This window comes from Stenotrophomonas sp. AGC87 (assembly GCF_057333975.1).
On sequence record NZ_JBHFHW010000044.1, the window covers coordinates 61,031 to 103,601 of the forward strand.

Consider the following 42,571-nt stretch of genomic DNA (forward strand, 5'->3'; position numbering starts at 1 on the left):
CCCCCCCCCCCCCCCCCCCCCCCCCCCCCCCCCCCCCCCCCCCCCCGACACTACCGATTACCCGACCGCCAGCGCTACACGGGACGATCGGCGCCCGATGTCACACCGTGCGCGGTGCCATCTTCCACAGCAACGCGCGGAACGGCGCCAGCAGGAACACGCCGATCGTCAGCTTCACCGCCAGATCGCCCAGCGCCCAGCTCACCCACGGCAGGCTGGAACCGGCGAAGGCGATGCTCCAGAAAATCGTCGTATCCAACGTCGCGCTGCAGGTCGTTGCCACCATCGGCGCGCGCCACCAGTGCCCGCGGCGCAGCCGGTCGAACACGGTGATATCCAGCAGCTGCGCAGCGATGAAGGCCAGGCACGAGGCCACCGCGATCCGCGGCGTGGCGATCCAGATCGACAGCAGTACCGCCAACGCGAAACCGGCCCAGGCCACCCGCCGTGCCGCCTCCGGCCCAAAGCGGCGGTTGATCAGATTGCTGACCAGGAACGCCACCGGGTAGCTGAAGGCGCCCCAGGTGAGCCAGTCGTTGATCGGGTACTGCACCAGCACGTTCGAGCCCAGCACCACCGCGCCCATGGCCAGCACCGCCAGCAACAGCGAGCGCGGGGTCAACGGGGCAAAGGCGATGGCAGGACGCGCGGACATGGCGAGCCGGGGAAGTCGGGGGAAGCGGCGGATTATCCGGGCTTGTCCGGCCGAGGGCCAGCCCGGGACGGTTCAGTCAGAAGCGTTCGCTCATGCTGGTGGCCGCCGCATCCTGGGTCGGCAGGAACGCCAGCGCGGCGCCTTCGGCATCGGCCACCATCCAGCCCGCGCCGGCCGGGGTTGGGGTGAACGCCAGCACATCGCCCACCTTCACGCCTGCCGCCGGGTTGTCGGCACGCGCCGGCCAGGCCACCACGGCCGGTGCATCCGGGGCCTGCGGGTTCTTCAGCGCCACCTGGTAGCTGCCATCCGGTTGCTGCGCCACGTGCTCCACCGTGAGTGGGGGCATCGGAGCGGCCTTCTGTCGCTTTGCGGCCCGGGCGGCACGGTTGTGCGGCATGGCGGCGTCATGCAGCTCGCTCACGCCCAACGCGCTGAGCCAGACCGGTGCGGTGATCACCGCCAGGCTCACCACCGAGGTGGTGAGGACGCTGCTGGTGACCGGCGAGGCATTGCTGAGGTTCTGGGCGCCGACCGGCAGGCTGGTCGCGAGCAAGGCCAGCGCCAGCAGTGGCGCAACGGCAGGACGGGATATCCGGTTCATTCAGCAGCTCCAGGAGACAGCGGACAGCAAGGGGTTACCAACGTGCACTCGGCTGCGCCGCCGCCGCATCGATGGGCAGGAAGGCCAACGCTGTGCCCTCGGCCGTGGTCACGGTCCAGCCGGCGCCGCCCTGGGTGGGCGTCAGCGCCAGTACGTCGCCCACCGCCACCGCGGCTGCCGGGTTGTCCTCGCGCGCAGGCCAGGCAATCACGGCCGGCTCGTCCGGTGCCTGCGGGTTCTGCAGGGCCATTTCGATGCCGCCGTCGGGCGTGCGTTCCACCTTCTCCACTGTGAGCGGCGGCAGTGGACCGGCTTTGCCACGTGCGTCCTTGGCCGCGCGGCTGCGTCGTGCCGAAGCATCGCTGGCCTTGCTCAGGCCGGCCGAAACCAGCCACACCGGTGCGGTCACCACCACCACGCTCACCACCGAGGTGACGATGACGCTGCTGGTCACCGGGTGATTGATGCCTACCACCTGCGCGGGCGCCGGCAGGCTGGTAGCGCACACGGCAATGGCCAACAACGGCGTAACGATGCTGCGCGAAACTCGTGTCATCGAAGATCCTTCTGATGGCTCAACATAGGGCCGCAGTATGCGCGCTGGCGTGCTGCCCGCCGCTGACTCACGGTTTGGGTGCGGTAATGCCTTTCACCGGTACATGCGGCACGGCCAGTTCCTGCTGCAGGCTGCTGCGCAGTTGCAGGAAATCAAAGATCGATTCCACCGTCACCACCGAGTAGTTGCCGGAAATGCGCTCGCTGGCCGGGTGGTCGGTGACGGCGGCATTGGGCACTAAGAAGCGCGCGCCCAGCCGCTTGGCCACGCCGATGTGCAGCGTGCTGGGCGTATACATGTGCCGCTGCAGCCATTGCTGCGCCTGGGTACGGTTGACGATCAGGGTGCGCTCTTCCACCTGCGCCATCGCCGCGCCCAGCACCTCCAGCACCCATTGGTTGGAATTCTGGTACTCGGTGCGGAACGGATACGCCACCACGCTGTAGCGCGCTTCATGCAGCGCCTTGGCCTGGATCGCCGGCTGGGTGAGCATCGCCTTGAGTGCATCGCGCAGCGCAGGCGTCGGCACGCCGATGCGCAGGTCGGTGTGGCTGGAGGTCTCGCCGATGAAGGTGGCCACGCCCTCGCGGAACAGGTGCGACTCGGCGGTCTTGCACGGATTGAGCAGGTGCACCGCGCGCCACTGGCCATCGTCTTCGCGCAGCAGGAAGGCCAGATGGCTGTGGCGCAGGCCGTACTTGCTCAGGTCCTGGCCACCGCGGGCGATCAGCACCACGTCCACGCCATCGAGTGCATCCAGCGCGTCGGTGGTGGCCAGAGCCACATCGAACATGGAGGCCAACGCGGCGGGCGTGGGATAGCGTTCGGTGCACTGCGGTTCGGCGTGTGCGGTCAGCGCAGCGCCTGACAACGCACCACACAGTAGAACGGGGCGCAGGCGCTTGATCAGTGCAGCGAAGGGTACGTCCATGTCACACAGTCTCCGGCGGCACCGGCCGCGGCCGCATCATAACGCTGTGCGATGCCGTCAGGCCTGAATCCCCAACCGCGCGCGTACGTCCTCGGCAACGCGCGTGGTCTCGCGCAGCGGCTCGATGCGGCCCTGCGTCTGCCAGTCCAGCCAGCGCGGCTGCAACCGGCCGCGTTCGCGCAGCGCGTGCTGGAAGTGCGCGAGTCGCCCTTGTGCTTGATCGGCCAGGGCCACGGCGACCGGCATGCGCGTGGCACACGCTTCAGAGAGCAGGTTCACCGAATCCGGCGAGACCACCACGCGGTTGGCCCAGCCCAGCAGCCCGGCATATGGGTTCACGCCATCGCCGCCATCGCCCCAGATCACATTCGGCACCTCGGCAAACGCACTGCGCAGCGCCCCGACCAGGGCCGGTGGGGTACGCCGCGAGGTCGTGGCGAGCAGGCTGCCGCCTTCCTCGCGCAGCTGGGCAGCGAGCTGCTGGAACACCTGCACCATGTCCGGCTCGTGCCACGGCGCGTGCGGGGTCGGCCCGCCGACCAGCAGCGCGGTGCGTGGGCCGGGCAGGGCACTGAACGCTGCGAACGCGGCACGGCCGCAGGCCAGCCAGTCATCGTTGACCGGATTGAGGCTGCCGAGCAGGGTGAGCACGTTGCTGCCGCGCAGACGATCGTGCTCGGGAACGACCAGCAGGTCCCAATGGCGCGGGCTGAGGCGAGGGTCGAGGATCTGGACGACCTTGGTGCCACGGCGGCGCAGTTCGCGCAGCGCACCAGCGGCCTGGCGGCCACAGCCGACGGCCAGCTCAGGGGCGTCGGCGGCCAGGGCTGCAAAGGCGTCACCGTAGCCAGTGGCGGCACCCGGCAACCACCGCGGGGCCAGCCAACGCCAGGGCGCGCGCGGGGTGAGCACCAGCGGACGATGCGCCCCCAGCTTCAATGCCGTGGCCAGGGCCACCGCCTGCCGCACATTGCCGGCACGGCCGTCAGTGATCGTCCAGGGCGGACTCCATCGTTTCACGTATGGCATTAATTCGTTTCAGTCAGGCTGGGTGTTGCAACTGTCGCGACACTCTACACTGCCAGCCTTCGCCGATCGCGCTGTCGCCCTGCCACGGTAGCCGATGCGCGAACGATTCCCCTTATTTCCGGAGGCTTCATGTCCCACGTCCTTGACGATGCTGCGCTCGATCAGTTGTTCCGTACCGCCCGCACCCAGAACGCCTTCCTTGATAAGCCGGTCGACGACAGCCAGCTCAAGGCGCTGTACGAGCTGCTGAAGTGGGGCCCGACCGCGGCCAACGGCAGCCCGGCGCGCTTCGTGTTCGTGAAATCCCCGGAAGCCAAGGCCAAGCTCGCCCCGGCCCTGTCCGAAGGCAACCACGACAAGACCCTGGCCGCCCCGGTCACGGTGATCGTCGCCTTCGACGAAGACTTCCACGAGAAGCTGCCGTTCCTGTTCCCGCACACCGATGCCAAGGCGTGGTTCGATGGCCCGCGTGAAGGCCGTACCGAGGGCGCGTTCCGCAATGGCAGCCTGCAGGGCGCCTACCTGATCCTGGCCGCGCGCGCGCTGGGTCTGGATGCCGGCCCGATGTCCGGCTTCGACAACGCCAAGGTGGACGAAGCCTTCTTCAAGGGCACCGCGATCAAGTCGAATTTCCTCGTCAACCTGGGGTACGGTGACGCCTCGGGCCTGTTCCCGCGGCTGCCTCGCCTGTCCTTCGACGAAGCCGCCCGCATCGCATAAGCGTTACCGCCGGATCGTGGCCCGTCCGTGCGGATGGGCTGCATGAATTTTTTTCCTTTCCCTTCGATTACGAGAGAGACCTGACATGACCGTGACCCGCAAACTGCTGCTGCCGCTCGCCCTGACCCTGGCCATCGCCGCCTGCTCCAAGCCGGCCGACGAAGCCGCTGCTCCGGCCGCTGACGCGCCGGCCGCCACCGAAACCGCCGCCCCGGCGGCAGACGCCGCGGCTGCCGCCCCGGCCGCCGAGGCCATCCAGATCGCCTCGGGCACCTACAAGCTCGACCCGACCCACACCGATGTGCTGGTCCAGTGGAGCCACTTCGGCTTCTCGCACCCGACCGCGCATTTCGGCAGCGCCGAAGGCACCCTGGTGTATGACGCCGCCGACGTGAGCAAGTCGACCGTGGAAGTGAAGCTGCCGCTGACCGGCCTGAACAGCTTCACCGCCAAGTTCGACGAGCACCTGAAGAGCGCCGATTTCTTCGACGCCGCCAAGTTCCCGGCCGCCACCTTCAAGAGCACCAAGGTGGAAGCCAACGGCACCAACAAGCTGACCGTGACCGGCGATCTGACCATCAAGGACATCACCAAGCCGGTGACCCTGGATGTCACCATCAACGGCGGCGGCGAGCACCCGATGGCCAAGGTGCCGGCGGCGGGCTTCGATGCCACCACCACCATCAAGCGCAGCGATTTCGGCGTCGGCGCGTACGCCCCGAACGTCAGCGATGAAGTGAACATCCGCATCACCACCGAGGCCACTGGCGAAAAGCCGGCTGCCTGAGTTTCTCCTCACTCGTCGTGAGAAGGTAGAAAGCCCGCCAATTGGCGGGCTTTCTTTATAGGGCGAGCCGGCCAGCGGCCGGCACTACCGTACCTGATCAACCCGCCGCCACCTGCGCGCTCACCTTGCCCAGCCACAGCGTGGTGAAATCGGTCGGCGTGCGCCGTGCCGGCGCGGTCAAGCCGCTCTCACGCAGGAACGCATGGGTGGCCTGCGCAAACGCCTGGCGGGCCAGCAGCGCGGCCTGCTTCACCGAGGCCTGCTGCTTGCGCAGCTGCACGATCTGCAGGCTCGGCTTACCGGGCATCGCGTACTTCTGGTAGCGGCGCAGCTCATCGGCGACCAGGTCGATATCGATGTTCGCCTGCACCAGTGCCACCTGCGCGCGGGCCAATGGCACCAGAGCGGTGCGCAGTTGGGCGATGTTCTCGCCCACGGAAGGCGCCAGCGCCGCCAGGGCGGCATCCAGCGCGGGATCGGCGCGCTCGGCGCGGTCGATCAGATCGGTCAGTGCCGAAAGAGGAGAGGCTTGCATGAAAGGCACCGGCACAAAACGCGATTGTCGCATTCGCGGCCGGTGCCCGTCGCGGGCTCAGTCGTCGTGGTGCTCGCTGCCGTGGGCCTTCCAGTAGCCGGTGGAGCGGATCCAGTCCTTGGGCACACCCAGGTGGCCCTCGATGTACTTGCGCATCATCCGGGCCCGGCGCGATTCGGCCGCGATCCAGTAGAAGGTGTCGCCGTCCGGTTCCTCGAAATCGGTCAGCACGTCCTCCAGCAGGGTGCTGCTGGCCGCGTCGAAGCCGTTGCGCTCCAGCCACGAGATGCGGATGCGGTCGTCCTCCGGCAACTCCTGGCGGTCGCCGGATTCGGGGATCTCGATGTAGACATCGGCATTCGCGCCGTCCGGCAGCGTCTCCAGCCAGCGGCCGATGGCCGGCAGCGCGGTTTCATCGCCGATCAGCACATAGGTGTCGAAGTCATCGGCGGTCATGTGCGAGCCACGCGGGCCGCCCACGGCGATCGCATCGCCCGGCTGCGCGTTGGCGGCCCAGGTCGAGGCCAGGCCGTCGCCGTGCATGACGAAATCCAGCGCCAGCTCGTTGGTCTCCAGGTCCCACCAGCGCGGGGTGTAATCGCGCGAGGGGGAGGGCGTCTGGCCTTCCGGGTAGCGCGGGCCTTCCGGGGTCATCGTCGGGACCACGAACTGGCCCTCGGCGTTGGGGAAGAACAGCTTGACGTGGTCATCCGGCGAGGGCGAATCGAAGCCTTCCAGCGCCTCGCCCCCGACGATCACCCGGCGCATGCACGGGCTGATCTCTTCGGTGCGCAGCACCTGCAGTGGGCGGAACTTCACGGTATGACGGAGCAGTCGGTTTTCATGCAGAGCCATGGGGAATACCTGGATCAGTGCCGCAGCGCGGCGTTGAGAAAGAAGGACCTGGCGGGCGGTGGCTGGCTGGGTCTGAAACAAAGAAGGGAGGTCAGCGGCCCTGCGCACGGATCCGCGCGGCGGCCTCGCGCAGCGCCTCGGCGACGGCCGCGGCGTTGTCGTCCTGCCAGCGGCCGTGGCACAGGCCCAGCGCGTGCTTGAGCTCGCGCAGCGCATCGCGTACGGGCGGCGGCAGGTTGGCCTTGGTGATCGTGCGCGCGCTGTCGCGTACCCGGTGCACTGCGGCATCGACCTCCTCGCGCTGTGCCTCCAGCTCGGCCTGGCCCAACGCGCTGAGCGCGTACCGCTTGCGCCCACCGTCCTCGACCGCGCCGACCCAGCCGGCCGCCTCGAACTGCGCCAGCACCGGGTAGATCGAGCCGGCGCTGGGCGTGTAGACCCGCACGAACATGTCGCTGATCAGCTGGATCAGCTCATAGCCGTGGCGCGGCTGGTCGGCGAGCAGGGACAGCACCAGCAGGCGCAGGTCGCCGCGGCTGAGCGGCCGGGCGGTCAGCGGGCGGGCAGGGCGGTCGAGGTCGCGCGGAGAGGTCATTTCGATATATCGAATGCAGTGGCGGAACGATATATCGAAAACTCCGTTTCGGCCAGCATTGGTGCACGCAGGGCAGGAATGCGTTCAGGTCAATTCCTGCTGTGACGGTGCGTGCTTGTGGTGGAACACTGCGCCTGGTCTTCGGCCACCGGCGCGGCCGATGATCCACGCCGATGCGCGCTCAAACGCCCCGGCGTCGCGCACGATCCGCGCCAATCGCCTGCGCCGCAGCGCCTGCGCTGTCCAGCGGTGTCCTGCTGACGCGCCGGTGTCATCGCCACCGGGCAGGCTGAAATGCAGCGTGGAACCTTCCGGCGCGGCCCTCGCGCTGTCGCCTGCTGTCCTTCCGGACACGCCTGGATGGTTCCATACGCAACCGTAGCGAAGTAAGCAAACCCCTTGGTGCGCTACACTTTGCGGCTAGAAATCTAAAACAGTCGCGCGCGTGCGTGCGGTCATGGGAGCGCAAATGAACTGGTTGAACGAGGTGCTGAACAACGACCCGAATCCTGTGGAAACCCAGGAATGGATCGAGTCGCTGAAGGCCGTTATTGATGTCGAGGGCCCCGAGCGCGCGCATCAGCTGTTGGAAGGCATGGTGGAACTGACCCGTCGTTCGGGTGCTTACCTGCCGTTCTCTCCCACCACCGAGTACGTGAACACCATCGCGCCGACCCTGGAGGCCAAGAGCCCGGGCAACGCCGAACTGGAATGGCGCATTCGTTCCATCATCCGCTGGAACGCGATGGCGACCGTCGTGCGCGCCAACCGCAAGCCGGGCGACCTGGGCGGCCACATCGCCTCCTTCGCCTCCGGCGCCACGCTGTATGACGTAGGCTTCAACCACTTCTGGCGCGCCCCGAGCGACGACCACCCGGGCGACCTGCTCTTCATCCAGGGCCACAGCGCCCCGGGCATCTATGCGCGTTCCTTCCTGGAAGGCCGCATCGACGAAGCCCAGCTGGACAAGTTCCGCATGGAAGTCGACGGCGGTGGCCTCTCCAGCTACCCGCATCCGTGGCTGATGCCCGATTACTGGCAGACCCCGACCGTCTCGATGGGCCTGGGCCCGCTCGCCGCGATCTACCAGGCGCAGTTCCTGCGTTACCTGGAAAACCGTGGCCTGATCGAAAAGTCCGACCGCAAGGTGTGGTGCTTCATCGGCGATGGCGAGAGCGATGAGCCGGAAACCCTCGGCGCGATCGCGCTGGCCGGCCGCGAAGGCCTGGACAACCTGATCTTCGTGGTCAACTGCAACCTGCAGCGCCTCGACGGCCCGGTGCGTGGCAACGGCAAGATCATCCAGGAACTGGAAGGGGTATTCCGTGGCGGCGGCTGGAATGTCATCAAGCTGCTGTGGGGCGGTTACTGGGATGCCCTGCTGGCCAAGGACACCAACGGCGTCCTGCGCAAGCTGATGATGGAAACCGTCGACGGCGAATACCAGAACTGCAAGGCCTTCGGTGGCGCGTATACCCGCGAGCATTTCTTCGGCAAGTACCCGGAAACCGCTGCGATGGTCGCCGGCCTTTCCGACGACGATATCTGGCGCCTCAACCGTGGTGGCCACGATCCGCACAAGGTGTACGCCGCCTACCACCAGGCCGTGAACACCAAGGGCATGCCGACCGTGATCCTGGCCAAGACGGTCAAGGGCTACGGCATGGGCAGCGCGGGTGAAGCACTGAACCCGACTCACCAGACCAAGAAGCTGGACGACGATGCCGTCCGCCACTTCCGCGACCGCTTCAACATCCCGGTGACCGACGCACAGCTGGCCGATGGCCAGGTGCCGTTCTACCACCCGGGCCCGGACTCGCCGGAAGTGAAGTACCTGCAGGAACGCCGTGCCGCCCTGGGTGGTTACCTGCCGCAGCGCCGCCGCAAGGCGACCAAGAGCTTCAACGCACCGAAGCTGGAAAGCTACGAGCGCCTGCTCAAGAGCAGCGGCGAGCGCAGCTACTCCACCACCATGGCCTTCGTGCAGAGCCTGAACATCACCCTGCGCGACAAGGAACTGGGCCCGCACATCGTGCCGATCGTGGCCGACGAAGCCCGTACCTTCGGTATGGAAGGCCTGTTCCGCCAGATCGGCATCTACGCCCCGTTCGGCCAGAAGTACAAGCCGGTCGATGCGGACCAGCTGATGTTCTACCGCGAAGACCAGAGCGGCCAGGTGCTGCAGCAGGGCATCAGCGAGCCGGGCGCGATCAGCTCCTGGATGGCCGCCGGTACCAGCTACTCGGTCAGCAACGTGCCGATGCTGCCGTTCTACATCTACTACTCGATGTTCGGCTTCCAGCGCGTGGGCGACATCGCCTGGCAGGCCGCGGACATGCGTACCCGTGGCTTCCTGCTCGGTGGCACGGCCGGCCGCACCACGCTGAACGGTGAAGGCCTGCAGCACGAAGATGGCTTCAGCCATATCGTCGCCGGTGGCATCCCCAACGTGCGCAGCTATGACCCGACCTTCGGCTTCGAAGTGACGGTGATCCTGCAGCACGGCACCAAGGCCATGATGGAAGATCAGATTGATGAGTACTACTACATCACCCTGATGAACGAAAACTACACCCACCCGGAAATGCCGGAAGGCGCGGCCGACGGCATCGTCAAGGGCATGTACCTGCTGACCGACGCCGGCAAGCCGAAGAAGGGCGAGCTGCGCGTGCAGCTGCTGGGCTCGGGCACGATCCTGCGTGAAGCCATTGCTGCGGCCGAGCTGCTGGACAAGGACTTCGGTGTCACCGCCGATATCTGGAGCTGCCCGAGCATCAACGAACTCCGCCGCGATGGTTTCGATGCCGAGCGCTATAACCGCTTCCACCCGGAAGCCGAACCGCGCAAGGCCTACGTGACCGAGCTGCTGGAAGGCCGCCAGGGCCCGGCAATTGCCGCGACCGACTATGTGCGTGCGTATGCGGACCAGATCCGCGCGTTCGTGCCGATGTCGTACACGGTGCTGGGCACGGATGGTTTTGGTCGTTCGGATACCCGTGCGAACCTGCGTCGCTTCTTCGAGGTTGACCGGTACTACATCGCGCATGCTGCGATTGCGGCGCTGGCTAAGGAAGGGAAGATGACCGGGAAGGATGTGGCCCGGGCGATCAAGCAGTACAAGATTGATCCTGAGAAGGCTAATCCTGTCGGGGTTTGATTTCTCGGCGCATCAATGAATAGAAAGGGCGGCCGCAGGGCCGCCCTTGTCTTTTCTCTCGCCACAAAGTCACGCTAGCGTGGTCCTAATCTACTCACTAGCTGGACGAGCGAGAGCAAAGGATCATATGCTCCGAAGCATCGGCACCGGGGACCATAAAGCAGGCTATGACGAGTTAGACCATGCGAGAAAGCAATTGAGAGCACCTACTTTCGTTAGCCTGTTCTCCGGATGCGGAGGATTTGACCTTGGGTTCGCACAAGCCGGGTTCCAGTCCCTGGCTGCCTACGATTTTTGGGCGCCTGCAGTCGCAAATTTCAATGCAAATATTGGTGGAGAGTGCAGAGTTCAGGATCTCTCTAATGGGTTTGTTCCAAGTTATGTCGGATGCGACGTCGTCCTAGCTGGCGCGCCATGCCAGGGATTCTCTACTGTAGGGAAGAGAGACCTGGATGACCCTCGCAACAGTCTGCTTGACCACGCCGTAACCATCTCTCTTGCCCTTAAGCCACAAGTCATTATTCTAGAAAATGTCCCTGGTGTGCTTCTGGGTGACCACAGCCGTTACTGGTCATGTGCGAAGCAGAGGGTTTCGCGGGGTGGTTACGAAGTTCATCAAGTAGAACTTGACGCAAGAGACTTCGGCCTGCCTCAGTCCAGGCGGAGAGTAGTTCTGGTCGCAGTACGCGGAACACTTCGCGATCTTAGCTTCAGTGCACGACACCCGGGGGCGCTCAAAGACGTTATTCAGGGGGCCGGACTTGCGAATAACCATCAGCCAAAGTTTCTTGCTGAGACATCTAGGGACGGAATCATTGCTCGCGCAATAGGGCCCGGGCAAAAGCTATGCGATGTAAGAGGCGGCGCCTCTTCAGTTCATACGTGGGATATTCCAAGCGTATTTGGTGAGACGACTGAGGCCGAGCGGGAGGTGCTGCAAACCATCATGATACTGAGGCGGCGCAATCGAATAAGGGCGTTCGGTGATGCCGATCCTGTATCCATCGGCGCCTTGGCCAAGGAAATTGGGCGTGGGGTCAAAAGAAGCCTATCTGTATTAGAGAGAAAAGGCTATGTAAAGCTTGCAGAAGGACATGCCAACCTCAGGCACGGATTCAATGGAAAGTACCGACGGGTAAGCGGCGATTCAGTGTCCTGTACCGTGCATACCCAGTTCGGCGAGCCGAAGTATTTTCTGCATCCGTTTGAGCATCGCGGCTTTACTGTTCGAGAGGCTGCTCGTATTCAGGGTTTTCCTGATAGCTATAATTTTCAAGGCGCTGTCAAGGACCAATACCGGATGATTGGAAATGCAGTGCCGCCGCCGCTAGGAAGGGCTCTCGCAGAATCACTGATGAAATCTTACTTCAGGAAATTGAGGCAATGACAGGGATTTTGCTGCAGTGGGAGCGTGGGCGGCCAGATGAGGCGCGGCAGGTCATTGCGCTGCGAAGTTACTACGAGTTTCTCGCGCAAAGACTCTATCATGAATACGAGCCGACAAAGCACGCTACAGCAAACGCAAGGCGTGACTTTCTCAAGCGTCTCGAGGCATGGTTATCTGGGTTCGAAAACAAATCCCACGCTATGACCGCATTCAAATCAATTCAATACATATTTTTTGCAGGGACCGCGGAGTATGAGGAGTTGTACCGATGTGCATACTCCCACCACATCTGTAGTTGGGTGATGAATCAGGAAAATATTGGCCTATTTGATTTAAATGTTGATGAGAAGGTCGATCAATCAGTAAGGAAAACCTGGATTTGTCCGGCCACCGACAGTTTAAGGATAAATGGATTTCTCCATATCAATAGCCTGCGAGGTCACGACCTCAGGACAGATTGGCGCTCCCTATCAATGCTTGGCGATGATGATCTTATTCAAAAATACGTGGATAGGAAGCAAATCAAACGCCTGGTCATTGTCGATGACTTCGTTGGCGCTGGTAATCAATTTTGGGGATCCCTCTCTTACGCAATAAAGGTTTTCCCGGGGAATATCCTCGCAATACCGCTTATTTGCTGCGCTTCCGGCCTTCGTATGATAAAGCGCGAGCTGGAAATGGCCGGAATTGAGCGCGTGGAAGTCTCGCCTGTACTGGTGGTTCCTGATAATTGCATGGTTGGCGAGACAGTTATGGAGGGAGAGCCTAAACTATTTTCAAAGATGCGAAAGGCGATGAAGTTTGGGTACGACAAAATGCGTATCAACACGTCTGGAGAAGAATATGGAAGTGGGAGGCTTGGAAGTCTCACTGTCCTCTACAGTAATTGCCCTAACAACACTCCACCAATTTACGGCCTAGATGCTGGTGGGCGTTGGAGTCCAATCTTCAAGAGGATATCTAGATGAACGGTACTTCCGATTCTAAGAGGCCAAAGGTGGAAAATCCTTTCCACGATCTATGGATCACGGAGTATCTCAACCCCGAGGGTTTTGTCCAACTATTTAGCCCGCTCGTTGCGGACGACAGTGAGCAGTTATTTTCATCCGGAAATGTTGTCGTTAAAGGTCGTCAGGGTAGCGGGAAGAGCATGCTTCTCTCGCTATTGGAGACTCGAACGCGAATTGCCTACGCAAGAGAGAAAGTTCCATATCCAGCGAAGGGTGCCTTGCGCGGCTTCATATCTGCGGGCGTAAATCTCACGCGAGATAATGCAAAGCTTGTGGTAGCCCGCATTGTCGAAGTTCCTGAAAACCACCGAAAAAATTGGGCGGCTACCACCTTTGCGGATTATGTGAATTACCTCCTTACAATAAATCTATTGGAGGAAGTCCTATTTCTCGCACGAGAGCAATCAAAGGATGGCGTGCTCGTTACTGAGACACCTGTGGACCTGGCCGAAGGACGAGAGGCGGCACTGGTCAGTCAGATTGTCAGGGCAGAAGAGTGGTTTGGATATTTGGACGGCTGTTTGACCATTGAGCAGGTCTTAAAAAGGTGCCGGACTCGACTTGTTTGCTACAGGCGCTATTTCAATTTCAATGGGGATTTGCCTTCTGACGTTGAAACAACTAAGACAGAGATCGGACAGCCTGCCGCGGTCGTTGCTGACGCGCTTAGGAGTACGGGAGTACTTCAGGCATCGACACTAGTCCTGCTGCGTCTCGATCAGCATGAAGAGCTCTATGTTTTGGAGAAGCTGTCGGGATATGGAGATGTGTTCCGCCAGGTTATTAATCGCGCACTTGCTGCGCGGGATAGTCGCGTCTCATACCGAATTGGCACCCGACATTACGCCTGGTCGGACCGGATTCAGGTGTGGGGAAGCGGCGCATCCATTGAGAATCTGCGGGATTACGTAGAGCTCGACATTGATGAATACTTCCGAAGAAACGAAAGTCTCGCGGTCGAATGGAGGTTTCCCGCCTTCGCCGAGGATGTATTCCGGCGTCGCCTTGCCGTTGCGCGATATCATCTGGAAGGAATACCTGTTGGGAGGACGCTCGACGCGGTATTCGGCGACACTTTGCTCCCGCAGGCTCGCGCGGAGCTGTACGCAAAGGACTCCCCTCCCAAGTTGAAATTCGATGCTGGATGGTCCGCAGAATGGGTGGCTAATCTCCTGGAGCTTTGGAAAACGAATCCGCTTTCTGCGCGGCTTGGTGAAGCATACTTGCGTCAGAGAAGTCAGCGCGAAGAAGGGGTTGCGTTACGCGAACCTGTGGAACGTACTCCTTGGGAAGTGGCGGACAAGAGGTGGTGGAGGAAGGAGCGGGTGGAGGTGGCTGCAATGCAGATTGCAAGCGAATGCAATCAATCCCTAATTTGGAGTGGGAGAAAGCATGTCCTCGAGCTCGCGGGTTGGAACATTTTACCCTTCATGACAATCTGTAAGACAATATGGGCAGCGTGGATTAGAAACGCTGACGAGCAAGCTCTTGCATGTGATACGCCGCCTTGCATTGGAATGGCGGAACAGACAGTTGGTGTGCTTGAGGCAAGCAGAATATGGCTTGATAAGGTGAGCGAGGGGGTATCCGGAGAGAGGCGAAAGGAGCTAGTTACGAATCTTGGTGCATGGTTCTACTCCAGACTTCGTTCCGATCGCTCGATATCGTATCCTGGCGCGAACGGCTTCTCGCTTCTTGCGCGGGACTTCGAGTCAAGACAGGCGTTGACCGATCTGCTCAGGGAGTGCCGAGATCAGGGGGACTTGGTTCAATTTTCGCACACAACGAAACTTTCCAATTCGCATCGGAGAGTGAAGTGGTATCTAAATCCAATCCTGACGCCGGTCTTTAGAATTCCTCAGATTCGCACCAAGGAGCCGATTTATACGGATTTGCAGGAGTTAAATGCCGTTCTTTCCAGTGATCCAAAATCGCTAGCTCGATCTTCCGAAAAAAACCTTGTCCAGGGGAGCCTGTTCTGATGGCGAAGGTAATGCCTTGGGGGCAGCTTGAATATTTGCTTGGTCAGATCGGTGAAAGGAGTTGGAAGTGTTTTGCGTCGGCTTCTTTTGAGGAACGGTGTACAACCGTCCCAGCTCGGCTGCGTGAACTAGGGGTGCTCGGTAGCTTAGGTATTTTGGAGATTAGCCCTCCTTCCGATGCCCTTCATAGGAATTCCTGTGGTCCGCTCATTGTTAAGGCGTCAAACGATTTTTCAGCTTATCCCAATGTGACGGTACATAAGACTGGCCTTCTGGACTCCCTGTCTGCGCCGTTGAGTTGGATGGCGAATGCTTTACAAGATGCTTCGTCGGTCGTGCTCGATATATCCGCTTTCCCTAAGCGCTATTTCATGTTCTTGGTCAACAAGCTCATGGACAATGGGAACGTGAGGGATCTAGTAGTAACGTATACCAAGCCGCTATCGTATCCCGAAGGCGTGATGGCGGTGGATCATGACCCAATTGCAAGTCTTACCGGCTTCATGAGAGAGGAAGAGCCTGAAGGGGCGACCATGTCCATTATTGGTGCCGGATTTATGCAGTTCAGCTTGTCCGACTATCTTGAGCAGGCTCAAGGTTCTGAGGTCAATATTCTTCTTCCATTTCCACCTGGTTCGCCTAGCTCTAGACGAAACTGGAATTTGATGCACCGGATGGATCCAAATATTGAAATGCTCCCTAGCATTCGCAGGGTTCATGCGATGGACTTCTTCCATGCGCTTAGCTGGGTGAACGGAGTGGTTGACGGTTGTATTGCTCCGAAGATAAATTTTATTCCGTTGGGACCAAAGCCACATTCACTTGCAATGGCGCTTGCATACAGAAGAGCGCCCTCAAAGAGCTCCGTGCTTTATGCGCAGCCGCACAGCTATCGCCCTGACTATTCTTTGGGTGTTGCCTTGAGAGAAGACAATCTTCCCGACGTTCATGCTTACTGTCTTAGAAGGAACTTTGTTGATTACGCCTAATGTCTACATTGACGAGTCCCGTGTCTAGTAGGTCGACTTCTAACACAACGATTACCGGATCGCTGCTCGTTTAGTGTGGCGGGCATGTGCGCTCTAGCCTTCCTGGCTCCACCCATCCCCTTGCTCCCTAACAGAAAGCTACGTCTAGTTGCTCCTGTTAAGATGACCGAAACAGCCAGCCTGCCCACGTCTTCCGATTGTGTGGCTGGCCGCTATCAGCGGCCACGCGAGCCAAGGATCTCTCTCCGAAGCCTTTCACAAGGAAGCTCGCATGCACCGCAATTCCGTAATCCGCTCGGCCGCCCTGGCCTTCGCCATCTCCCTGAGCCTTGGCGCGCCGTCCGCGTTTGCCGCTGACCAGACCAACGCATCCGCCAGCACCACCGCCGTCCAGCGCAAGGCTGTGGCGCAGGGACTCTACGAGCTGGCCTTCAGCCCCAAGCAGAACGCCGTCTTCGTCGCCTCCTCGGGCGGCTTCGGCGACGCCGCTGGTCCGTCCCAGGTCCTGCGTCTGAACCCGGAAACGTTGGCCATCGAGACCGCCATTCCGCTGGAACGCAAGGCGTTCGGCGTCGTGCTGGACGATGCAAACAACCGGCTGTACGTCGGTAACACCGTCGATACCTCGGTCACCGTGGTCGACACTGCCACCAATAAATCGGTCGGCATCGTGCAGCTGATGGAAAAGAAGGTCGGCAAGGATGGCAAGGCCGCCTACACCCACGACCTGCGCGAGCTGGTCGTTGATGGCGCCAACAATCGCCTGTACGTCACCGGTCACTCGGGTGAGGGCAGCGTGCTGTTCGTGGTGGATACCCAGTCGCTGAAGGTCATCAACACCATTCCGGGCCTCGGCAACGCCAAGGCACCGGGTCTGGCGCTGGATGCCAAGACCAAGCGCGTGTACACCTCCAACCTGCTGGCCGAGGTCGTCACGGTCGGCACCGACAGCGGCAAGGTCGAGCAGCGCTTCAAGGTCAGTGCGGAGCAGCCGATGAACATCGCGCTGGATCCGGCCGGCAAGCGCCTGTTCGTGACCGACCAGGGCTCAGAAATGATCCGCAAGTACCAGGCCAGCAGCTCCGGCTTCGAATCGAAGCATCCGGGCCAGCGTGTGCTGGTGCTGGACCGCACCACCGGGAAGGAACTGGCCAGCATCCCGACCGATGCCGGTCCGCTGGGCATTCTGCTGGATGCGCCGCGCAAGCGCCTGTACGTGACCAACCGCGATGGCGGCACGGTGACGGCGTACAACAGCGACAACTACAAGCAGGTGGCCACGTACGCGGTGCCGACGCACCCGAACAGCCTGGCGCTGGATGCCAAGAAGAACGTGCTGTACGTGACCGTCAAGAACGGTGACAGCGAGCCGAAGGGCAGTGAAGAGTCTGTTGCTCGGATTGCGCTGTAACCAATGATCGCGAGATACCGCCCGGTGAGAATTTCACCGGGTGGTGTCTGCAATACTTTGCCTTCGGACCATTGGTTGGTCGATTACCAATCGCACTTCGCTCGGTGGTAAACCAGCGCGTGCGGGCTAGGACGGTCAACGGCTGCTGCCGTAGTCGCTAGCGAAACTCCCTCTAGCGACGCATAGGTTGAGGCGCGCAAGCTAGGAGCGACTAGGACCGTCCTCGCATCTGGGTCAACGGCAATCAGACGCAGGTCGAACAATGTATGGATGTCAGCCCTGAGCAGTAGCCCATTGCTTACAGCGTTTGTCTCGCCATCCAAGTACGGAAAGATGTGCGCGGCTTCGAGTGCATCCAATACGTCACACCCGGTGACGGCACAGCGTCCGGCATATGCCTTGATCAAGGCCGCACGAAATGAGGGCTGACCGCGTCGGCGAACAATGCTCGCAAGCACCCGCGTTCGCTGGTCGGAAGCGGTCCCTGGATTGAATGCGCCTTCCGTTTCAGCGTCCTGAGTCACCTGATCCAGAGTGGGAGCGCTGGTCTGCTGTGGAAATGGCCGCACGTCGATCAGCTTGACCAAGCGTGCCGCAACGTCCTGTCCCACGTTTTTGGCTGGCTTAAGACCGTCGATCCATTGCAAGCCGAGCCCATCTAGAACATAGGAAATGTTCTGCATGCGGAACTCCCACGCCTTGGCATTCCTCCCGACCTTCTCAGACAGCTCGCGATAGGTGTGTGCCTTGACGACGCGGCGGCCATTCAACGCATCGGTCAACATATCGAGGTAAGCATCCACTGCTGCTTCCAGCTCACTGTCTGTCCAGTGCTCCACCATGGCGCAAGCAACTCTAATGCGAATCTTGGATTCGATAGAGCCAGCGTATCGCAATACGCTGGGTCAATGAATGGAGTTGTTGCGATCGCCCCAGTAGATAGGGGGCGGTCCCGCGGCTACTGCGTTGCTAGCTTCCGCCGCACGTAATACCCCCGCCCCTCCCCAAACACCACACTCAACGCCTCCACCTTCCCGAACGCATCCCGATGGAACTCGATCTCCAGCCCATCGATATCCGGTGACACAAACCGATTCGGCGACACCGGCAGCACGCGCCCATCGCGTTTCGTCCCAGCCACACCGACGCGCACCTCCCCACCAGCCACCTTCACCTGCAGCGCGGGAACATCGAAGACGTCCGCCAAGGCGCGGCGCTGCGCCATCGGCACGCTCTCGTCCTGCTCGAACACCCCGGCATAGTCCGCATACCGCGGCTCACGAAGATCCAGCGCAACCGTGCGCACGGCAGGATTCACCCCACGCCCAATCGCATCGGACAGCGCATTGCGGATCTCCGTCGCCAGCGCGGCGCCATTCTCACCATTGGTAAGAATCACGAAGCCATCGCCCGTCTCCAGATACCCCTCGATCCACGCCCGGTAACTGTCGTTGGAGCCGCCATGGTGGAAGATCCGGGTCTGCCCGGCACCGTCCAGACGCGGGCCAAGGCCGTGCCAGCTTGGCGACACCTCGGTCATCATGTCGGTCGCAATGGGCCGCGGCAGGAAGTCGCCCTGGCCACGGTAGCTGGCCGTGAGGGCAACAACGAACGCGGCCAGGTCGTTGGCGCTGGTCCACAGGCCGGAGGCCCCCTGCTCGGGGAACGACTGCCAGCCGCGCGGCAGCGCGGTCAGCTTGCCGTCGCCGTCATGCGCTTTGGCGATGTTTTCGGTGGTGGCGGGCGGATCGGTGAACCGGCTGCGCTGCATGCCCAGTCGCTCGAACACCTGCCTGCGTACGAGCGTGTCCAGCGGCTGGCCGGTCACGTCTTCGAGCACGAGTTGTTCGACCATCACGCCGCCGCCAGAGTAATCGCCCCGTTCGCCGGGTGTATGGATCAGACGTACGGGTTTGTTCTTGGCCGGGGCGATGCCGTCCAGTGTCTGCAGCAAGGTGGGCAGCGGCTCGCCGGGCAGGTAGTCGGCGAAACCATGGACGCCGAGCCCGGCGGTGTGCGACATCAACATGCGCAGGGTCAGCTGCGGTGCCGGCACCGACGGGGTAGCCGGGACTTTCCAGCTGCGCAGGTAGGTGGCGATGTCCCGGTCTAGCGCGAGGGTGCCGTCGGCGACCAATCGCAGTGAGGTGGCGGCCGTAACCACCTTGCTGACCGAGCCGACCGAGAACAGCGTGTCTGCGTTCACGGCAGCCTGCGTGCCCACCTCGCGCGTACCGTAGCCGGCGCTGTGAACGAGCTTGCCGTCGCGCAGAACGGCGATCGCAACGCCCGGGACATGGTGCTGGGTCATGCGTTCCTGCAGCGACCAGTGCGGCAGCCCGGTATCGGCCGGCACCACGGTGGGGCGCAGGCCGGAGGCGAGCGCCGTGCGAATCGTAGCGTCTTCGCGGTCCGCCGCCGCGCCGGGGCCGGCAAGCAGCAGTAGCAGCGCGGCACACAGTGACGCGCGCAGCAGGCCGTACTGAGCGCGGTGGAATCGCAATGGTGTGGATGCCTGCGGAGTGGATGCGTAAGCCATGCGATACCTCATGAGGGGGCGATGCGCGAAAGACAGGCGTGCGCGTGCACGCCGCAGAGAGGGGCGATACGGTGCAGCGAAAGAGGGCATGGCGTGACGGGCGATGGCAGCGGAGGCCATCGCACCGATCAGCGTCACCCGTGGGGAGTGCGGCCGGTCAGCGTCTGCCGGCGACCGCACCACGCTGGGTGAGGTAGTCACGGACGCGATCGTTGCGTGCCTGGTTCAGCGGCGAGCGCCACTGCCCGAAATCGGCCACCACGCCGAGGTTGACGTCGGCACCGTGCTCGACCAGATAGGCCACGGTGTCGACGTCACCGGAGCGGGCGGCATTGATCAGCGGGGTTTCGTCGTAGGCGACGATGCGGTTGACGTCGGCCCCAGCGCCGACCAGACGCTCGACGACCGGCAGATGAGCGCGACGTGCCGCAGCGATCAGCGGATTGCCATCGCCGCGCGAGGCCAGATCGGGCTGCGCGCCGAGCACGAGCAGGGCGTCGACCATCGCCAGTTCGCCTTGCTTGGCGGCGATGATCAGCGCGGTGCCGTCGCCACTGACCTGCGTGTCCACAGCAATACCCATCTTGACCAGCTGCTGCACGCGGGAGATGTCGCCGTTGCTGGCCGCGCTGAGCAGCTGCTCGGCCTGCGGCGAGACGGTGCGCGACGTAGTGCCGGTTTTGTTCTCTGCAACGATGATCGCTTTGCCCAACCGCGGCGTAGCGGCCACGGTGACGCCAACATGCGCGACCAGCGCAACCGCACACAGCGCGCCCCAGCCGAAGCGGGTTGTCCAGCGCGTCGAGCGCGTGTCCAGGCGGAGCAGCCCATCGATGCGCTGGCTCAAGCCACTGCGGGTGGCGGACATGCCGACGGCCAGTGGCGCGCTGCGCCCCCGCGGTGTCATCAGTCCGGCGATACCGGTCAGCAGGGAATCGGCATAGCCGCGGCCACTGCCGGTGCGCAGGGCCGCCTGCTCGTCGCAAGCCATCTCGCGGGCGAGATCCAGCCGACGGCCCAGCAGGCGCAGGAACGGGCTCCACCAGTACACGGCGAGCAGTGCACGCTGTGCAGCCGTGATCCACAGATCATGCCGACGGATATGCGCGGCTTCATGCAGCAGCAGATCACGCAGCGCGGCCGGGGGCAGGGTGGATGCCATCGTGGTCGGCACCAGAATGCGCGGCGACCACAGGCCAACCACCATCGGGCCCGGGGCGATATCGGACAGCGCTATGCGGGCACCGGACGGCAGCTCCCAGCGCAGCAGTGACTCCAACGCGGGCGCAGGCCGTGCGCTGCGATGCAGGCGATGTGCCTGCCAGGCGCCCTGGCCCAGTCGGCCCAGCCCCCACAGCGTGCCCAGCAGCCAGATCACCACGACGGCATGCAGCAGGCTCGGTGTGGTGGAGGAGGTGGTCATCGCGTGGCCAACGTCGACCGGCTTCGGCGCGATAACCTGCACTGCGTCGCTCGCGGTGGGCAGCGACACAGTCTGCTGCGTGACCGCAACTGGCATCGGCGCAGTGCGCGGCAGCAGGACCAGCAGCGGTGACGCCGCGGCCAGCACGAAGGCTGCGCACAGTGCCCAGGAGCGCGCTTCAGCACTGAGCCGACTACGCCCCAGCACAAGCACTACCAGCGCGAACAACAAGGCGCTCTGCCAGAGATGTTGCACGGCCATCGTTGCCAGGGCCTGGGTCCAATGCACGGTCATTTGGGCGTCCTCGAAGGAGATGCGTCGTCCACGCGCTGCTGCAGCGCTTTGAGTTCGTCAGCGTCCATCTCGTGCTCATCGATCAGGTGCTGCGCCAGCACGCTGGGCGAATCGTTGAAGAAGGACTTGAGCAGATTCTCCAGCGCCTGCTTGCGCGCGTCGCTGCGGGTGATCGCGGCGCTGTAGATGAAGGCGCGACCCTCGCTGCGATGGTGGACCAGGCCCTTCTTGTCCAGCACCTTGAACATGGTCAGCACGGTCGTATAGGCGACCGGCTTCTTCTTGGACAGCTCGTCGGCGACCTCGCGCACGGACGCCTCCTTCTTCTTCCAGAGCACCTCCAGAATGCGGCGTTCGGCGTCAGTCAGGGCAGGCGATACGGGGCGGGCCATGTCTATCTACTGGTTATTTAGTTGATGCCCGCATCGTGCGCCCGACGGATCGGGCATGTCAACTATGTAATTAGTAATGGCCGGCCTGCGCGGCGAACCATGGCTCCGCTGCGGCCACGTCGCCGGTACACACCTATGGGTCGTCATGACCACGCAACAGCGCACAGCTGGCGCAGCAGTCGCTCATCGGCCTCTGCCGCAGGGCAGCACGCAATGCCGCATGGGCCGCAGGATGCGCACCAAGGCCATGCAACAACAACGTAAGTGCCAGCCCACAGCAGGCGTTTCCGGACGCGCTGGGTTCGACACGATGCGCAGCCTCCGGTGTGATCTCATGACAGTCCATGTACCGGTTCCCAGCGTCGACGATGCCCCATGGCAACTATCGTCCGCTGCCGTCTCAGATGCTGAGATCGTGGCCGAGTGATGCCAGCATCGCACCGCTGAACACCTCAGCCGGTATCAGTCAGCCCCGTGCACGTCACGTCAGCAATACCGCGATTTCTTTCACGGCTCACCCAACCCCCGCTCCCTAGGATCGAACTTCATTCCCCATCGCTCCAAGGAGTTCCCATGGCTGCTTCCCGCGTTCGCCTGCACGTTGAAGATTCCGGTGGTACCGGCCGCCCGGTGGTGCTGATCCACGGCTGGCCGCTGTCGGCCGAATCGTGGAAGGCGCAGGTCCCCGCGCTGCGCGAGGCAGGCTACCGTGTGGTGGCCTATGACCGCCGTGGTTTCGGGCGCTCGGACAAGCCGGCCGATGGCTACGAGTACGACACGCTCGCCGATGATCTGGCCGGTGTGATCGAGGATCTGGACCTGAAGGACGCCACCCTGGTCGGCTTCTCGATGGGCGGCGGTGAAGTGGCGCGCTACGTCGCCAAGCACGGCGAATCACGCCTGCACAGCGTGGTATTCGCCTCGGCGGTGCCGCCCTACATGCTCAAGACCAGCGACAACCCCGAGGGCCCGCTGACCCAGGAAAAGGCCGATGAAATGCGCGAAGGCCTGGAGAAGGACCGCGACACCTTCTTCGATGGCTTTACCAAGGATTTCTTCAGCGCCAACGGCGAGCTCAAGGTCAGCGAGGAAGAACGCCAGGCGGCTATCAAGCTGTGCCAGCAGTCCGATCAGACCGCGGCGCTGGGCTGCATGAAGGCCTTCGGCACGACCGACTTCCGCAGCGACCTAAAGAAGGTGACGGTGCCGACCCTGGTGCTGCACGGTGACAGTGACGGCACGGTCCCGTTCGAGGGTTCTGGCAAGCGCACCCATGCGGCCATCGCGGGCAGTGAGGTGGTCGTGCTGAAGGACGCGCCGCACGGCTGCAATGCCAGCCACGCCGATGCGTTCAACAAGGCGCTGCTGAACTTCCTGAAGAAGTAAGTCGCAGGTCGTTCTTCGCAGATCGCGCCCGGCACGTTGCGATGACGTGTCGGGCGTTCTTGTACGCTTTACCCGCTGAGCGAGAATGCAGCGCTACGCTACACGAGACCGTCCATGCGCCAGTCCCAGACACCGCCCTGGAAGAAGCCCAGTCCCAATGGGAAGAAAAAGTCGCAGCCGCTCTCCGAGGCGCAGAAGGATGCGGCACGTCAGCGCGCCGAGGAAAACGGGCGACGTTATCCCAATCTGGTCGACAACATGTGGGCGGCCAAACTGCCACGCGGCAGTTGACCAACCCCTTGTTCAGCGCTTGACTGCAAGCACCCCATCCATCGCCAGCTCGGCCTTGAAGCCTGCCTTTTCCAGACGCTTGGCGACCTCGCGCGGCACATCGCGGCCGCTGGTCAGTTTGTTCGGCGCACCGGTGTAATGGAACATCCGGCCGCCCTTGCGGATGACGCGCGCGAGCTGGTCATAGAACACCTGTGAATACAGTTCGCCGGCGATGCCGAAACGCGGCGGATCGTGCAGGATCGCGTCGACCGAGGCGGTCTCCAGCGTTTCGATTTCCTGCGACACATCCCCCTGGCTCAGCGCCAGCCGACCGCCGCTGCTTTCCGCGTCCGGATCGGGCGACCAGGGGTTGAGCGTGCGCAGCCACAGCACATCTGGATTCTTCTCGAACGAGCGGATACGGGTGACCCCACCTTCCAGGCAGCACGCGGCGAAGTAGCCCAGGCCGCCACAGGTATCCAGAACGGTCTTGCCGGCCGGCGCGATCAACGCGACCTTGCGGCGGGCATCCTCGAACGGGGAGACCTGCGCGCTGGGCAGCATCTTGATGCCGTCGATCTCGAAGGTCGGCGCGTCCCAGTCGGTCGGCACCAGCTTGATCAACGCCGAGCCGAAGCGCGAGATGGCCAGGAACTCCTCGCCATCCCAGTAGTACAGGGTGCGGTCCTTGGTCTTGCCGGGATAGGCATAGGTCTCGCCCTTCCACTGCCAGTGGTCGGTGGCCAGCGTGGCGGTGCCGGTGGAGCGGCCGAGGTCGAGCGAACCGGTCCATTGCCCGGTGCCGGCATCGCGGGCGCGGATCAGGCTCTCGGCGAGCGGGCGGGTCAGCAGGGGGCCGGTGTAATGGGGCACGGGATCTAAGGCCGCGGCGCAAGCGCCAGACGGCATGGCAGTCAGGGGTGGGCATCGTACCTGAGAAGCCACTCGCCGGCCGTCATGGGGCCCGTTCATGACGGGAGCCCGACCCGTGGATGCGCCGGTCTCCGAGGTGCTCACAGGGAGTGCACTGATCGTGGCTCGGCCTGGGGCTTTGGATACTTTGGCCATGTCCTACGACCACTTCCTCTGGCCAACCGGTACCGCGTACTTCTTCAGTGCGCACCTGCGCGATCGCAGCAGCAGCCTGCTGGTGGAACAGGCGCAGATACTGCGGCTGGCGTTCCGGGTGGCGCAGCAGGCGCGGCCGTTCCGGATCAACGCGATCGTGGTGCTGCCGGACCATCTGCATGGGGTATGGACGTTGCCGGAGGGCGATGAGGAGGGCCATCGCCGCTGGGCGCAGATCCAGGCGATCTTCGACCGCCAGTTGCCGATGACTGATCCCCGGCTGCAGCTCCGGCGTGATCGCAGTCTGCGGCCGCTTTGGCACAACGGCTTTCGCGAGCATCGGATCGTGGATGCCGAGGATCTGCAGCGGCATGTGGCGTATGTGCACCACAACCCGGTCAAGCATGGGCATGTGCGTGACGCGACGCAATGGCCATACAGCTCGATCCATCGTGGGCGCCGCGAAGCCGAGGAGGGCGACTGACGTATAGGGATGGGGGCTTGCCCACGGAGGCGTGCGGCAGGCGGTATCGGGGGATGGGTGTTGCGGACCGGGCTACTGGTGCGGGCGTGCGGTGGGCCGCAGCCGGCACCAGTGCCCCGGTAGGGGGGCGCGAAGCATCTTGGCGGTCAGGGGCACTTCACCGGGAAGACCGGCCCAGCGCCAATCAGGACCAGTGCCATGTAGTCGCTGTCCTTGGCCTTGCCCTTGAGCGTGGCCCCCGGGTTGAACTTGAAGATGCCGAAGCCGCCACCGGGGCGCACCAGGGCCTTGTTGATCTGGTCGGCATCGTCGCGGAAGAACTGGGCGATCTCGGCGCGGCTGGATTCCTGCAGCGGTGTGGCGTCGCGCTGCCATTGCTCATCGCGGTTGAAGGACACGTAGTACTGGCCCTGCTGCTGCTCGATGCGGAATTCGGCCGGCTTGCGCGCGTGGGTGGCGTAGCAGCCGAGCATCGGATCGGAGGAGAACACGCCGGCGCTGTTGTCCTTGCCGCAGCTGGTCAGCAGGAGCGGGGACAGGAGGAGCAGGCAGGGCAGTACGCGCATGGCAGATCCTGGCGACGGGTGTTTCAGCATTGTCCAACACCGCATGAAAAGATGCCGTCTGCGCACCCCGCGGGTGATGGTGTACGGTGATGCGATTCTCAGGAGACACCCCGTGCCGCCCGATTCTCCGCAAGCGCCGCGCTCACCGTCGACGGTGCCGATCTCGGCTCAGCGACTGCCGCTGCTCGGCCTGGTCAGCTTCCTCGGCCTCCCCATCGGTGCCGCCGCCGCCCACATCGCCACCGCCGCAAATCACGGTGTCACCGCAGGCGCCAGCACCACCGGCGTCTCCATCGGCGTCCTCGCTTCAGCGGCCGTGGGTCTGATTGCCACGGTGGGCTCGCGCGTGCGTCAGGAACGCTGGCCGTGGCTGGGCATCACCGGCGCGGTACTCAGCGCCGCGCCGCTGGTGTTGTTCCTGGTCGGGATGATGTTCAAGCACTGAGCCGAGCCGCACGCTCAGTGCCGGTGCCGCCGCCAGGCGTTCCACACATGCGTGCTGGCCAACAGCAGGCTGCCGACCACGGTCATCGGGGTTTCGGCCTCGTGGCTCGGCCAGCCCATGGCGCCGGCCAGCAGCAACAGCAGCCCGACCAAGGCGGACGCCATCGCCAGCACGGGCAGGCGGTGCTGGCGGTGCGCGCGCCACAACGCGAAGCCGGTCACCGGTGCGGCGATCGCCACAAACAGGGCATGCACCCATTCGGCCTGGGCCCACACGCCCAACAGCGGGAGCATCGCCGCGAGCAGCGGCAGGGCCAGGCAGTGCAGCAGGCATAGGCCGGACAGCGCGATGGCGCCGGCATCCAACAGGGCAGAGGATCGCTTCATGGGGCGTGGGGTCTTGGTCCGTGAATGTTATATAGTAACATTTCATTTCCCCTCCAGACCTGCTCCGCCATGACTGCCTCTGCTGCCCTTCATGATTCCCGTCTGCCGGTAACGGTGCTGTCCGGCTTCCTCGGTGCCGGCAAGACCACCCTGCTCAATCAGCTGCTGCGCAACCGCGAGGGCCGCCGGGTGGCGGTGATCGTCAACGACATGAGCGAGATCAATGTCGATGCGCAGCTGGTCCGTGATGGTGGCGCGGCGCTGAGCCGCACCGAGGAGACGCTGGTGGAGTTCAGCAACGGCTGCATCTGCTGCACGCTGCGCGATGACCTGCTGCACGAGGTGCGCAGGCTTGCGGCGGAGGGGCGCTATGACTATCTGTTGATCGAATCGACCGGGATCGCCGAGCCGATGCCGGTCGCGGCGACCTTCTCGGTACGCGATGAGGCCGGCTTCAGCCTCAGCGACATCGCGCGGCTGGATACGCTGGTGACGGTGGTCGATGGCGCGCAGTTCCTGCGGGACTTCGGTTCGAGTGATCGGCTGATCGACCGCGGGCAGCAGGCCGGTGAGGATGACGAGCGTGGCGTGGTGAATCTGCTTGCCGAGCAGATCGAGTTCGCCAATGTGATCGTGGTGAGCAAGTGCGATCTGATCGACGACGACACGCTGCAGTCCACGCTGGCCGTGCTGCGCGCGATGAACCGCGATGCGCGGCTGGTGCTGTCAGAACACGGCAACGTGCCGCTGCACGAGGTGCTCGATACCGGCCGCTACGACTTCGTCAAAGCGCAGCTGGCGCCGGGCTGGATGCAGGCGCTGCGCGGGCAGCACACGCCGGAGACCGAGGAATACGGCATCACCAGTTTCGTCTACCGCTCGCGCCGGCCGTTCCATCCGCAACGCTTTGCGCGCTTGCTGGAGACCGGGCTGGGCAGCGTGATCCGCAGCAAGGGCTTCTTCTGGCTGGCCAACCGCATGGACTCGGTGGGCGAGCTCTCCAGTGTCGGTGCGGCCACGCAGACGTCGGTCGCGGGGGTCTGGTACGCCTCGCGTGAGCGCATGGAGGCGGGCCTGGAGAACACCGTGCCCGAGCTGTCACCCACGCGCGTGCCGTACACGGACATTGGCTGGGCCCGCCAGCAGGCGGGGTACTGGACCGCGTCGCTGCCCAGCGTGGAGCAGGTCGGCGATGCGGGCGAGTACCAGGCGATGCGCCGGCTGTGGCATCCCTGGTGGGGCGACCGCCGCCAGGAGCTGGCGGTGATCGGCGTGGCGATGGACGAGCACGCGGTGTGTGCCGAGCTGGATGCCTGCCTGCTCAACGATGAGGAACTGCGCGCCGGGCCGCTGTTGTGGCAGTTGTTGCCGGATGCGTTCCCGGCGTGGGCGCGCGCTTAGCCGAACGCTTTACACCGGCGTCAACTGCCAACCCTGATCGGATGCGCGCAGGGTATGGCTCAAGCCGACCGCCTGCAGCAGCGCGTCATCGTGCGACACGATCATCAACGTGCCGCTGTACCGGCTGAGCATCTGCTCCAGCGCGGTCAGCGAGGGCAGGTCGAGGTGATTGCCGGGTTCGTCGAGCAGGAGTAGCTGCGGCGGCGTCTGCGCGTATAGCACGGACGCCAGCGCCGCCTTCAGGCGTTCGCCACCGCTGAGCGTGCCCAACGGCCGCAGGCTGCGCTCGGCATCCAGGCCGAGCAGGGCCAACTGGGTGCGCAGCGTGCCTTCGCTGGCCAACGGATGGGCGCGCTGCAGGAGGGACAGCGCTGATGCGTCGCCGGGCAGCATCGTGAGCGACTGATCAAGCAGGGCGACGCTGGCCGCCACCTCGATGTGCCCCGACACCGGCGCCAACGTCCCGGCCAGCAGCCGCAGCAGCGTGGATTTGCCGCTGCCGTTGCGGCCCTGTACGCCGATCCGCTGGCCGCGCTGTACCGTGAGGTCCAGCGTGTGCCAGGGCGCCTGCACCCACGGCAGTTCGGCGGCGATGAGCTCGGCCACCCGCTGGGGCCCGGGCTCATGGATCACCGGGGCGAGCAGGGCGATCTCGATGTCCTGCTCCACCTCGCCAGCAGCTTCGCGCACGCGCGCATCCAGTTCGGTACGACGCTCGCTCTGCTGTGCCTGCCAGCGGCCGGCAGTGTGCTCGCTGCGGTTCTTCATGCCACCGAGCAGGATCGGTGCCTGGTTGGCGGTGCGTGCCTGGCGTGTAGCACGCGCCTGCCGATGCTCCATGCGCTCACGCTGATCGCGCAGCTCGGTCTGCTGCTGGCGGCGCTCGCGCTTGCGCAGGGCCAGCTGGGCATCCGCGCTCCGCCGCTCGTCCTGCTTCTGTTCGGCGTAGAGATCGTAGTTGCCGCCGTACTGGCGCAGCCCGCCGGGCGACAGTTCGACGATGCGCGTCATGTGCCGCAGCAGCGTGCGGTCGTGGCTGATCACGATCAGGCCGCCGTGCCAGCGCTGCAGCGCCTCGATCAGGCGCGCGCGATGGGCGGCGTCGAGGTGGTTGCTGGGTTCATCCAGGATCAAGCCCTCGGCACCGGACAGGAACGCACCGGCCAGCGCGACCTGCATCGCCTGGCCACCGCTGAGCGTGGCCGCCGGCCGCAGGGGATCCAGCGCGGGCAGCCCGAGCAGCTGCCATTGGGCCTGCAGCTGCTCGCGGAGGTCCCAGCGCTCACCCACGCGGGTGAAGTCGTCCGGATCGACGCTGCCGGCTTCGATGCGGTGCAGGGCGTCGAGCACCGCGCCGACGCCGGCCAGATCGGCGATACGGCCGGCGGGTACGCCGCTGTGCTGCGTGAGCAGGTGCACCGGCCCGCTGCGCAGGATGCGGCCGGCGCTGGGCGTGAGATCGCCACTGAGCAGGAGCGCGAGCAGGCTTTTGCCCACGCCGTTGCGCCCGACCAGGCCGGTCGGGGTGCCGTCGAACGCGGCGGACAGTTCGGAAAACAGAACCCGGCCGTCGGGCAGGGTATGCGTCACGCGATCGAGCGTGAGAGCGAATGCGGTCATGCGACCTCCATTGGATGCCAAAGACTCCCCTCCTGCAGATCAGGCGGGTGGAGACGGGCCGTCAGACGACGGCGGCATCAATGGCGCATGTAGGCCTACCTCGGCAACAAAGGCGGCTGGCTGCCGCGCGGCCAGTATAAAACCGCCCGCCGGCAGGGCGATGAACGCCGCCTGCTCAGCAGCTGACCCCGGTAAGCCGGGCGCTGATGAAATCGATGAAGACCCGCAGCTTGGGCAGCACATGGCGGCCGGAGGGCCACAGCAGGTAGAAGGTGCCGCAGGCATGGATGCGGTCGGCCATGACCCGTTGCAGGCGGCCGTCGGCCAGGGCCTCGCGCACCGAGTGCTCGGGGATGTAGGCGATGCCGCGCCCGGCCAGCGCGAACGCCAGCCGCGCCTCGATCGTATTGCTGACCATCGAGACCGGCAGTGCCAGCGGGGCGGCGCCCGGCGTCTGCGGCAGCGGCCACGGTTCCAGCTTGCCGCTGCTGGGGAAGCGGTAGTGCAGGCAGTCGTGCTGCAACAGGTCCTCAGGCGCGCGGGGGGCACCGCGGCGGGCCAGGTAATCCGGGGAGGCGACCAGATAGCGCGGGAACACGCCGAGCTGTCGGGCGCTCAGGCGCGAGTCGGTCGGTGCGCTGACCCGCAGCACGGCGTCGAAGCCTTCCTCGATCACATCCACCAGGCGGTCATCGAAATCCAGCTCCAGGCGGATGCCGGGATAAGCGGCCATGAACTCGGTGAGCAGCGGTAGCGAGATGTCGCCGACCAGCGGCAGACTGACCCGCAGCACCCCCGTGGGCGCCTCGGTCTGCTGGACCAGCTCGTCGCGGGCGGCGTCACGCTCATCGAGGATGCGCCGGCACCGGACCAGGAAGCGCTCGCCCTCCGCGGTGAGGGTGACGCTGCGGGTGCTGCGATGGAACAGCCGCACGCCGAGTGCCTGCTCCAGCCGCGACACCGTCTTGCCGGCGGCCGAGGCGGAGATGCCGAGCATGCGGCCGGTCTCGACGAAGCTGCGGGTGTCGGCGACCTGCACGAAGGTCTGCAGGTTGCCGAGATTGTCCAAGGCTGACATGGGCGGTGCCACGGGGAGGAAAGCGGGCACTGTAGCGGTCGGCAGCGGTGGCGGGGCGGGAGGCGGCGGCAGCGGCCCGCAACACTGTGGTGCGCGGGGGGGGCGGTGGGGGCCGGAGACCTTGCAGGGAGCGCGCCTTGCCGATTGCGGCCTCGCGGCTCCGGAATGTGCGGAGCGCCAACCGGCTGTTTCATTGAACCCTCACGGCCTACCGTGGCGCTCCCTCACTTCTCGGCGGCGCCATGTCCTGCTTCCCTTACCTCCACGACCCCACGTGCCCGCTGGATGCGGCCCCCACCCAGGTGCAGCCATGAGCGGGCACGCGGTGGATGCCACCGTGGTTCCCCTGCCCAATGCCGCCAGCCGGTTGCCCTTCGGCGGGCTGCTCGCCCTGGCGTGCGCAGGCTTCATCACCATCCTCACCGAGGCATTGCCGGCCGGCCTGCTGTCCCCGATGAGCGCCGATCTCGGCGTCAGCCGCGCGCTGGTCGGGCAGCTGGTGACGATCTACGCGCTGGGCTCGCTGGTCGCCGCGCTGCCGATGACCGCATTGACCCGGCGCTGGCCGCGCCGCCCGCTGCTGCTCACTGCGATCGCCGGTTTCGTGGTGGTCAATACCATCACCGCGATGACGCACCACTATGGGCTGATGCTGGTCGCGCGCTTCTGCGCGGGCATCAGCGCGGGCCTGCTGTGGTCGCTGGTGGCCGGCTATGCCAGCCGCATGGTGGTGCCGCAGCTGCAGGGCCGCGCGATCGCGGTGGCGATGGTCGGCACGCCGCTGGCACTGTCGTTGGGCATCCCCGCCGGTACGCTGCTCGGCCAGACCATTGGTTGGCGCTGGGCGTTCGGGTTGATGTCGCTGCTCAGCGTCGGCCTGCTGGTGTGGGCGCGGCTGGTGCTGCCGCCCTTGCCGGCCCCGGGCGCTGCGGCCCAGCAGCCGCTGGGCAACGTACTGCGGCTGCGCGGCATGCGCACTGCGTTGCTGACGATGTTCCTGTACGTGCTGGCGCACAACGTGCTCTACACCTACATCGAACCGTTCGCGGCGCTGTCCGGCGCGTCGGCCTGGCTGGATCGTCTGCTGCTGGTGTTCGGCGTGGCCGCGCTGGTTGGCATCTGGATCACCGGCCTGCTGGTGGACCGCTGGCTACGCGCGCTGGTGATCGCCAGCACGCTGGCCTTTGCACTCTCGGCGGTGGCGTTCGGCCTGTGGCCGGGCTCGCCGTGGGTGCTGGTGATCGGCACGGTGGTGTGGGGGGTGTCGTTCGGGGGCGTTGCCACCCAGTTCCAGACCGCGGTGGCGCGTCGTGCCGACGAGGCCGGGGACATCGCGCAGTCGTTCGTGGTGACCGGCTGGAATCTGGCCATCGCGCTGGCGGGCATCCTCGGTGGCGTGATGCTGGAAACCGTCGGTGAACGCTGGCTGCCCGCGGTCCTGCTGGTGCTGCTGCTCGCCACGTTGATGGTCGTGCTGCGCCAGCCGCGCGCCTGGGCGCCGATCACGCACTGAGCCCAGCCGCCGCACCCGGCAAGGTGGGCCGCGATACCCGGCGCTATGCTGGGGCCGGGTATCGCGATGGGAGCCGCGGGTGCGCAAGGGATTCTTTCGATGGGGGGTGCTGACACTGCTGTGCCTGGCCGGTATCGCGCACGCGGCCGAGCCGGAGCGGCGCATCGCGCTGACGATCGATGATCTGCCCTGGCAGCGCCTGGACGAACGCGCCGAGCCCGAGCTTGCCGCCCGTCATGCACAGTTGATCGCAGCCCTGAAGCAGGCGGACGTGCCGGTGGTGGGGTTCGTCAACGAGGTCAAACTCGAGGTGGATGGACGGGTGCAACCCGCGCGCGTACAGATGCTGCGCGACTGGCGCGATGCCGGTTTCGAACTGGGCAACCACACGTTCGGCCATGTCGATCTGCACGCGATCGGGCTGGCCGCGTATGAGCAGGACATCCTGCGCGGTGAGATGACGCTGCGCCCACTGCTGGCCGAAACCGGGCAGACACCGCGCTGGTTCCGGCATCCGTATCTGCGTGCCGGGCAGTCACCGCAGGAACGTGCTGCGCTGGGCGTGTTCCTGCAGCAGCATGGCTACCGGATCGCACCGGTGACCGTCGACAACAGCGAGTGGATCTGGGCGTTCGCCTACGATCACGTGCGCGATACCGAGACCGATCCGGTCGCGCGGGAGACCCGCCTGCGCCAGCTGCGCCGTGGCTACGTGCCGTACATGCTCAACAAGCTGGACTACTACGAGCAGCAGGGGCAGCAGCTGCTGGGCCGGCTGCCTGCACAGGTGTGGTTGATCCACGCCAATGCGCTCAGCGCGGACTGTGTGGAAGAACTGGTCGCAGCCACGCGCCGGCGCGGCTATCGCTTCATCTCGCTGGAGGCGGCCCTGCAGGATCCGGCCTACCAGCATGCCGATGGCTACAACGGCGCTGGGGGCATCAGCTGGATACAGCGCTGGGCCATGGCCGAGAACAAGCCGAAGGCGTTCTACGCTGGCGAGCCGCAGGTACCGGCGTGGGTGATGACGCTGGCGGGGCTGGAGGCCGAATAGACAGTCGGCTCAGCCGGGTTCGTCGTTGCCGGGTTTCTGCATGTCTTCCGGCGCCTGTCCGTACTGCTGCTTGCGGTGCTGGTGGAAGGCCACGAACTCGTCCGGTGGCAGTGCCTTGGAGAACAGCCAGCCCTGCCCGAACTCGACCTGGCGCGCTTGCAGGTAGGCCAGCTGCGCGGGCGTTTCCACGCCTTCGGCCACGGTGAACAGCCCCAGCGTCTTGGCCATGTCGATGATGTGCGAGGTCACCGGGCTGGTGGCACTGTCGGTGCCGATCGCATCGATGAACGACTTGTCGATCTTCAGCGCATCCAGCGGCAGCTGCTGCAGGTACTGCAGGCTGGAATAGCCGACACCGAAGTCGTCGATCGCCACGCAGTGCCCCATGCGCCGTGCATTGGCCAGGCTGGTACGCGCCCGGCGGATATCGATGAAGCCGCGCTCGGTCGCCTCCAGCCAGATCTGCTGGGGATGGATGCCGGTGCCCTGCAGTTTGGCGCTCAGTACCTTCAGCGCCCGTCCGCTGCTGACATCCTCGGCGGCCAGATTGATCGCGATGTGTGCGGTGCGGTCCTGTATCAACAACTCGCGCATGTCCGCGATCACGTGATCGATGACCTGGTCGGTCAGTGCCTCGATCAATCCCGCCTCCTCGGCCAGCGGGATGAACAGATCCGGTCGCACCAGGCTGCCGTCGGGACGGCGCCAGCGCACCAGCGATTCGGCGCCCACGCAGATGCCGGTATCCAGCTCGATGATCGGCTGGTAATGCATGAAGAACTCGCGCCTGCGCACCGCCGTGGCCAGTTCGCCGCGCAGCGACAGCCGCCGCCGCGACAACCACACCACACCCCCGATCGCCGCCAGCGCGCCGAGCACGCCCAGCGGAATGAACTGCCCGATCTGGTGGCGGAACGCGGCGACCAGATCGGTGCGCGGCGCGGTGGCGATGGCCAGCCATTCCTGATCCTGCGCGGTGGCGTAGAGCGTCTGGCCTTTCATGCCGCTGGCCGGCTCGCGCAGCAACCGCTGCAGCAGCCCCTGGTCCTGGATGTCCTGCTGCGCGATCAGGCGCCCGTCCGGGCTGGCCACCGCCAGCCGCACGTTGGGGTCGGCGATCACATCGACCAGCCGTGCCGGGTCCATCAGGATGTCGTACTGCCCGTAGCTGAGCGCCATCAGCGGCTGCTCCACATTGCCGGCCAGCGGCCGTACGCCCAGGGTGATGCCGGCGCCTTCGGCGGTCACGTACCCGGGCGTGGGCTGCGGGATCTCGGCGGTCACCGGCCCCCACGAATTGCAGACCAGCCGGCCCTGTTCGAAGTAGCCCACCTGCTCGGCCGAATGGGTACGCATGGCCAGGCGGCGCATCAGCTGCAGGTGCTCGGGCGAGCAGGGCGCCAGTGTGCTCTGGTTGAGCTCGTGCAGGGCGGTCAGTGCCATCTCGTAGGCACGATGCGCGCGCTGCAGGGTGCGCTCGGCCGTGGTCTGCAGGCGCACCTGCTCGGATTCGCTGGCGCGGCTCCAGGTGAAATAGAACACCGTGGCGATCGGCACCAGGGCACCGAGCAGGGCCAGCAGGATGGTGACGGCGATGATCCGGGCGCGGTTCAAGCAGATCTCGATGCCTCGTCGAAAGGGGGTTCCATGGCAGCCCGGCGGGCCAGGGCAGTCGCGGCCCCGAGCCGCTATATGACCATCAGTGCGCGGGGATTGAAACCGGGGCCGTGGGATGCCGCCCGGCGAGGTGGCTTGGCCGACCACGGAGCGCGGACAAAACCGGCCGTTTCCGTCACCCGTCCCTGCCGCCGGACACTCTGGTCGCGCGGGTGATCGGCCCGGTATTCACCTTCGGTTCGCGCCCCCGGCCGGATCATCGCGCCGCACGCTTCCGTGCCCCGCTCCGAGCCCGATGAATCCGACCCTGCCTGCCGCGTTGGCCCTGTTGTCGATGCTGCTGCCTGGCCTGGCATCGGCGCGCACGGTCTATCGCTGCGTGCAGAGCAACACGGTCAGCCTGGCCACCGCCCCCGAGCCGGGCTCCAAGTGCACCCCGCAGCAGATCGATGACAACGCCGTGCAGACCCCCAACCTGTGGGGCAACATGGGCGTCTTCAGCGGCACCCTGTACGAACGTGAGCAGGATGGTGCACTGGTCTACTCCACCCGCAACCTGCCGGGCTCGCGGGTATTCCTGAAGTTCACCGTCGCCACGCCACCCGGCGAGCCGGCGCACGAAGGCTTGGGCAAGGTCGGTACGCCGCAGTTGAACCGGCATGCCAAGCAGTTCAAAGCGGCAGCCAAAGCTACCGGCGTGGACGATGCCTGGTTGCGCGCGATCGCGCATGCCGAGAGTGGTTTCGATGTCGGTGCGATATCCCCCAAGGGCGCGCAGGGCGTGATGCAGCTGATGCCCGATACCGCCACCGAATACGGCGTGGCCGATCCGCTCTCGGCCGAGCAGTCGATCAGTGGTGGCGCGCGTTACATGAAGGCGCTGCTGCAGCGTTACAAAGGCGACCGCGTACTGGCTGCGGCCGCGTACAACGCCGGGATCGGTGCGGTGACGCGCTACAAGGGCGTGCCCCCGTATGCCGAGACGCTGGCCTATGTGGAAAAGGTCAGCGCGCTGTACGTGCGCTACCGCGAAGCGATGGGGTTCAAGGTGGAAACGCCGGCGAAATAGGGCGGCGTTTCAGGGCGGTACGTCCTTCCTTGGTGACAGCCCCGATTGAAACCGGAACGTGGCATCCACCCACGTCGCTGTCGCCGTGCAGGGTTTGCAGGCGCGCTGCGAGCGGCTAAGGTCGTGTCCCGAACAGCAGCAGGCAAGGACAGCGATGACGCGCGGACGATGGACGATGGTGGTGCTGATCGCCGCCCTGATGGCGGCAGCGCTGGCCTGGACCTTCCTGCGCGAACCGGCGCCGCCGGCACCGCCACCGGGACCGGTGGCGACGGTCCTGGGTTGGACGCCGCAGATCAGCGTGCTGGCCGGCGACGGCGTCGGCGGCACTACGGACGGCCCCGCCCTCCAGGCGCGCTTCGCTGATCCGTACGGCCTGGCGGTGGACGCCCATGGGGTGGTCTACATCGCCGATGCTGGCGACAACAACCGCATCCGCCGCGTCCATCCCGACGGCCGCGTGGACACCCTGGCCGGGCAGGGCGAGGGCTGGCGCGATGGGGCTGCCTTGCAGGCGCAGTTCAACACGCCCTCCGGTATTGCGGTGGATGCGGCCGGCAACGTCTTTGTCGCCGATACCGGCAACCACGTGATCCGTCGCATCGCGGTGGACGGCACCGTGAGCACGCTGGCCGGTGATGGTCAGCGGGGCTTCGTGGATGGGCCGGCTGCGCAGGCGCGCTTCGATGGCCCGATGGGCGTGGCGGTGGACGCCGGCGGCCGCGTGTATGTGGCCGATACGTACAACGACCGCATCCGCGTCATCGAGACCGACGGGCGGGTGCATACCGTCGCCGGTGGTGAGCGGCCAGGGCTGGTGGAGGGCATCGGCCCGGCTACCCGCCTGGATACGCCGGTGGCGCTGGCGTTGGATCCGCAGGGCAACCTGCTGATCGCCGACCTTTACAACAACGCGATCCGCCAGCTTGCGCCGGATGGCACGCTGAGTACCCGCGTCGCCGATGGCGGCCTGCTCAGTGGTCCGCTGTCGTTGGCGGTGACCCACGACGGGGTGATCTACGCCAGCGACATCAACGGCAAGGTGGTGCAGATCTCGGCGCAGGGGCATCAGCTGGCCTTGGCGGGTGTGCCGCCGCAGCCGCGCTTCGCCCGGCCGACCGCGCTCGCGCTGGATGCCGAGGGCGGTCTGTACCTGGCCGATGCCGCATCCTACCGTGTGCACCGGCTGCATGCGCTGGCGGCGGGAGATATCGCACCGCCGGCGCTGATTGGGCCCGCGCCGGACGCGCCGCTGCCGCAGACCGCCGGCCGGTGGCCGCTGGCCCCGCAGCACGGGTGGCATGAGGTGGTCGGCACGCTGGGTGAAGTGCGCGGCGACTTCAAGGGCGAGAGTCGCCACCACCTGCACGGTGGCTTCGACATCCGCGGCGATGTCGGCCAGCCGGTGCTGGCGATTGCCGACGGCAAGGTGGATACGCCGTTCGCGGCGTGGTCGGTCGGTGGCCAGGCCGAGGGGCTGTCCCTGGGCCGGCTCAAGTACATCCACATGAAGGTCGGCCGCGACCCGCGCGATCGTCCGTTCGATGCGCGCTGGCAGCAGCTGTTCGGTGAGGACGGAAAGTTGGAGCGCATCCGCGTGCGCCGTGGCACGCACTTCGCCGCGGGTGACGCGCTGGGCAGCATCAACCGCATGGCGCATGTGCACCTGAGCGTGGGCGCCAGCGGCTTCGAGCGCAATGCGGTGGCGCTGGGCTTCATCGATTACGCCGACACCTTCGCGCCGCGCATCACCGAGGTGGCGGTGCTGGACGATCTGGATCAGCCGATCCAGGCCGGCGCCGATGGCCGCCTTGCAATTCCGAGGCAAGGCCCCGGCGTGCAGATCGTGGTGGAGACGTGGGACCAGGTGGACCGCAACCTGCCGCGGCGCCGGCTGGGGCTGTACCAGGTCGGCTATCAGGTGCTGGATGCCCAAGGCCAGCCGTTGGCCGGCTACGAGCAGCCGCGCTTCAACATCGTCTTCAACCGGATGCCGCGCGAGGACAGCGCCACCCGCGTGGCCTACGCGCCGGACAGTGGCATCACCGTGCATGGCAGCGCGGTCACACGGTTCCGCTACCTGGTCACCAACACCGTGCGCGATGGGTTGGTCGAGACCGGCCGCTGGCAGCCCGATGCGTTGCCGGCCGGCGACTACATCCTGCGCGCCAGTGCGCGCGACTACAGTGGCAATGAGGCCGTCGGCCCGCGCGATCTGAAGATCACGCTGCTGCCGTGAGCGACATCAGGCGCCGACGCGCACGCGCTCGGCGTCCATGTCGGCCAGGGGGCGTACCTCGATGCTGCCGAAACGCGACCACGGGAACTGCTGGGCGATGCGCATCGCCTCGGCGTGGTCCGGCGCGTTGATCAGATTGAAGCCGGCCAACAATTCGTGGGTCTCGGCGAACGGGCCATCGGTGATGCGGGTCTGGCCTTGGCGCACGCGCAGCGTACGCGCGCTCTCCACCGGTTCCAGCTTCTGCGCGAGCACCAGCGTGCCTTCGGCCTGCAGCCGGTCGGCGTGCTGCAGGCAGTCGTGCATCAAGCGGTCGTACGCGTCGCCTGGCAGGGCCTGCAACAGGCCTTCGTCGATATAGATCAGCAACAGGAATTGCATGGCCAGACCGGGATGAGCGGGGGAACGCGCATGATGCCCCAGCCGGCGCCCGTGACGTGTTGCAGCGCAGCAGCGGCGCCCTGTTCAGGGGCGGAAGAATAAATCCGTGCGGCGTGTCGATTTCCGCCCCGCGGGCACGTTGTATCCAGTGAACGGCCCGGGTTACGGGCTGGCACACAGGAGCACCCCGTGAAAGTCATGGTACTGGTCAAGGCAACGGCGGCCACCGAGGCCGGTCAACTGCCCACCGAGCAGGAAATACGCGCCATGGGCGCCTACAACGAGCAGTTGGTCCAGGCCGGGATCATGTTGGCCGGCGAGGGCCTGCACCCGACCTCGCGCGCCCGCCGGGTGGCGTTCGGCAGCGAACCGCCGCGTGTCATCGATGGGCCATTCGCTGAAACGCGCGAGCTCGTCTGCGGGTTCTGGCTCTGGCAGGTGCGCTCGCTGGACGAGGCCACCGAATGGCTCAAGCGCGCCCCGTTCGCCCCGGGCGATGTGGTCGAGCTTCGCCCGATCCTCAGCGCCGAGGATTTTGGCGATGCCTTCACTCCTGAATTACAGGCGCAGGAACAACGTCTGCGCGACCAGATTGGCAGCACCGACTGATCCCCCGCATCCCTGGAGTATTCCCATGAAACTGATTCCGTTCCTCGGCTTCAACGGCAAGACCCATGAGGCCATGGCCTTCTACGCGCAGGTGCTCGGCGGCAAGGTCACCTCGGAGATGAAGTACCGCGATATGCCACCGATGGAGAGTCAGGAGGGCTGTGGCGAGATGCCGCCGGAAACGCTGGACCACGTTGCCCACAGCCAGCTGGAGGTTGGCTCGGCGGTGCTGATGGCCGCCGATGGCCCGTCGCCGGACGGTCAGGGCAGCACCACGATCAACATCGAGGTCGACTCGGTCGACGAGGCCGAGCGCGTGTTCAAGGCGCTGGCCGACGGGGGGGAGGTCAAGATGCCGATCACCGAAACCTTCTGGGCCCATCGCTGGGGCTTTCTGATCGACCGCTACGGCAAGCCGTGGATGGTCAACTGCATGAAGCAGCCTTGAGCCCGGACGGGCGCGATGGCACGCCGCGGTGCGGCTTGTACCCGGGCCGCACCGGTGCTCTGATCGGCCGCATGGACACGGCACTGACGCAACGACTGGAGACGATCTGGCGCATGGAGTCGCCAGTGTTGACGGCCCGCCTGACCCGCCTGCTTGGCGGCGATGTCGGCCGTGCCGAAGAGCTGGTCCAGGACACCTGGCTGGCCGCGCTGGAGCGCTGGCCCAGCCAGGGTGTACCGGACAATCCCGGAGCGTGGCTGATGACCACCGCGCGTAACCGCGCCATCGATGTGCTGCGCCAGCACCAGCGCGTCGCCGGCCAGCATGCGCAGTACGGCAGTGCGCTGGAGCCACTGCCGTTGCCGTTGCCCGACGACAGCGGTGCGCTGGAAGACGACATCGGCGATGACCTGCTTCGGTTGATGTTCGTCGCCTGCTACCCAGTGCTGGCCGCCGATGCGCGCGTGGCATTGACGCTGCGGCTGCTCGGCGGGCTGACCACCGAGGAGATCGCGCGCGCCTTCCTCGCCCCGGAGCCGACCATCGCCCAGCGCATCGTGCGCGCCAAACGCACGCTGGCGCAGAAGCAGGTGCCGTTCGACGTGCCACGCCAGGCGGCGCTGCCGGAGCGGTTGGCCTCGGTGCTGGAGGTGGTGTACCTCATCTTCAACGAAGGCTATGCCGCCAGTGCCGGCGATGACTGGATGCGCCCGGCGTTGTGCGATGAAGCGCTGCGGCTGGGCCGCGTACTGGCCTGCCGGCTGCCGACCTGGCCGCAGGTGCACGGTCTGCTCGCGTTGATGGAACTGCAGGCATCGCGCACCGCCGCACGTACGGATGCGACCGGCACACCGATCCTGCTGCCCGACCAGGACCGCACGCGCTGGGACTGGCTGCAGATTGCGCGTGGCCAGGCGGCCCTGCAGCAAGCGATTGCGCTGGGCGGCGGCGACGACGCGTATGCACTGCAGGCAGCCATCGCCGAGTGCCATGCACGCGCACGCCGCGCCGAAGACACCGACTGGGCGCGGATGACCGCGTTGTACGCGCGGCTGGCCCAGCGCCAGCCCTCGCCGGTGATCGCGCTGAATCACGCGGTCGCCTTGTCCCGGGCACAGGGTGCGGCCGCCGCATGGCCCTTGGTCGATGCGCTCGGGGACGATGCGCGCTTGCGCGACTACGCGCCGCTGGCCGCGGTGCAGGGCGATCTGTTGGCCCAGCTGGGCCGTCACGACGAAGCGCGCGCGGCCTTCGCGCGTGCGGCGGCGCTGACCGCAAACGCACGTGAGAAGGCGTTGCTGCTGGCTCGCGCGGCTGCTGTGTAGACCGGCACTGCACCCGGCCACGGCTCTGGCCTACACTCGGGCGATTGTCGGTCAGTCATGAGGTGCAGCGTGAAGCGTGTGGTAATCAGCCTGTTGGCGTTGTCGGTGTCGTCGGCCTTGATGGCCGCCACCCCCAAATTCGATGGCGCGCGGATCTCCGCCGACGTCAAGGAACTGGCTTCGGATGCCTATGAAGGCCGCTCGCCGGCCACGGCCGGTGAAGAGAAGACGATCGCGTTCCTGAGCAAGCAGTTCGCGGCGGCCGGCCTGCAGCCGGGCGGCGACCTCAAGGACGGCAAGCGCCTGTGGACCCAGGCCGTGCCGCTGCTCAAGGGCGATATCGTCGGCACCCCGAGCCTCTCGCTGAGCAGCAAGGGCACGCCGCAGACGCTGAGCCAGGGCAAGGAAATCGCCGTGCGTGCCGCCATGAACGGTGCCAGCGAAGTGGACATCAAGAACGCGCCGCTGGTCTTCCTCGGCTACGGCGTCAAGGCCGGCGAGCGCAACTGGGACGATTTCAAGGGCGTGGATCTGAAGGGCAAGATCGCGGTCGTGCTGATCAACGATCCGGACTTCGAAACCGGCCAGGGCGATTTCGACGGCAAGGGCATGACCTACTACGGCCGTTGGACCTACAAGTACGAAGAAGGCGCGCGTCAGGGCGCCCTCGGTGTGCTGATCGTGCACGAGACCGCACCGGCCTCGTATGGCTGGGCCACCGTGGCCGGTTCCAACACCAACACCATGTTCGATGTGGTCCGCGACAATCCGGCCGAAGCGCATCCGCTGCTGGAAGGCTGGATCCAGCGTGATCTGGCGGTGGAACTGTTCAAGCGCTCGGGCCTGGATTTCGAGGCGCTGAAGAAGCAGGCGCAAACCCGTGACTTCAAGCCGGTGGAGCTGAAGGGCGAGACCTTCTCGGCCAAGTACGCGGTCAAGACCGAGGTGATCACCTCGCACAACGTGGCTGCGCGTCTGGAGGGCAGCAAGCATCCCGACGAGACCGTGATCTACAGCGCGCACTGGGATCACATCGGCGTGGGCAAGCCGGACGCGAACGGTGACACCATCTTCAACGGCGCGCTGGACAACGCCAGCGGCACCGCCTCGCTGATCGAGCTGGCCCGCGGCTTCGCCAAGGCCAAGCGCCCGGAGCGTTCGGTGCTGTTCCTGGCCGTCACCGCCGAGGAAAAGGGCTTGCTCGGCTCGGAGTACTACGCTACCCACCCGTTGTATCCGCTGGGCAAGACCGTGGCGCTGATCAACATGGATGGCATGGCGCCCTTCAGCCCGTCGCGTGATTTCGGCATCTACGGTTCGGCCAAGCTGGAGCTGCTGGACCAGCTCAAGGACGTCGCCAAGGGCTGGGACATCCGCTATACGCCCGATCCCAAGCCCGAAGCCGGCCTGTTCTTCCGTTCCGATCACTTCCCGTTCGCCAAGCGCGGCGTGCCAGCGGTGTCGTACTCGGCGGGCCAGGACTGGGTGGAAGGCGGCGTCGCCGCTGGCAGGGCGGCGTCGGATGACTACACCGCCAAGCGCTATCACCAGCAGGGCGACGAATGGCAGCCGGACTGGACCTTCGCCGGTGCCTCGCGCGATCTGGAAGTGCTGTACACGCTGGGCAACCAGCTGGCCAATTCGCGGGCCTGGCCGAACTGGAGCGAAGACTCCCAGTTCCGCGCCCCGCGTGACGCCAGCGCCGCCGAGCGGAAGTAAGAGCGCGTCCGGCCGGCATCGCCGGCCGGACCCCCCGCC

General features: G+C 65.2%; 41 protein-coding genes. 21 read left to right on the forward strand and 20 right to left on the reverse strand.

Going from position 1 to position 42,571, the window contains the following annotated elements:
* Positions 1-100 precede the first annotated feature (100 nt).
* The 5 genes from ACE026_RS20455 to ACE026_RS20475 form a co-directional block, all read right to left on the reverse strand.
* Positions 101-655 carry a queuosine precursor transporter gene (locus tag ACE026_RS20455; RefSeq protein ID WP_486040679.1) on the reverse strand — a complete coding sequence of 185 codons (555 nt, stop codon included), beginning with the start codon at positions 653-655 and terminating at the stop codon, positions 101-103.
* Positions 656-731: 76 nt separating this feature from the next.
* Positions 732-1,259: a hypothetical protein gene (locus ACE026_RS20460; RefSeq protein WP_486040680.1), complete on the reverse strand. Its 528-nt coding sequence runs from the start codon at positions 1,257-1,259 to the stop codon at positions 732-734.
* A 34-nt stretch (positions 1,260-1,293) separates the two neighbouring features.
* Positions 1,294-1,815 (reverse strand): hypothetical protein, encoded by a 522-nt coding sequence (locus tag ACE026_RS20465; RefSeq protein WP_486040681.1) that lies wholly within the window; start codon positions 1,813-1,815, stop codon positions 1,294-1,296.
* Between the two features lie 67 nt (positions 1,816-1,882).
* The gene (locus ACE026_RS20470) at positions 1,883-2,746 is read right to left on the reverse strand and encodes a DUF2145 domain-containing protein (protein WP_486040682.1); all 864 of its coding nucleotides are present in this window, start codon (positions 2,744-2,746) and stop codon (positions 1,883-1,885) included.
* Positions 2,747-2,803: 57 nt separating this feature from the next.
* Positions 2,804-3,775, reverse strand: a complete 972-nt coding sequence (locus ACE026_RS20475) for a mitochondrial fission ELM1 family protein (protein ID WP_486040683.1) — start codon at positions 3,773-3,775, stop codon at positions 2,804-2,806.
* Between the two features lie 129 nt (positions 3,776-3,904).
* Here ACE026_RS20475 and ACE026_RS20480 point away from each other — a divergent pair, with 129 nt between their 5' ends.
* Both ACE026_RS20480 and ACE026_RS20485 read left to right on the forward strand, forming a co-directional pair.
* The gene (locus ACE026_RS20480; protein ID WP_088434587.1) at positions 3,905-4,495 is read left to right on the forward strand and encodes a malonic semialdehyde reductase; all 591 of its coding nucleotides are present in this window, start codon (positions 3,905-3,907) and stop codon (positions 4,493-4,495) included.
* Between the two features lie 85 nt (positions 4,496-4,580).
* A complete protein-coding gene (locus ACE026_RS20485; protein WP_486040684.1) occupies positions 4,581-5,282 on the forward strand; it encodes a YceI family protein in 702 nt (233 codons plus the stop codon).
* Positions 5,283-5,379: 97 nt separating this feature from the next.
* Here the strand turns inward: ACE026_RS20485 and ACE026_RS20490 are convergent, their stop codons facing one another.
* The 4 genes from ACE026_RS20490 to ACE026_RS20505 form a co-directional block, all read right to left on the reverse strand.
* A complete protein-coding gene (locus tag ACE026_RS20490; protein WP_486040685.1) occupies positions 5,380-5,817 on the reverse strand; it encodes a hypothetical protein in 438 nt (145 codons plus the stop codon).
* A gap of 57 nt (positions 5,818-5,874) precedes the next feature.
* Positions 5,875-6,672, reverse strand: coding sequence for a siderophore-interacting protein (locus ACE026_RS20495; protein ID WP_346481352.1), 798 nt, complete (start codon positions 6,670-6,672; stop codon positions 5,875-5,877).
* Positions 6,673-6,763: 91 nt separating this feature from the next.
* Positions 6,764-7,267: a PadR family transcriptional regulator gene (locus ACE026_RS20500; protein ID WP_486040686.1), complete on the reverse strand. Its 504-nt coding sequence runs from the start codon at positions 7,265-7,267 to the stop codon at positions 6,764-6,766.
* Positions 7,268-7,351: 84 nt separating this feature from the next.
* Entirely contained in the window at positions 7,352-7,621 is a 270-nt protein-coding gene (locus ACE026_RS20505) for a hypothetical protein (RefSeq protein WP_486040687.1), read from the reverse strand.
* Positions 7,622-7,736: 115 nt separating this feature from the next.
* Here ACE026_RS20505 and aceE point away from each other — a divergent pair, with 115 nt between their 5' ends.
* The 6 genes from aceE (at position 7,737) to ACE026_RS20535 (ending at position 17,203) form a co-directional block, all read left to right on the forward strand.
* Positions 7,737-10,424, forward strand: a complete 2,688-nt coding sequence (aceE, locus tag ACE026_RS20510; protein ID WP_486040688.1) for a pyruvate dehydrogenase (acetyl-transferring), homodimeric type — start codon at positions 7,737-7,739, stop codon at positions 10,422-10,424.
* A gap of 127 nt (positions 10,425-10,551) precedes the next feature.
* A complete protein-coding gene (locus tag ACE026_RS20515; protein WP_486040689.1) occupies positions 10,552-11,811 on the forward strand; it encodes a DNA cytosine methyltransferase in 1,260 nt (419 codons plus the stop codon).
* Positions 11,808-12,779 carry a phosphoribosyltransferase-like protein gene (locus ACE026_RS20520; protein ID WP_486040690.1) on the forward strand — a complete coding sequence of 324 codons (972 nt, stop codon included), beginning with the start codon at positions 11,808-11,810 and terminating at the stop codon, positions 12,777-12,779. The genes ACE026_RS20515 and ACE026_RS20520 overlap by 4 nt, the downstream gene beginning before the upstream one ends.
* Positions 12,776-14,803, forward strand: coding sequence for an ORC-CDC6 family AAA ATPase (locus ACE026_RS20525; RefSeq protein ID WP_486040692.1), 2,028 nt, complete (start codon positions 12,776-12,778; stop codon positions 14,801-14,803). The genes ACE026_RS20520 and ACE026_RS20525 overlap by 4 nt, the downstream gene beginning before the upstream one ends.
* Positions 14,803-15,792, forward strand: a complete 990-nt coding sequence (locus ACE026_RS20530; RefSeq protein ID WP_486040694.1) for a hypothetical protein — start codon at positions 14,803-14,805, stop codon at positions 15,790-15,792. The genes ACE026_RS20525 and ACE026_RS20530 overlap by 1 nt, the downstream gene beginning before the upstream one ends.
* Before the next feature lie 271 nt (positions 15,793-16,063).
* Complete coding sequence (locus ACE026_RS20535; RefSeq protein ID WP_486040696.1) at positions 16,064-17,203, forward strand: YncE family protein; 1,140 nt, start codon at positions 16,064-16,066, stop codon at positions 17,201-17,203.
* Between the two features lie 83 nt (positions 17,204-17,286).
* Here ACE026_RS20535 and ACE026_RS20540 read toward each other — a convergent pair whose 3' ends face one another.
* The 4 genes from ACE026_RS20540 to ACE026_RS20555 all read right to left on the reverse strand — a co-directional run bounded on the left by ACE026_RS20540 (position 17,287) and on the right by ACE026_RS20555 (position 21,851).
* Positions 17,287-18,045: an HNH endonuclease gene (locus ACE026_RS20540; RefSeq protein ID WP_486040698.1), complete on the reverse strand. Its 759-nt coding sequence runs from the start codon at positions 18,043-18,045 to the stop codon at positions 17,287-17,289.
* Positions 18,046-18,161: 116 nt separating this feature from the next.
* On the reverse strand, positions 18,162-19,742 hold the full coding sequence (locus tag ACE026_RS20545) for a serine hydrolase domain-containing protein (RefSeq protein WP_486040700.1): 1,581 nt from the start codon (positions 19,740-19,742) through the stop codon (positions 18,162-18,164).
* 157 nt (positions 19,743-19,899) lie between these two features.
* Positions 19,900-21,459 carry a M56 family metallopeptidase gene (locus ACE026_RS20550; protein WP_486040701.1) on the reverse strand — a complete coding sequence of 520 codons (1,560 nt, stop codon included), beginning with the start codon at positions 21,457-21,459 and terminating at the stop codon, positions 19,900-19,902.
* Entirely contained in the window at positions 21,456-21,851 is a 396-nt protein-coding gene (locus ACE026_RS20555; protein ID WP_486040702.1) for a BlaI/MecI/CopY family transcriptional regulator, read from the reverse strand. The genes ACE026_RS20550 and ACE026_RS20555 overlap by 4 nt, the downstream gene beginning before the upstream one ends.
* A 573-nt stretch (positions 21,852-22,424) precedes the next feature.
* Here ACE026_RS20555 and ACE026_RS20560 point away from each other — a divergent pair.
* Both ACE026_RS20560 and ACE026_RS20565 read left to right on the forward strand, forming a co-directional pair.
* Entirely contained in the window at positions 22,425-23,237 is an 813-nt protein-coding gene (locus ACE026_RS20560; protein ID WP_486040703.1) for an alpha/beta fold hydrolase, read from the forward strand.
* Positions 23,238-23,351: 114 nt separating this feature from the next.
* Positions 23,352-23,528 carry a hypothetical protein gene (locus tag ACE026_RS20565; protein ID WP_019185714.1) on the forward strand — a complete coding sequence of 59 codons (177 nt, stop codon included), beginning with the start codon at positions 23,352-23,354 and terminating at the stop codon, positions 23,526-23,528.
* A gap of 12 nt (positions 23,529-23,540) precedes the next feature.
* Here the strand turns inward: ACE026_RS20565 and ACE026_RS20570 are convergent, their stop codons facing one another.
* Entirely contained in the window at positions 23,541-24,383 is an 843-nt protein-coding gene (locus ACE026_RS20570; protein WP_486040704.1) for a class I SAM-dependent methyltransferase, read from the reverse strand.
* Positions 24,384-24,576: 193 nt separating this feature from the next.
* On the opposite strand from ACE026_RS20570, the gene ACE026_RS20575 reads away from it, so the two are divergent.
* Positions 24,577-25,062, forward strand: a complete 486-nt coding sequence (locus tag ACE026_RS20575) for an REP-associated tyrosine transposase (RefSeq protein WP_486040705.1) — start codon at positions 24,577-24,579, stop codon at positions 25,060-25,062.
* 146 nt (positions 25,063-25,208) lie between these two features.
* Here ACE026_RS20575 and ACE026_RS20580 read toward each other — a convergent pair whose 3' ends face one another.
* The gene (locus tag ACE026_RS20580; protein WP_486040706.1) at positions 25,209-25,628 is read right to left on the reverse strand and encodes a hypothetical protein; all 420 of its coding nucleotides are present in this window, start codon (positions 25,626-25,628) and stop codon (positions 25,209-25,211) included.
* A gap of 112 nt (positions 25,629-25,740) precedes the next feature.
* On the opposite strand from ACE026_RS20580, the gene ACE026_RS20585 reads away from it, so the two are divergent.
* The gene (locus ACE026_RS20585; protein ID WP_486040707.1) at positions 25,741-26,073 is read left to right on the forward strand and encodes a hypothetical protein; all 333 of its coding nucleotides are present in this window, start codon (positions 25,741-25,743) and stop codon (positions 26,071-26,073) included.
* Positions 26,074-26,087: 14 nt separating this feature from the next.
* Here ACE026_RS20585 and ACE026_RS20590 read toward each other — a convergent pair whose 3' ends face one another.
* Positions 26,088-26,459, reverse strand: a complete 372-nt coding sequence (locus tag ACE026_RS20590; RefSeq protein WP_486040708.1) for a MerC domain-containing protein — start codon at positions 26,457-26,459, stop codon at positions 26,088-26,090.
* Between the two features lie 69 nt (positions 26,460-26,528).
* Here ACE026_RS20590 and ACE026_RS20595 point away from each other — a divergent pair, with 69 nt between their 5' ends.
* Positions 26,529-27,860 carry a GTP-binding protein gene (locus ACE026_RS20595; RefSeq protein ID WP_486040709.1) on the forward strand — a complete coding sequence of 444 codons (1,332 nt, stop codon included), beginning with the start codon at positions 26,529-26,531 and terminating at the stop codon, positions 27,858-27,860.
* A 9-nt stretch (positions 27,861-27,869) separates the two neighbouring features.
* Here ACE026_RS20595 and ACE026_RS20600 read toward each other — a convergent pair whose 3' ends face one another.
* Positions 27,870-29,480: an ABC-F family ATP-binding cassette domain-containing protein gene (locus ACE026_RS20600; RefSeq protein WP_486040710.1), complete on the reverse strand. Its 1,611-nt coding sequence runs from the start codon at positions 29,478-29,480 to the stop codon at positions 27,870-27,872.
* A gap of 175 nt (positions 29,481-29,655) precedes the next feature.
* The gene (locus ACE026_RS20605; protein ID WP_486040711.1) at positions 29,656-30,558 is read right to left on the reverse strand and encodes a LysR family transcriptional regulator; all 903 of its coding nucleotides are present in this window, start codon (positions 30,556-30,558) and stop codon (positions 29,656-29,658) included.
* 310 nt (positions 30,559-30,868) lie between these two features.
* On the opposite strand from ACE026_RS20605, the gene ACE026_RS20610 reads away from it, so the two are divergent.
* A complete protein-coding gene (locus ACE026_RS20610) occupies positions 30,869-32,071 on the forward strand; it encodes an MFS transporter (protein WP_486040712.1) in 1,203 nt (400 codons plus the stop codon).
* A gap of 106 nt (positions 32,072-32,177) precedes the next feature.
* Positions 32,178-33,125: a polysaccharide deacetylase family protein gene (locus ACE026_RS20615; protein ID WP_486040713.1), complete on the forward strand. Its 948-nt coding sequence runs from the start codon at positions 32,178-32,180 to the stop codon at positions 33,123-33,125.
* Between the two features lie 9 nt (positions 33,126-33,134).
* Here ACE026_RS20615 and ACE026_RS20620 read toward each other — a convergent pair whose 3' ends face one another.
* On the reverse strand, positions 33,135-34,739 hold the full coding sequence (locus ACE026_RS20620; protein WP_486040715.1) for an EAL domain-containing protein: 1,605 nt from the start codon (positions 34,737-34,739) through the stop codon (positions 33,135-33,137).
* Between the two features lie 298 nt (positions 34,740-35,037).
* On the opposite strand from ACE026_RS20620, the gene ACE026_RS20625 reads away from it, so the two are divergent.
* Positions 35,038-35,811, forward strand: a complete 774-nt coding sequence (locus ACE026_RS20625) for a lytic transglycosylase domain-containing protein (RefSeq protein WP_486040716.1) — start codon at positions 35,038-35,040, stop codon at positions 35,809-35,811.
* A gap of 154 nt (positions 35,812-35,965) precedes the next feature.
* Positions 35,966-38,050 carry a gluconolaconase gene (locus tag ACE026_RS20630; protein ID WP_486040718.1) on the forward strand — a complete coding sequence of 695 codons (2,085 nt, stop codon included), beginning with the start codon at positions 35,966-35,968 and terminating at the stop codon, positions 38,048-38,050.
* 6 nt (positions 38,051-38,056) lie between these two features.
* Here the strand turns inward: ACE026_RS20630 and ACE026_RS20635 are convergent, their stop codons facing one another.
* Entirely contained in the window at positions 38,057-38,431 is a 375-nt protein-coding gene (locus ACE026_RS20635; protein WP_486040720.1) for a YciI family protein, read from the reverse strand.
* Between the two features lie 189 nt (positions 38,432-38,620).
* Between ACE026_RS20635 and ACE026_RS20640 the strand changes: the two genes are divergently transcribed.
* From ACE026_RS20640 to ACE026_RS20655, 4 genes are all read left to right on the forward strand, one after another.
* A complete protein-coding gene (locus ACE026_RS20640; protein ID WP_486040722.1) occupies positions 38,621-39,040 on the forward strand; it encodes a YciI family protein in 420 nt (139 codons plus the stop codon).
* A 25-nt stretch (positions 39,041-39,065) separates the two neighbouring features.
* The gene (locus tag ACE026_RS20645; protein WP_486040723.1) at positions 39,066-39,488 is read left to right on the forward strand and encodes a VOC family protein; all 423 of its coding nucleotides are present in this window, start codon (positions 39,066-39,068) and stop codon (positions 39,486-39,488) included.
* A 71-nt stretch (positions 39,489-39,559) separates the two neighbouring features.
* The gene (locus ACE026_RS20650) at positions 39,560-40,813 is read left to right on the forward strand and encodes an RNA polymerase sigma factor (RefSeq protein WP_486040724.1); all 1,254 of its coding nucleotides are present in this window, start codon (positions 39,560-39,562) and stop codon (positions 40,811-40,813) included.
* A gap of 69 nt (positions 40,814-40,882) precedes the next feature.
* Complete coding sequence (locus ACE026_RS20655) at positions 40,883-42,532, forward strand: M28 family metallopeptidase (RefSeq protein ID WP_486040725.1); 1,650 nt, start codon at positions 40,883-40,885, stop codon at positions 42,530-42,532.
* Positions 42,533-42,571: the final 39 nt, after the last annotated feature.

Bases quoted from the DNA above. Each gene is read 5' to 3' on its own strand.
- ACE026_RS20535 (WP_486040696.1), top strand. From the start codon at position 16,064: ATGCACCGCAATTCCGTAATCCGCTCGGCCGCCCTGGCCTTCGCCATC.
- ACE026_RS20525 (WP_486040692.1), top strand. From the start codon at position 12,776: ATGAACGGTACTTCCGATTCTAAGAGGCCAAAGGTGGAAAATCCTTTC.
- ACE026_RS20645 (WP_486040723.1), top strand. From the start codon at position 39,066: ATGAAACTGATTCCGTTCCTCGGCTTCAACGGCAAGACCCATGAGGCC.
- ACE026_RS20540 (WP_486040698.1), bottom strand. From the start codon at position 18,045: ATGGTGGAGCACTGGACAGACAGTGAGCTGGAAGCAGCAGTGGATGCT.
- ACE026_RS20495 (WP_346481352.1), bottom strand. From the start codon at position 6,672: ATGGCTCTGCATGAAAACCGACTGCTCCGTCATACCGTGAAGTTCCGC.
- ACE026_RS20650 (WP_486040724.1), top strand. From the start codon at position 39,560: ATGGACACGGCACTGACGCAACGACTGGAGACGATCTGGCGCATGGAG.
- ACE026_RS20460 (WP_486040680.1), bottom strand. From the start codon at position 1,259: ATGAACCGGATATCCCGTCCTGCCGTTGCGCCACTGCTGGCGCTGGCC.
- ACE026_RS20605 (WP_486040711.1), bottom strand. From the start codon at position 30,558: ATGTCAGCCTTGGACAATCTCGGCAACCTGCAGACCTTCGTGCAGGTC.
- ACE026_RS20465 (WP_486040681.1), bottom strand. From the start codon at position 1,815: ATGACACGAGTTTCGCGCAGCATCGTTACGCCGTTGTTGGCCATTGCC.
- ACE026_RS20545 (WP_486040700.1), bottom strand. From the start codon at position 19,742: ATGGCTTACGCATCCACTCCGCAGGCATCCACACCATTGCGATTCCAC.
- ACE026_RS20635 (WP_486040720.1), bottom strand. From the start codon at position 38,431: ATGCAATTCCTGTTGCTGATCTATATCGACGAAGGCCTGTTGCAGGCC.
- ACE026_RS20595 (WP_486040709.1), top strand. From the start codon at position 26,529: ATGACTGCCTCTGCTGCCCTTCATGATTCCCGTCTGCCGGTAACGGTG.
- ACE026_RS20455 (WP_486040679.1), bottom strand. From the start codon at position 655: ATGTCCGCGCGTCCTGCCATCGCCTTTGCCCCGTTGACCCCGCGCTCG.
- ACE026_RS20470 (WP_486040682.1), bottom strand. From the start codon at position 2,746: ATGGACGTACCCTTCGCTGCACTGATCAAGCGCCTGCGCCCCGTTCTA.
- ACE026_RS20575 (WP_486040705.1), top strand. From the start codon at position 24,577: ATGTCCTACGACCACTTCCTCTGGCCAACCGGTACCGCGTACTTCTTC.
- ACE026_RS20500 (WP_486040686.1), bottom strand. From the start codon at position 7,267: ATGACCTCTCCGCGCGACCTCGACCGCCCTGCCCGCCCGCTGACCGCC.
- ACE026_RS20480 (WP_088434587.1), top strand. From the start codon at position 3,905: ATGTCCCACGTCCTTGACGATGCTGCGCTCGATCAGTTGTTCCGTACC.
- ACE026_RS20630 (WP_486040718.1), top strand. From the start codon at position 35,966: ATGACGCGCGGACGATGGACGATGGTGGTGCTGATCGCCGCCCTGATG.
- ACE026_RS20580 (WP_486040706.1), bottom strand. From the start codon at position 25,628: ATGCGCGTACTGCCCTGCCTGCTCCTCCTGTCCCCGCTCCTGCTGACC.
- ACE026_RS20530 (WP_486040694.1), top strand. From the start codon at position 14,803: ATGGCGAAGGTAATGCCTTGGGGGCAGCTTGAATATTTGCTTGGTCAG.
- ACE026_RS20515 (WP_486040689.1), top strand. From the start codon at position 10,552: ATGCTCCGAAGCATCGGCACCGGGGACCATAAAGCAGGCTATGACGAG.
- ACE026_RS20490 (WP_486040685.1), bottom strand. From the start codon at position 5,817: ATGCAAGCCTCTCCTCTTTCGGCACTGACCGATCTGATCGACCGCGCC.
- ACE026_RS20550 (WP_486040701.1), bottom strand. From the start codon at position 21,459: ATGACCGTGCATTGGACCCAGGCCCTGGCAACGATGGCCGTGCAACAT.
- ACE026_RS20565 (WP_019185714.1), top strand. From the start codon at position 23,352: ATGCGCCAGTCCCAGACACCGCCCTGGAAGAAGCCCAGTCCCAATGGG.
- ACE026_RS20610 (WP_486040712.1), top strand. From the start codon at position 30,869: ATGAGCGGGCACGCGGTGGATGCCACCGTGGTTCCCCTGCCCAATGCC.
- ACE026_RS20560 (WP_486040703.1), top strand. From the start codon at position 22,425: ATGGCTGCTTCCCGCGTTCGCCTGCACGTTGAAGATTCCGGTGGTACC.
- ACE026_RS20475 (WP_486040683.1), bottom strand. From the start codon at position 3,775: ATGCCATACGTGAAACGATGGAGTCCGCCCTGGACGATCACTGACGGC.
- ACE026_RS20485 (WP_486040684.1), top strand. From the start codon at position 4,581: ATGACCGTGACCCGCAAACTGCTGCTGCCGCTCGCCCTGACCCTGGCC.
- ACE026_RS20625 (WP_486040716.1), top strand. From the start codon at position 35,038: ATGAATCCGACCCTGCCTGCCGCGTTGGCCCTGTTGTCGATGCTGCTG.
- ACE026_RS20555 (WP_486040702.1), bottom strand. From the start codon at position 21,851: ATGGCCCGCCCCGTATCGCCTGCCCTGACTGACGCCGAACGCCGCATT.
- ACE026_RS20520 (WP_486040690.1), top strand. From the start codon at position 11,808: ATGACAGGGATTTTGCTGCAGTGGGAGCGTGGGCGGCCAGATGAGGCG.
- ACE026_RS20600 (WP_486040710.1), bottom strand. From the start codon at position 29,480: ATGACCGCATTCGCTCTCACGCTCGATCGCGTGACGCATACCCTGCCC.
- ACE026_RS20590 (WP_486040708.1), bottom strand. From the start codon at position 26,459: ATGAAGCGATCCTCTGCCCTGTTGGATGCCGGCGCCATCGCGCTGTCC.
- aceE (WP_486040688.1), top strand. From the start codon at position 7,737: ATGAACTGGTTGAACGAGGTGCTGAACAACGACCCGAATCCTGTGGAA.